This window comes from Cohaesibacter gelatinilyticus, assembly GCF_900215605.1.
Classification (GTDB): Bacteria; Pseudomonadota; Alphaproteobacteria; order Rhizobiales; family Cohaesibacteraceae; genus Cohaesibacter; species Cohaesibacter gelatinilyticus.
On record NZ_OBEL01000011.1, the window covers coordinates 1 to 41,685 of the forward strand.

Consider the following 41,685-nt stretch of genomic DNA (forward strand, 5'->3'; position numbering starts at 1 on the left):
CTCATAACGGTCTGGTTGGGGGTTCAAGTCCCTCCGGGCCTACCATTCTTTTCAATAACTTAGCTAGAAAAATGCGGATGGCTTGCGGGTTCAATTGAACCTGTTTTAGATTGTTGGTGGTTTATCTAGTGGCTTCCAGTGTGTTGGCTCAGGGCTCCAGCAAACAGGTTGCCCACAATCACTGCTGAATAAAAGCTCATCACCTGCAACTTCAATAGAGCAGCTGTAATATGCGCTTGGTGGCTCGAAAGCCAAGAACCAGCTCTTATCTTTCGGCGCGGTTGCGATTGGGCGCCATGTGTTATCATTCATCCTGTTACCTTTCTTACGCTTGTGAAATCCAGTATGTCCGCTTCTTGCCTTAGATGGTCTGGCGCATAACGGGCATAGACTTTTTCGGTTACTGATGTGTTGGAGTGACCCAGATATTGGCTTATCTTGGTCATTTCGATTCCTGCCCCTGCCAAATGAACGGCGGCGGTATGGCGCAATGTGTGAGGCGTTACCCCTTCCAGCTCAGCCAGTTTGCAGGCTTTCTTAAAGCCCGTCTTTATGCATTTGATCGGCTGTCCATTCCACTCGATCACATAGTCGGATAGTGCGCCGGTCTTTGCATGTTGCAGGGCCGCTCTTGCTCCGGCATTCATGGGCACCGTTGCGCGCCCTTTCCTTGGGCCTTCTGCGTCCACCTTCAGATTGATGTGGCCTTGCTCGAAGTCAACGCGATCCCAAGTCAGCTCCAACAAAGCGGTGATTCTGCTTGCCGTTGACAGCAAGAGAATGATTGCCAGCTTGATATGGTGCGTCTGGGCTGCATCGATAAGCTTCTGACATTCGGCTTGTGTCAAGAAGCGGTCTTTTGGCGCTGGCTTTGGTGGCCGCTCGATGGGTGGTGCATGTCTAATGATATCATGCTTCTTTGCCCAATTCAGAACTGTGCGCAAATGGCCTAGCTCTGTCCAAATCGTCCCGTCTTTTATTCCCGCCTCTCTTCTTTGCTTGATATGCTTGCGGCAATCGTCTGTTGACACCTTGTCAGCCTTGATATGACCAAAGCTTGTTTCCATCACCTTCCATTCGGACTTCATGGCATCGACAACGCGCCTACCGGTCTTTTCCTTGCTATAAGCTTCCCATAGCTCTGCTACGGTCGGATCTGCCTTGAGGCTGGATTCTCGCTTGAATTGTTCCAGCCTTGCTAGTGCCTCTTTCCTGCTTTCTTTTTCATGCGTGCCAAACAGCCGATATCGGCGGCGGGTTCCGCCTTCTCGCCATTGGACGACATATCGTCCTCTGAGTGTTCCAAGTTTGTATTCTGGCATTCGTACCTCCTGACAGCCTCTTGAGAAATACGGACAAGCTTTCCGCCTACACGGAAATGAGGCAACTCGTTTTTTCCGCAAAGGTTGCGAATATGGCTTTCAGAGCAGCCCCAACGGGCGGCAAGTGTTTTGGTGGTAAAGGGTTTCCCAGTTATCAAGAGGGGCCTCCTGTACTTGCTTCGACAAGCAGAGCAATGCCTGCAAGTGATGGGATGAGGCCAACCAAGGAGGACGCTAGCGCCATTCTCACACCGAGACGATCCCCCATCTTGTATGATTTCCATGCTTCCAGCCACAGATAAATAGTGCCCCAATAGAAAGGCACAAACAGTATTATTAATCCGACTGCCATCGTCTTGCCTCCTGAATAATAACGTGCCGTGCTTCCAGATCGTTGCGGTGCTGGTAGAGTGCTTGTGCTATTGCGACTATATCCCGCCACTCGAAACCGTGTGCTTTCCAGAACTCAATCTCATTCATGGAATGCTGTTCCCGGTGCTTTGCTGGTGACAAAGGGACCACATAGGCATCGTCCGGCTTTTCCTGCATGCCGGTGTCCCGCTTGCCCAATCCAAGGCAACCAGATCGCAAATGAGCGGCTTCTACAGGCCATACACCAGTAAGGATGCAGGGTAGCTCACGAATGGCAACGAGATTATCCTTGTTGCACTTTCTTGGCCTTTTACGCTGGCCTTTCATGATCGGGCTGGGGAGAGGTGCTATTCTGCTACTCATTGCGCAATTCCTCTTGTAATAGCCTTGTGGTAAGCGCTTGCAGCTCTTTTCTACGGTCTGGATATCCAAACTTAGGTTGAAGCAAGATTCGGGCGCGCTTGATTTTCAGGGCCTCTATCTCGCTTGGGTAGGGATAGGGGTGGCCGGTTGGGATTGCTGGCTGCATCACTGGCCCTCCCTGTCAAAGTGCTTTGCCAATTCAGCACGATAGTGCTTGTCTGCTGCTATCACTGCCTCATCAAAATCCGCTTCGTTTACCGATATGAAGTGAGTAGCGTATTCAGTCACAAACTCCCAACGCAGTAAATCTGAGGTTTTGCGTAAGACAATCGGCAAGCCTTTTGCTTTGTAGGTAGGTCTGCCCCATCTAACGCTTTCATCAATCCACTCAAGAGGCTTTGCAAGACTGGCAATGGCCATTGGCGAAATATCATCCTTATGGCCAGATCCACCACATGCAGGGCATGCAATCTCTGAATCTCTGATAAAGCTATCTTCCGGGGCTTCATGCTCTACGAATGCATTTGACAGATCTGGAAGAGGTTTATCTGATACAGTTCTTTTTGGAATGATCAGGTGATCTTCCTCTATGGCTTTCAGAACAAACTCTATCGCATCAGTGCAAGTCTCCATTTCCGGATCTTGGGCAAACTCAGCCATGCCTTTCGCAATGCGCTCTATCAGGGCTTCTCTATCTCTCATCTCCCAGCTCCTTCGCATTGAAGTGCAGGTCAACCAAGCGCCCAGCCATAACATTCACTGGCACTTGATACTTTTTGGCGAGCTTGGCTACGGCAACCTCATCGCAAACGTCGATACCATCCTGCCCGATATCCTCTCTCAGAAAGGCCTCAGGCATTAGTAGTTCCATTGCGAAGGCGTTAGCCTCTTTTTCAATTACAGCTCCTCTCATTGCTCGCAGCCCTCCTGACAGGCTTGGAAGAAGGGAAGAGCAACACTTTCCCGATTGTGTGGAAAATCATGAAGGTCTTGCCCGTCGACCAAGACAAAATACTCAAGCGGGTAATACTCGCTTCGATCCTCTCGTTTGCGCTCATCCACCTGAACCAGTTTTCCTGACTTGGTTGTTGCCTCTGCTATGATCATGACTGGCCTCCTTTCTTCGAAGGTTCGAGCAACACGCCCAAGCAAGCAGCAGAATGCAGCGCATCTGTTGCTTCTTGCCCTAGAGCCATAAGCACGGTTCCAGATCCGGGTTGCTCACCCAATGAGCCATCCGGCCTCTCAAACTTCACCTTTGGGCTGACAAACAGGATTGCTTCCGATTTTGGGGCAAATTCTTGCCACCATGGGGCGCTTGTTCTATCCGGCATGAGAGCTATTCCATCGCCATGCTCAAAAAACTTAGTGAGCCATTTTCGCTTAGTAGACTGGTGGCCGAAAGGCGGGTTCATCCAGACAGTTCCGTACCACCGCTGGGCCAAGCCATTGTCTTGCTTGGTGTAGAAGTCTACCGCTGGTACATAGCGCGGCCCTTCAGCAGGGCTAGCAACATCCAAATCAAACTGAATGTTCAAAGCATCAAAGATGTACTTAGGCGTGTACCAGTCGTCACTTTTCCCGCATGTCTCATATGCACCCATCTACACGCCCTCCCCATCTGGAAAAGCATGAGGGGCTGGCGGTATAGGTAGCCAGTGAGTGACGATTTCAGGGCTTTCGCTCGGTCCCCAAACAGGCATCGCGGAAAAGGTATCAATCCATGTCTCTATGTCCACGGCCATTCCATCGGTCATGCCCCACTGAACATTGGGCATACGAGACGTACCCCAAAGCAGAACATCAATAACCGTTCCATCCTTGGGGGCTGTTTCAATCGGTCTCCACTCGATGTTGCTATTCTCAGCCATGAGAGGACTCCATAGTTTCAAAGTAGAAAGTCACTTTCACTCCGTTGACCGTGATCAGGCCAAAGCGCTCTGCATTGCGGAAGTTGACGCTTGCCTTCCTTGCCAGCTCGACTTGCCTTTGCAGTAGCTCCCTGAACTCCTCAACGCTGTGAGTGGACTTGTAGAGATTGCACTTTGAGCAGGCAGGAACCTTGTTGTCCTCACGCTCTCGCTCAGGCTTCCATGCTTGGTCTGGGCAGTCAGGATTTTTCCTAGCCAGCTCAGTAACTCGAATGACCGGCTCAACATGATCTGCATGCCAGCCCTTCTCAGGGAGATCATTGCCGCAATACCAGCACTTGCCGCCCGTCTTATCCCAAATCCTCTTACGCTTAGGAGTCATGCTCATCTCCCATCAGGTCAACAGTGGAGACAGGAGGAAGGCCAAGCGTCTCGTCGCCTTCGAGGTAAAGCCGGATAATGACTGCAACTGTCTGGACCAGCTCACCGCGAACAGCTTCAAGGCTTCCCTTGCCTTCAATGCATTTGTTTGCTGCCTGGATAGCTTCTCCGCATTCTTCAGCCAGTTTCGGGATAGGAGGGATTTTGCACGGCTGCGGGTATTCCAGAACCGCGCATGTTGCCTCCATTATGGCATCATCAAAGAATTTCGATAACTTGGATTCCATCTTACTGCCCTCCCTTGGAGAGAGCGCCGTCTGCTTCGTCAAGGATCTGAGAAATCGATAGCGTCCCGTATTCAGCCCAATCATCTGAAAACTTGATTTTGTGTTCTTTATCGTAGTCTGTTGCCAGTAGATTGAGCGCTGCGGAATTCTTCTCCAAAACCTCACGCAAGCGCTTATTCTCTGCTTCCAGATTGGCTATGCGAGTATCTTTGTTGTTTTCTAATGGGCGATTGTTCCAAAGGTCGCGAACTTCTTGAAATAGAAGGCCGCAATCATTCCCATGGCTAGCGTACTTTTCACCAGACTTTGCGCCGCATGACCCGCATTTGATTGAGTAAAATATGCCCGTGTCATCTGGGCAGTGATCTCGGCTAATATGCCCTTTGCCGCCACAGAACGGGCAGGCCTTGATTTCAATCTCACTCATCACGTCAGCTCCTTATATTCAGTATCAATCAAATTACGTATCCAGCCTTCGACCTGTTGGGCGGACTGGTAGAATTGTTTTGACCCCATTTCCGATATTCTTTGTGTCATCGGGGCGTAGATTTTCACGACATTTTCACTTGCAATCACGATGGAATATTCATGTATGCTTCTGATCAGAGCAGCGGTGCGTTGTGCCTCTGCCTTGGTCTTGCAGACATGCACTTGTTCGGTGCAAAACCCTGTTTCTACCAAGCCTCGTTTGCGCAAATGCTCGCTTGTTGGGTAGTCGTGCATCATGCGTTCTGGCAGATTGTGCCAAAGCTCATTGACCACCGCGAAAAATCGGCTATGGGCTGCTTGTGATCTGGCATCTATTACATCCACTGCATAGACCCGGTTTGCCTCAAAGCTTTCCTGGCATTTTGCCTCTGTATGGCTTGTTGGCTCCAACGCTTCTCCATTCCATCGCATTGCTATTGTCATGGCTATCTCTGCGGGTTATCCGGGTTCTCGAAAAGCTCTTCGCCATTCTCGCCATAGTCTGCCTTGTCCAGCTCATCACGGCGGGTTTCCATTCGGTCCTTGATGGCAAGAATCCACTTCACGGGAAGGATAGAGAGAGGGCCGCGCAACTCATCATCAATCCTGTCCAGTTTCTTATGGTCAGCTTCGTCAATCTCGGCTTGAAGGAACTTTACGTTCAATACCTGGTTTGCGCGGCTGGATGAGAGACGGGCAACACTGGCGCCTTGATAATCGCTGTCATCAACAGAGCTGATCCCAAGGGCAATAGAGGCCGCATAGCGCCGGGCATAAGTGGTTGCTGCGCCTTTTATTTGAGGCTTTTCTTTGACATCGCAAACAGGATAATCAGATGACTCGCTAGCCCCTGATAGATGGGCAACAGTCGTCACGACAATCAACATGCCATCACTTATTTTGGTTTTTTGGAACAGTACCAAACCCAGCTCAGGCATTGCATCCCGCGCCACATTCAAAACATCCACCAAGTCAGCATATTTGAATGAATATTGACCAGCGTTTGCAGTTTTTGTTTTCTCCGGGTCTTTGACGACCTTTTGTAGTTTTGCCAATGCAGCATAAAGTTGGCTTGTCGCGTCTGCCTGTTCAGTCATATCAATTCCCCTCAATAGCTTCTAACTCAGCTCTCAGCTTTGCCTTGTGTTCTTCGGCTAGAGTGGCATCGTTAACCATTTTCATTTTTTGGATATCGTCTGGGATGCAAAGGGCAGGGTGCGCTTTGACCCATTGCAGCAACGTACCGAAATTAAGATCAGTGCCTGTTGTCCAGCTTGCGGTTTCAAAATCTGGGGCTTTCCGGAATTGCTCACATGCAGAGTCAAATTCTTCCTTAATCACCGCGTTGCGCTCGTCTTCGGTATCAAAAAACCGGAAAGGACTTCCGTAAGTGTCCCGTGCGTATTCTTCTTTGATCCACTTTTGACCGCTTTCGAAATTTCCGGAGTGGATTGAAAGAAATCTCATGTCTCGCATATCGGGGATCTGCGGTATTTCCCTTCCCCTGTGATAAGGATTTTGTCTCACCGAGAGCGGGTATAAAATCTCCCCATCAAGAAGCTTGCCAAGATCAATCATTACGCGATGACTTTTCATCCATTTTTCAAGATCGCGTTTAGCGGCGGCAAGTTCTTGCTCGGCTTTAGATTGTTCGCGTTTCAAATCTGCGACTACCTGCCTCGCGTCTTTTCGCAGCTCTTCTAGCTCTGCTTTTTTTGCTTCAAGTTCAGCATCGACAACAGCAACAGGTGGAGAATTAAAAAGGTCATCGGCAGGCATGGTGACAAGGTAGCTAGCAGGCTCGGTAAACTCGTCCTCATAGACCTCACCTTCATAACCGCGTGTCTGGCCCAAGATCTTAACCATTGGGCGAACGTAAGCTGTCTGATCAACGATGTGGTCTACGACAAATTCAGTTCCGGTTTTGTCGAAATATGCTTGGTTGCTTTGCTTTGCCATATCAATTACCTGCGGTAAAAACGGAAATCCATGTGTAGAGCATGGTCATGAAGGTGATGAGAGAGCCGAGGGCTAGAAGGTCACGAATGATCATGATGAACCTCGCTCTTTCAACATTGCGTCGGCAACTTGATATGAGATCGAGGCAATGCCCATTTCATCCGCTTGCTCGCTCTTCAACCCTAGACCCAGCACAGCCACCAAAGCTTGCCCCGCAAACCAATCGCGCAAGGTCATCCCGCTTGCATGCGTCTCTGGATTGTGGTGAGGCGGAAATGCTGGGCCACCGTCATCTATCTTGGTCATATTGTCCCTTTCTGGCGGTCCTGCTGTTCTTGGCTCTACAGGACCGCCTTTTCTACGGGGAGTGAATTGGTTTCCCCGACAAGGCTGGTTGTCTCAGGAGTGCGGTTAGGGTGAATGCCTTGCCGGGGAATGGGTTATTCGACCTCTTCAAACAGGTTGACTTCAACGTCAGTGAAGTCGCGGAATGTTGCGGATTTGGGCAGGTTTTCTAGGGCTGCCGTTTCTCCGAAGAGGCCGATTTCAAAGGTTGAGCCGTCATCGCAAGTGATTGCTAGTGTCCGAGAACCTGAATTATTCAAGTCACACCCAACAAGCTCGACGCTGGTGACGTTGTGTACGTTTGTTGTCATGAGCATCTCTCTTACTCCGCTGCTTCTAGGCCTAAATCATGGGCTGTCAGGCGATGTTCTGCGTATGGGTCGCTGTTGCCGCCCATTTCCTTGGCTGCTTTCTCCATGTCTGTCAGAAAGCGCTCGTCAATTTCGGCTTGCAGGTTGTCTTTCCAGTCGCCAGCCTCGGCCATGCTTCCACAGCCCGTCATGTCAACGGTCACACCAGCCACATCAGCAATCACTTCAATGTGCAGGTCATTCAGAACACGCATGAGAGCGATATTCTCTTCTGCTGTGTCTGCCTTGCTGCTGTTGATGTTGTGGACACCATCAAGACCTTTGCCCTCAAGGGCTTCAAGGATCTTTGCTGCATGATCTTCAACAATCTTTCTGGTGCCGTTTTTCATCTTCCATCTCCGCTAAGTATGAGCCTTTTGTGTTCATGCTCAGGAACCGTTTTCAGTGTCGTATGCAAAAATCTGCGCGCCCCGCGCTGCGGTCTACATATCAACTCTCCTACTTGGGTTCGTCGTTCGTTGATGAAAGTATATTACACATATCGTAATTTATAAGTCAATCAAAAAATAACAGTAATCGTAATTTTATTTTTAGACAAAGAAAAACCCGCCAAACTGAATCGGCGGGTTTAGTGGATTATTCTGCGGCGATAGCAAGGAGTCGGGAGGCAGCTTCCTTGGAGCCTATATGAACCTCTTCCCGGAAAATCTCACCCAATCGGTGGGTGTTGGTTCCGAGATGTTGGGCGACGATATTGTATTTGACGCCCTTCATGCGCATTAGATGCGCGGTTACCGCTTCGTCAAAATTAAGCGACTTGCGCTCGACTTCAACATCATTTAGTTCTACCCCTGTCAACGGGTGGATTATAGCCATATGCTGGCCTTTCTTTTTGAAAAGAGCCAGCGAGGCATTGACGCCTCCCACAAAATCCGTCAGGATAGTGTGGTGAATTCACGACGCAGCCTAGCTGACTGCTGTTGGTTTAAAGCCGGTACATCTAACCATGTACCGGCTTTTATTTTGCCTGATTCGCAAGTAGACTCCAAGAGACTAGATCTGGCTGTGTTTTTGTTCTGTTCTAGTCTTAATTAGGAGAAGTCTTATGCTTGAACAAATTCACGTTGCCATCCTGAAGGGCGATAAAATGTTTTTTGCGCAATGCCTTGAGGTTGATATAGCCGCACAAGGCAAAACGTCAGAAGAGGCTATGGGCAACCTAGTGCATGTGTTCCGTTGCGAATTGGCAGAAGCGGGCAAAAACGGTCGCTCGATCATGGATATTGGGCCTGCCCCAGATACTTGGGGCAATTGCTGAATTAGCAAGTGGAATCAAGGCTTGCGATTGATTCCTATCACCTTGGCCAGAACCCGGATCTCATCATCGCAATCATCATGTGTGAAATCTGCAACCTTCAAGGGCTTCTGGAAATCTGGATGATTGCTTTCCGGGCAAAGTTCCCAGCCATCCGCGCCTTGCCTGATGCGCTTGGCCGTGTTCTCAATCATCTGGCCTTGAAATTTGGTGTGCTGGATGATGACCAGTTCGCCTTCCAATATATCCCAAGCCCCGCCATTGATATGGCTCACGCAGTGCAGGGTTGATCCTTCTGGCGCTATCAGATTCAAGCTATGACCAACCACACGCAAGGCGAATTGCTGGTCTTCCGGGTAGCCTGGTACGGTCACCAGATCGGCAAATTCATTCAGACCTTCGACGCCTTGATAAAGCTCATCTACTTGTTTCCAGACGCCCGCAGCCACTTCGCCACGGATGGGAATCAGGCTTTTCTTGTTCTGTACAGGTTCCAGCCCAACCATCTCAACGACCGCACCGCCAATTTCTTTAATCTGATCAACGGATGCGTTGGGATCGGACAGCATCGATAAAACTTGCATTGGGTCCATTTCCAGAAATTCGGCAAATGGCATTATTTCATTGCTCTGAAGCTGCCGGTTGCCTTTTGACAATTCTGTCATGCGGGCAGGGGCAACCCCAAGATGCTCAGATAAAGCACCTTTGGTTTTGCCGAGGCTTTTCAAGCGTTTTCCAATCCAATCTCTCATGGCGGGCATTATCGTAATTGCCTTATTCCCTGTAACTGACGAAAAGCGGAATTTATTTTATTTTTTGCCTTGATTAAAATTACGATATGTGTAATTTATAGACTATGAAAAACGTTCGGAACATTGTTGAACGGTTCGGAGGCTTGTCGGCGATGGCCAGAGCCTTGGGCCACAAGCACCCAACGACGATACAGGGATGGCGGGATAAAGACCGCATTCCACACTGGCGATGGGATGAAGTGAAAAAGGCAGCGCGCCGCAAGAAGATCAAGATTTCCGATCTTTTTGCCGAGCCAGCCGAATAGGAGCGCAGCATGAAGAGATTTTTGATTGATGCCCTGATCATCGGCGTCTGTTTTGCGGCTTTGGCTGTCTATGGCTGGGATGATCTTGGTGACTATCTCTCTGAGCTTGGTGCGCTTCCAGACACGTTTTGCGAAGAGCGCGGCTATGTCCTCCAAAGCATTGGAGAGTGAGAGATGGATATCGCATTTCGTGAATTGTTTGTTCTCGTCTGCCAATCCGTTGGCGCTCTGACCCTTGTGGCGGTGGTGATCATTCTTGCCCATGCGTTTCAAGTTCATCGCGAACAAAACAAGTAATTCCTTTTGGTTGGTGGGTGGCGGACCATTCTTCGGCCTAACAGGCGGTCATGGCTCACCAATCAACACACAGACAGGGTTTACCCTTCGAGGCTTCCTCCTGCTTCGTCGCTGTCTGTGAGGGTCTACCAGGGCGTTTGGTAGACCCGCTTATCTCCCGAACTTGCGCGAAAGGGAAAGGCGCAAGCGACTTGGGGGCAGACCACAACACAAGATCTGCCCCCATTTTTTGACCAGCCAGAAAGCCGTTGCGGCGGTGCTTTCTGACCTGATGAGAATTTAAGACAGGCCGGTCCAAAAGGCATCTTGAAGATTAAGGAATATTTCAATGCGCGTTTTTGAAGAGAAGATATATCGCGGCTTGAAAGCGGCCACATTAGACCTTGTTGACGCGTTTGGATTTCTGAAAAGGGCTGCTGCGGCAAGCCGTGTTTCCTTGCAAATGCTAGCGACCTATTACAGCCCACACCACCCACAGACCTTCATGCCTATTGATGTGATGATCGATCTGATGCGGAAGTCTGGCGACCTGTCCCCGCTCGAATATATCGCGGGACTGTTTGAGAAGGAACTGACCGACAAGCCTACAGGCGAAGCAGGATCACACGAAGAACGCACCCGCCAAGCCATCAAGGAAATGGGTGAAGCCATTGCAGAGATAGCAAAAGGTGAGAGTGAACCAGCCATGCTGAAAGAGCTTGAAGAGGCCCAGCAAGCCATTGCGAACCTGCTGAAGACAAAGAAGGCGGGAGAGTGAGGGTAAACCACGAAAAGCGCCTGACGCGCAACGCCAAAGGCAACCGCCTCAAACATATGTGCATGGCCGATGGTTGTGAGAAGTGGGGATCTTTCGGGGTCCAAGTGAATTTCAAATATCGCAAGCCCGGCCTTTGGTTCTGTGGGCAGCATTTGAGAGAATGGAAGGAGATGGAAAGTGAAAGAGAACAGTCATCCAAAGCACGTTCTTAGAGCGCTTGAGCGTCTTAAAAACGGCAACACATTGCGCCGCTCTTACTCCACTTCCGAGGAAGCCCAAATTAGGGGCGGTGGGTATCTATACAGCCTTTATCCGGGTGACCGTAAGTTCCCAACTGTTTCAGGCCGCTACATCGTGGAGCATGGCCTTGTGGAATCCAATAAAGATGGCCTGTTTGGCGATACCCCGCAGACCTTCTCTTTACCTTCTGCGTCTGCCGGAGAGTGAGATGACCAAAGGCACCGTCAATATATCCCGCTCCATCTGGTCTGATGTGGCTTTCAAGAAGCAGCCATTCACTGAACGCGAGGCGTTCATGTGGCTGATCATGGAAGCGTCCTATCTGCCTAGAGAAAAGCGCGTTGGTAGTGTGATTGTGCAGACCTTGAGAGGGCAATGCGCAACCTCTGTCCGGTTTATGGCTGATGCCTGGAATTGGCCAAAATCCACCGTTTCGAGGTTTTTGAAAAGGCTCGAAAACCGGGACATGATCGGGACAGACAGCGGGACAGGTGTAACCCTCGTAACTATCAGTAAATACGACGATTATCAGGCTGAGATAAAGGAAAGTGGGACACCCCGTAAATCAAAAGCGGGACAGCAGCGGGACAGTAGCGGGACAAACTATAAGAAGGGTTTAATAAAGGATAATAATATAACCCCCTCTATATCTCCCCCTGAGAAGCCTAAATCTGATCGCCAATTGTTCGTGGATGCCTTGGTGCCAATGCTTGGGGCAGAGCTGGCAAATGACCTTGCCAAGCATCGCACAAAGCTGAAAGCGTCTAACACACCACGAGCAGCAAGCGGCCTTATCGGCAAGTTGAGCCAATGCCCGAATCCGGTCTTTGCAGCGAATGAGATGATTTTGCGCGGCTGGAAAAGTGTCGAGCCTGAATGGCTGGAAAGAGCGCAAGCTACATCGAAGAACGGCGCGAGCTCCATGGCATCGGCAGCAATTGCCAACCACCAAGCCCGGCAGGAATCCAGCCCGGAGAGTTTCGCTGATATCCCGAACCCCTTTTTGCCTAGACAGGAGGAATTGTACAAATGAAAACCATTGGTGAACTAATCCCCTCCGCCTCCCCTGTCGAGGTGGCAACGGTTGACGCGGAAAGGCAGCAAGAAGTCACACAATGGCTTGCCAGCCGGTCACCCCGCGATATTCCGCAGGTGATGCAGCAGATTGCCAGAAAACACGGCGTCACTTTCAAGACTTACCAAAAGCTGGAATATCCTGAAGGCGGCTTTCGTTCGGTCACGATTGGTTGCAGTATTGGCGGCAAGATCAAAAATGCCAAAGCGGTGGCGGGTGAGATTGATCTGTTGCTCACGCCAATGGCGGAGGGTGGGAAATCTGCCATTGCCACGATAGAGGCTTGGCTTGCAGAGCTGAACAGTATTTGCGCCAGACGCAGCGAAGATCAGACAGGCCAGCGCGTCAGTCTTGCCTCTCTTTCCAGCCGATTGCAGGACTATCCGGTTGATGTGGTGCGCTATGTGCTGCTTGTCAAATCATGGAAATGGTTTCCCACCTGGCATGACCTCAAGGGCGAAGCAGACGCCATTGTGAGTGAACGCAAAGAGCTTGCAAGAGCCTTGCGCAATGCCAAGCCCAAACCGCCAAAGAAACGGCAGATGACCAAGGAAGAGCGCATTGCCCATGCTGATGAGGTGATGAGAGCTTTTCGTGAAGCCAAGGCCGTTAAAAATGACGAAGGACACGAGCAATACCAAGTCCTGACAGAAGACCACAACATTTATGCAAAAGGTGATTGAGATGAACAGCGGAAGAATTGCAGCAGACCAGATACGTGCATTTGTCGAGCGTATTGAACGATTGGAAGACGAAAAGAAAGCTCTTAGCGACGATATCAAGGATGTTTTCGCAGAAGCCAAGAGCAATGGCTATGACGTCAAGGTTTTGCGTCAGGTGATCCGCTTGCGCAAGCAGGACAGCAACGAGCGGCAGGAAATGGAAGCGCTGCTAGACCTGTATCTGCATGCCCTTGGTATGGCCCCAAGCTTCGAGGATGGCGAATAATGCTGAATGAATGTCATTTCATAGGAAATTTGGGGGCTGACCCTGAATCTCGATACACCCAGGCAGGCAAGCAGATTGTCAGTTTTCGCTTGGCAGCTACCGACAAATGGAAAGATCAAGCGTCAGGTGAGCGCAAGGAAAGCACCGAATGGATTAGCGTTTCCATCTTCTCCGAAGGGCTTTGCAAGGTTGCGATGGACTACCTGCACAAGGGTTCCCAGATCTATATCAAAGGCAAGTGGCGCACCAGAAAATGGCAGGACCAATCCGGGCAGGATCGTTATTCGACAGAGCTTGTTCTGTCTGGCCGCGATGGGAAGCTTATGATGCTGGATAGCGGGGAAGGCATGACCGGCGGCGGTCGGCGCACGGCCAGCCCAGATCAAGGCAACCAAGGCGGTGGCTTTGGTGGATCTGGCGGGTTTGGTGGCCCAAGCAATGACATGGATGACGATTTGCCATTCTGAGAGGAGCAAGACCATGGAGAAAAGTGACGGACTATATGCAGAAGACATAGCCAAGTATTGGGAAAAGCGCGGGTTCTACGTGTGTCCTCGGCTTGTGGTTCGTGCGGAAGATGGCGTCTCGCATACGGCTATTGTGACAGACACGATAAACGGTTTGCCGCGCGGGTTCAAAAAGGCGGACCTCTACAAGATCAACCGGGACGAGGTGAGGGGCTGGTGATGACAGATATCGCAGAAGAGAGAATAGTTTTCGCTGTCATGACAAATACGGATCTGACCGAAGGCCGTGGGCATCAATATGTGAAGCATTATTGCTGGCTTAAAGCTACGGCGGTTCGCTTGGCTATCCGTTCATATGTTCAAGGGGCAAATTCGCCTGTCAGAGAGCAGGTTGCTTACCGGATTGGTGGGACATGGTATCTACCGGGCAAAATTGAAAAAGCAACTGAAGCTGACAAGATTGCGCAAGCTTCAATCGATGAAAAACAAGAGGCCGCAGACAAATTTGACAGGGCTGTAGAAGCCGCAATCAAGGCGGGTTTGAGCGAAGAGCATATTCAAGCTCTGAAGGGCCAAGCATGAGCTTGACAATTCCTGCAAATGTGAGCATCTTGGATGAAGCAGCAGCAAAATCTGTTGCGGGGATTGGTCTCCCTTCTATCCGTAGGCGCTCAACCGCGCCACGCATCCATCGTGAGCGTGGTTTTCTTATGGTCGGGCATGTAGGAGCACCTTGTGTGCGCCGCCTCCTACGGGCGGTAAGACCAATCTTGCATTGCCCGACCACCCGGAATTGGTCTTTCGGCGTCGGGCTTGGTTCTATACGTAGGATGCAAGTCATGACTGAATTAGTCTCCCATGCCTTTAACCGTACCCATATCCAGCAACGGCCAGATGACGGCTATCTAAGCGCTACGGCCATGTGCAAGGCGACTGGCAAGCTCTGGGGTAATTACTACCAGAACGATACCACAAAGGCCTATTTGAGCGCTTTGGCAGGGTCCATTGGAATTCCTATAGACCGTCTCGTGGTCAAGATCATGAAGGGTCCAAATGACCAGCGCGGCACATGGGTTCACCCCAAGGTCGCCATTCACCTTGCCCAATGGCTAAGCCCTGAATTCGCTGTCTGGTGCACCAATATCATTCATGACTGGATGGAAGGAAAGCGCGTGGTCGTAAAAGAACACCGACGCAAGGCCCCAGCCCGTAAACTGCCAGACCCTTACACCTTTGCCTCCAACATACCCGTTGCAGATCTTCTCTATAGCGCACAGGGCCATTTAAACGACGCCTTGCGCACCAAGAGCACCACAAAGGCAGAATGGCACACAAGGGTCGCTGCGGGGTGTGTAGGGGCCATGCTGGACAATATGGGCGAAACAGGCCTGCACGTCCTGCATCGCCAGCTAGCCAGCCAGCAACAGACAATCAAACAGATGAAAGGGAAAGTGTGATGGTCTGGCCGTTAAAACTGAAAGAGAACGAAGCCCCAGTTGGCATCAAGAGAATTGACGCCGTGGACCCGCAAGAGGACATAACAGCTATGGAGGCTGCTTTGCTAGCTTCAATGCTCCACAGCATATCAGAGAGAAACCGGGTTGATCTGTGGAGGGATTTTGGCTGCCCAAGATTTGAGAAAATCGACTTTTTCAATAAGCGGCCATCTGGCGCGACGCGTCATATTGTTCTTTTGCTTACTAATGGCGACCTTGTTCGAGGCGATAAGCTCAAGGAACACTTGGAGGCCTTGCAATGACTGACAGGCACCTTTTACCCCCTGACCATCCAGCCCCACCCCACTGCATACCCGCCTATGTCGAAATAGAAGATCTGGAAGCACGGGCGCAAGAGTCTGACTGGACTGGCAATCACGACCAAGCAGACAGACTACGCAAGCAAGCGGATGATCTGAAAGCATCAGGTGATCTATGGTCCCCAACATTTTAGGAGAATGTGATGAGTGAGATAGAGCTAAAGCCGTGCTTATATTGCAAGGAGAAGCGGGTTTCAATCGACATTGAGGTTATTGAGGCTCCTACGGAGTACAATGCAATTGCTCGCTGCAACAATTGTGATGCGCAGGGTCCGGGGGCTTATCGTCACGAAACGAAAGAGGTCGCTATGACTGAAGCGGCGGGGCTATGGAATGCCCGACCACTAGAGAACGCTGCAAAGCCATACACCTATATCGGGAAAGACGGGCATGCAGTTCTTGCACGGGATCTGGAAGACCAGAGAGACGCAGCACACAAGCGCATAGAAGAGCTGGAAGAGGCGAGCGCCAGACTATTTTGCCACCTCGCTGATGCCAAGAGCGCTTTGAAGATGCACCACCGGTGGCATTTGGATTGTGACGAACTAGATAGTTACGCGGTCCCCGATGGCCAAGGCGGATGGATAGGCCTGAATCGTGCGGAAGAGTATGCGGATAGTTCAATGCATGACATTACTGAGGCCATTCTTTCCAAAGGAGACACATAACCACAACAGCATGACAGAAAACGGGTGCTACGGCGGCACCCTTCACCATTCGGAGCGGCACCGATGAAGATAAGAGACATAAACACAAGATCAGAGCAGGCCATGCAAGGCAACGGCTATCACTGGTTCATGGGCTATGTGAAACCAACCCATGAGATGAAGAGCCATGCAGAGCTATATCAGAGGGAGTTCGTATCCTTCCTGCCGGTAGAGAAGGTGAGGCGCAAGAACCGCTTTGCTCCAAGAAATGCACCCAAGTATGTGAGAGAGAGGATCGTTGACAAGGCGGCCTTTGCTGGCTGCATCTATTTTGCCATGCCTCGCTTTGACGCAGAGATGGAATGGTTACGACTTCGTGATGCAAAGATCTTCAGCAGCTTTGTCATACAGCCACACACAGGACGGGCGGCACGGATTCCAGGCAACCAGATGCAGGCATTTGTCGATTTCAACCGTGAGCGCTTCAGTGATCAGGAGAAGCCGGCCAACCCGTTCAAGATAGGCGATAATGTCAAGACCATAGACGCAGCATTGGCGATTGATGCGGAAATCATGGCACTTAATGGCAACAGGGCGGTTGTTGAGGTGGATTTCATGGGCACAAGAAGGCCGGTAGAAATACCACTTGACAGGCTTGAGAAACGCGAAGCTTAAGAGGAAAGGCCCTACTTGACAAGGGTTTTAAAAATATCTTAAGATATTTCAACAGCGTATGAAATTGCCGCTTTGGACCTGTGGATTTGCCCACACATAGCGGCACCCCATAAGGCCTCATATAGAGGCTGGGTACACATCATGCTTTCAAGTGTGAGTGCTACTGCAATGGGGTAAGAGATTGTCTGGCGGCGCTGAAAGTAGCAAGCGCAAGTAGGGTTCCCCGAAATGTCCTTTAGGTTGACAGGCAGCAGGAGTAACGCCCTGCCCAGACAATAATCAGTCTAGGCCATTAAGGCGCTCGTCTCTGTGCAGGCGAGTATAAAGCGAAAGCCGCACATTGCCTAACCCTTAGGGGCTGATCCAGAATCTGGCAGCAAGGCAAATAACAGGCGCGTTCCGTCGTTCACCATGTGTTCAAACACAAGGACAAAGAGAGACAAGGCATGTCCGACAGAACTAATCAGGTTAAGACCAGAGAGCAAGCGGCGTATGATTTATCTTGGAGCGTTGCTGAGAGCCACAATGCGCAAGGCGTTGATGCTATTGAGTGTGTTGCCCGTATGATCTCCAAGGCTGTTTCTGCGAAGCCTGTTTACCGTGTCCCAGCCACAATGATCAGGCTATGACAAATAGAACGGTAGGCGAGATAGAGGCCCTGCCAGGTATGGAAGACTATAACAGCCGCACGCAATGGCAATCACTGTACAAGACAAAGCGCTGGAAGACAGAGCGCAAGCAGTTCCTTGAACAGAACCCACTATGTGTACGATGCCATGAGAGAGGCAAGGTTACCCCCGCAACTGTGGTGGACCACATCAAAGCACATAAGGGCAATCTGGATTTGTTCTGGGATTGGGGTAACTGGCAAGGCCTATGTCAAGCAGACCATAACAGTTGGAAGCAAAGCATAGAGGCACGAGGCTATTCTACACAGATAGGCCCCGATGGTTTCCCCATAGACCCCAGGCACCCAAGCAATAAGTGAGAGCATGGCGCTATTGAGCGACAGGGCGGCGAAGGCAGGCCATATAAATGTCAAGCTATCCGTTGACGCAACTGAGTACACAGAACTACTCAAGGAAATGGAGTGCATTCTTGGAATGCTTGATGATGTTGTGGGCCGGATAAATAGAGCGGAGATTAAGTGTATCGTCGATGATGCCCCTATTAATCCTAAGACAGTAGAATAAAATACCCCAAAAGCACCTCTTAGACACCACTCATACACTGGGCTGGGTAGAATAATATTCTAACAGACGGGAGGGGGTGGTCAAAAGTCTAGGGCGATAAAATCAGGGATCGGTGTGGGGACCTAACTTTTCACTCCCACAATTCAGGTTAACCAAAAAAATAGCGAATGCCACGAAAAAGAACACCCACAGAAAAAGCGGAGATTTCCGGTCAAGCGACGCACAATAAAGCGAGGTTTGCGGATCGGAAACAGAGCAAAAAGGTTTCTTCGCTTGGCGAGCCTTCTGCTTTTCTGGATGAAAATGAGCAGGCCGCTTTTGAAGGTATTCGCAAGATTTATCCTTGGCTGAAAGAGAGCGACAGGATTCATGTTGAAATGACTTCCAGCCTTTACGCGCAATTCGTGAGCGGCGCACGGGCTGAAATGTCACTGGCGGCGATGAACCAGCTTCGACTTTTGATTTCTGCCATGGGCGGGAACCCTTCTGATATCAGCAAAATAACCATGGATGATGATGAGAGCGACGACCCGGCAGCAAAGTACTTCCAGTGACCCGGTAAGTGATTATGCGCTTGGCGTTGTTGATGGTGTGTATCCTGCTGGTCCATATGTGCGCGGTATATGCCAGCGTCATTTGGATGATTTGGAGCGTGGTGGCGATTTATGGTTTGATCTGGAAGCGGCTGACTATGCAATTGGCTTTTTTGAAGATGTTCTGACGGTAGAAAAGGATAACGAGACAGTTCCTTTTCATTTGGAGCCATGGCAGGCCTTTGTTGTTGGCTCGCTGTTCGGATGGATGAAAGGCGACGAACGCAGATTCAACACGGCTTATATCGAGACTGGCAAAGGATCCGGCAAATCGCCTCTTGCCGCGGGTGTTGGGTTGCTTTGCATGGTGGCTGATGGTGTCAAGCGCGCTGAAGTCTATGCGGCGGCAACGAAAAAAGACCAGGCAATGATCTTGTTTCGGGATGCCGTTTCCATGCGAGCAAGTTCAAGGCATCTTCAAAAAGAAATCGGCACGTCCGGGAACAATCCTGTCTGGCAAATGTTCCACACGCCGAGTATGTCATTTTTCAAGCCAATCTCCAAAGAGGATGGTAATTCGGGGCCGCGCCCAAACTGCGCACTGATTGACGAATATCACGAGCATAAGACAGATGAAGTTTTGTCTATGCTCGAAAAGGGCTTCAAGTTTCGCAAAAGCCCACTTCTTTTTGTCATCACGAATAGCGGGTCTGATCTGAAAAGCCCGTGTGGCTTGGAGCATCAAAGGGCCTGCCGTGTATCACTGGGCCAACTGAATGAGGGCGAAGAGGAAGCGGCGGATAGATATTTTCCATATGTTGCATCACTCGATAAAGACGACGACCCGCTAAACGACCCCTCTTGCTGGCCCAAAGCAAACCCGACACTTGGGGTTACGATCAAAGAGACATACCTTGCCAAGCAAGTTGCCGAAGCAAGGTCAATGCCATCCAAGCAAAACAAGGTTCTCAGGCTGAACTTTTGCCGTTGGACCGATGCTGAAAACGCATGGATCACAACAGAAGCTTGGAAAGCAGTTGAAGACGACGAGCTGACCATTGGCGATTTTGTCGGCAAGCCTTGTTATGGCGGCCTTGATCTGTCTTACACGCAGGATTTGACAGCCCTTGCATGGGTTTTCCCCGAAGAGGACAAGCTGCATGCTTTTGTTCAGTTCTACAAGCCTAAAGATGTTCTGAAAGAGCATTCAGAGCGAGATACGGCTTTCTATGTCGATTGGGCGGAACAAGGATTCATCACGCCAACGGTCGGCAAGGTGATCAAGCTCAAGCCGATAGCGCAAGACATTGGTGATGCGGTTGATGATTATGACGTGCAATGCATCGCCTATGACAAATATCGCCATAGAGAGCTTGCAGACGATGCGAACGATTTGGGCGTTGCGGCACCTTGGACAGAGCATCCTCAAGGTTTCAGACGAGCGTCTACTACTGATGAATTTGGCAAGCGGGTAGAAAACCCGCTTTGGATGCCAAAGAGCTTTGAACAGCTTGAGAATGCAATCATCGAAAAGCGCTTGATTGTTCACGTCAATCCCGTCTTGCGCTGGAATGTGACAAGCGCCGTGGTCAGAGAAGACCCAGCAGGAACCGATAACAGAATTTTTGACAAGCGAAAATCACTCGCGCGCATTGATGGTGTCGTTGCTCTTGCAATGGCTGTTGGTGCGGCCAACGCAGGAACGCTATCAAGTGGACCGTCAGTCTATGAAGAGCGCGGCGCACTGGTGATCTAGAGGCATTATGGGAATTCGAGAATTCTTTTTCGGCTCGCGGGAAGCGCCGCAAGCTGCCGTACAGTCGCGCGATGGTGGTGTGGTTATCAATTCGCCGCAAGATCTGGCTGATGCGATAGAAGGCCAGATGACTTCCAAGTCAGGGCAGACTGTCAACGCTAATACTGCCTTGAAAGTGGCGGCTGTGTTTGCATGCGTCCGGATTATTTCAGGGGCGGTTGCAAACCTGCCAATTCATGTAAAGCGCCGCATTGATGCCGAAACAAGAGAGGATGCTTCAGGTCATTTTCTATGGAAGCTTTTGCGCAAAAAGCCGAACCGTTGGCAGACACCCTCTCAATATCGCCGCATGATGCAAGCGCATTTGCTTTTGCGCGGCAATGCCTATTCTCTGAAGGTCAAGGGGGTGCAGGGCAAGGTTGTTGAATTGCTGCCGATGCATCCAGATCGGATAGAGGTCAAGCAGGCTGATGATCTTAGCATCGCCTATGAATATACCAACAAGAGCGGTCGCAAGCAGGTATTCCCACAAGAAGCGATCATGCATCTGGTCGGGCTAACCTTGGACGGTGTGAATGGTGTTTCAGTCATCACCTATGCGCGGGAAACAATCGGGCTTTCTCTTTCGATGGAAGATCATGGCGCAACCACGTTCAAGAATGGTGCGCGGCCTTCCAGTGTTTTGAAGCATCCCGGCAAGTTGGGACCTGAGGCAATCGAAAATCTTCGGGCTTCTCTTGAGGCTTACAAGATGGGCGGTGAGAGTGAAGGTAAATCCCTTGTTCTTGAGGAAGGGATGGACGTTAGCCAGCTCACAATGACAGCAGAAGACGTTCAATATATCGAAAGTCGGAAGTTTTCACGCTCAGATATCGCAATGTTCTTCGGTGTGCCGCCTCACATGATTGGTGATACGGAAAAAAGCACGTCTTGGGGTTCCGGAATCGAACAGCAATCCATTGGCTTTGCCACCTACACGCTTGAAGACCATCTGACCACCTGGGAAGAGACGATCAATCGGGATCTTGTTCCTGAACAGGATGACGACATTTATTCGCGTTTCAACCGCAATGCGCTTGTTCGTGGCGATATGAAGACCCGGCAGGGCTTTTATACGGCGATGATGCAATGGGGCGTTTACAGCCCGAATGAAGTGCGCGCCCTTGAAGAAATGAACCCACGGGACGGCGGAGAAATCTACTACGACCCTCCTAACACGGCAGGAGGCCAGGACACGCCTCAAGAAAGCGAAGGTGACACATGAGCCTTAGAACTCTACCAGAGGCGAAGACGTTTCAGCGACCCCAGAATTTCCAATGGGACGCGCCATCAGATGTGCTTGCCAAATGGGCAGGAACCCCGCTCGCAAAAGCATCTGGCGATAACTCAACAATCAGCATGTTTGATGTGATTGGGGATGATCCTTGGAGTGGTGGGGGCGTCACTGCCAAACGGATCAGCGCGGCGCTTCGGTCTATTGGTGAGAAGGATGTAACCGTTCAGATCAATAGCCCAGGTGGCGATATGTTTGAAGGCATTGCCATTTACAACATGTTGCGCAAGCATCCGGCCAAGGTAACGGTCGAGGTCTTGGGTTGGGCGGCGTCCGCTGCGTCCATCATTGCGATGGCGGGTGATGAGATCAAGATGGGCCTTGGCTCATTCATGATGGTTCATAATGCTTGGGGTGTTGTGATTGGCAATCGGCACGATCTGCAAGACGCTTCCGAATTGTTCGAAGGCTTTGATAACGCGATTGTTGACATTTACGAAGCCAGAACCAGTGCAAAGCGTGACGAAATTGTCAAGCTGATGGACGCAGAGACCTTTATGGGGCCTAGCGCGGCGCTTGAAAATGGTTTTGCTGATGCAATTGATGATGAGCTTTCCATTGATGAAGGCGAAGCAAAGAATATGGACCGCAGCCTTATGGCTCGCAGGCAGACAGAGGCCGCTCTTGCAAGGGCAGGCTATTCCAGAAATGACAGATCAGAATTGCTCAATGAAATGGGCATCGATAAAGCGACCCCGCGTGATGCAAGTCGCAAACCAGCCGAGCGCGATGCAGGCATGAACGCTTCTATTCGGAAGCTCATAGAAACAATGAAATCTTGAGGTGAGACCATGACTATGGCTCTTAATCACCGCGCGCGCGGCATCACTGGTGTGCGTGCTGATGCGGGTAATGCGGCTGAAATTATTGCCGAGTTGCAAAAAACCTTTCAGGCGTTCAAGGACGAACACGCAGCCGAACTGAAAGGCATCAAGAACAAGTTTGCTGATGTGGTTCAGACTGAAAAGGTCGAGCGCATCAACAACGAAATTACCGAGCTGACCAAAGCAATGGAAGAGACCAACAAGGTCTTGGCCGCGCTTCAGCTTGGTGGCACTGGCTCTCCTGAAGACCCTGCCAAGGCCGAACACGCAAAGGCTTTTGATACGTTTTTCCGCAAAGGCGCCGAAAACGGTTTGCGGGATCTGGAAGTCAAGGCCAGCTTGACCACGCAGTCAGACCCGGACGGTGGCTATCTGGTTCCGGAAGAAATGTCTTCGACCATTGACCGTGTTGTTGGTACTGTTTCCGCAATGCGTTCGCTTGCTACTGTCCTGCCAATTGGAACAAGCACCTATAAGAAGCTTGTCAATATGGGTGGTGCCGGTTCTGGTTGGGTCGGTGAGACTTCGGCTCGTCCTGAAACTGATACTCCAACCTTGCGCGAGCTGGTTTTCAATACCATGGAAGTCTATGCCAACCCGGCAGCAACGCAGACTTCTCTTGATGACGCGCAGATGGATATCGCTACTTGGTTGGGGAATGAAGTTTCCATTGAATTCGCCGAGCAGGAAGGTGATGCATTCATCAATGGTAACGGCGTCAACAAGCCGCGCGGTGTACTGCAATATGACAATGTTGCAAATGCTTCCTACGCTTGGGGCAAGCTTGGCGTCATCAACACTGGCGCTGCTGCTGCCTTTGCTGCGAGCGATCCGGGTGATGCGTTCATTGATCTGTATTATGCACTGAAATCCCAGTATCGTCAGGGTGCCACCTGGCTGACTTCCGATGCTGTGATGGGCAAAATCCGAAAGTTCAAGGATGGTGACGGCAATTACCTTTGGGCACCGCCAACCGCTGCGGGTGAAGTTCCGACGATTCTGGGTAAGCCTGTCTCAACTGATGACAACATGCCTGCTCTTGCTGCCAATGCCCTGCCTGTTGCCTTTGGTAACTTCTCGCGCGGGTATCTGGTCATTGATCGTGCTGGCATTCGCGTCTTGCGCGATCCGTTCAGCAACAAGCCTTATGTGCATTTCTATACCACAAAGCGCGTTGGCGGTGGCGTTCAGAACTTCGAAGCCATCAAGCTGATGAAGTGCGCGGCCTAATCAACTGACAATATGGGCGGCAATGTCGCCCTTTCTCCATGGAGATTGAACGATGAAAGACATTCATTCCGATATGACGGTTGTCAGTGCCATTGGTGCGGCGGCGCTCAATGCGGACAACACCCCGGCTGCTATTGATCTGCAAGGTTACAATGCGGCTGAAATCATCCTGGCGGTTGGCATTGGCGGGATCACGTTTTCAGGGACGAACAAGATCGAGTTTGTGCTGACCCATTCCGACGATGACAGCACTTACACCAATGTCAAGGACGCTGACATGCTTGGCGTGACCAGCATTACGGATGGCAAGATCAAGTCCCTGACCGCCGCTCATGCCGCTGCTGCAAATTACCGTTTTGGTTATCGTGGCGGGAAGCGCTATCTCAAGCTGCTGGCTGACTTCTCTGGTACTCATGGCACCGCCACTCCAATGGCGGCGATGGTTATCAAGGGCTATGGCTATAACCAGCCAGAAGACAACCAGGCATAAACAGGGCTGGCGGCGCTGCCGCCTCCCACTATGGGGACATGATCATGAAAGTGATTGTTACAAAACCGTTTCCCGGTGTTCGTGATGGTGAGACAAAAGTCACACAATTTGCTGTTGGCGACGAGTTGACCGGTGAGCTGGCCTCCGTTGCCTTGGCTGAAAAATGGGCAATAGAAGAGAAAAAGCCTCGCAGTCAGGCGAAAAAAGGCAAATAGCCAATGTTCAAACCTCAATTAGTTGTCGCGCCGGTTGCCGGGCTTGTCACCATGGATGAGGTGAAGGCACAAGGATATATCGAGCATACAGACAGTGATGATCTGATCACGCGATTGATTGGGGCTGCTACGTCATTTCTCGATGGATATTCCGGGCAGTTGGGCCGTTGCCTGATCAGCCAGACTTGGAAAGTCGAGGCGCATGACTGGTGTAGAAAGATCCGCCTTCCATTCCCGGATGTTCAATTAGCAACGGTCAAATATCTGGATGAAAATGGCGACACACAAAGCGTTTCAGCCTCTTATGTAGAAATTACCAAAGAACATACGGGTGATATAGTCCATTTGTTGGACAGCTTTTCTTTCCCGGCCTTGAAGGATAACGCAATTGCGCGGGTGTGGGTGGAATTTGTTGCCGGGTACGGCGACGCTGCCAGCGATGTGCCGCAAGCGATCCGTCACGCTGCCCTGTTACTGATTGCGCATTGGTACGAAAACCGCGAAGCGACAATGGTGGGCATAAGCTCACAGCATACGAAACTGGCTTTTGACAGCCTTGTTCAACCTTTCAGACAAGTAGGACTCTAATCTTATGGCAGATCTAACAATTACGGCTGCAAGTGTGGTCAAAGGCGCAAATGCTGTACTTGAAGCAGGTACCGCAGGGGCAGCCATCACGGCGGGACAGGTTGTCTATCGTGACAGCAGCTATAAATATCAGCTTTGTGACGCAGACAGCGCAACAGCAGATGCCAAGAAAATCCGTGGTGTTGCGCTGAATGGTGCGTCGGACGGCCAGCCTTTGACGATCCTGAAATCAGGCAAGGTCACCATCGGCGCAACTTTGGTAGCAGGTACGACTTATGTCCTGTCCGATACAGCTGGCGGCATTGCCCCTCAAGCGGATCTTGGCTCTGGTGATGACGTGGCAATCCTTGGTGCTGCCACATCAACCAGTGAAATCAACGTCGCGATCAACAATACAGGTGTTACCCTGTAGCGGGTAGTTTCAAGCTCATTCCCTTGGCTGGGGCTTCTTTTATATTGCTGCGATAGAGGCAGCTTAGTGTAATGGGGGTGTCCAAGTGATGCTTGAACCGGGTGAGGCAAGCTTGAGCCAGTTGGAGGCCTTTATCATTGTCATGGCGACGGGCTGCATCGGTTAGATAGCTCTGCATGGTCAATAACAGGTCTTCTTGCGGAATGCTGGCCGCGAACTCTTCCGGGCTTAGGGTTTGGCGCTTTGTTGGTGGTCTGCGGTTGTGAGCGCGTACAGGAACGGTTTTGCCATTCATGACCTGATCGAAGACCTCGACCATCTGGATTGTCACTTCGGTTGCGTTTGGTGTTTCACTCTTGGTGCAAAGGAACAGGGCCTGCTTTTCGGTTAGCCAATATTCCTTACTTGGCCTGCCTCCTTTGGAGGTTTTCGCCGCCGTGGCTAAAACTATTTTGCCTAGCTTTTCCAGTACTTTGGAATGGCGGGTAATGAGTTTTCGGATCTGGTAAGGAAACTGGAAGCCTAAGGCTTCAGCTAAGCGCAAATCGTGGATGCGCGGCTCATGATTAATGGTGGTATTAATGTCAGTAATGCAAAGTAGAGCGGTCATGACAAGGCCTCTTTGTATCGGCGTTTCAGGGCCGCGAACGAAGAGACTTTCTAGGGTCTTTCCGAAGGCGGGAGGCTAGAAACCTGTACAAAGTCAGGCGCTACGCTTTCCCCTTGCGGGTATTTTATAACGCAGGCCCTCCCGCCCGAAAAAAGAGACAACCGGAACGAAGGCAGAATTTGGGCATAAAAATACCGCTGGCTTACGGGTGCGGTATCCGCTTTGTACTAGAGGTTTCTAGGCCTCGCTTGGGAGGATGCGCTTATCTGCAAAAATTGTCAACCCATCAAAGTTTAGACTCGACTCTGGCGTGCGTTCCAGTACCTTGAAACCAAAATGTAAGGGACGCATCATGGATTGGCTTGTTATTGCGGGGTTCGTTGGAATTTTGGCCTATATCATTTGGGATATTTGGCTGAAAAAGCCTAAATCCAAGACAGCCAATAGGCAAAACCCTGCTTATGCCAAAAGCAAAGAGCAGTACTTTGCTGAGAACTACAATGATGATCCTGTCGAGTACGTTCCGCAAAATCCAACTTTCCCGGATGGGGAATGGGCGTATATCGATAATTTTGCCATCGCCGGGACTAGCTTTAACTATGATAATGCCCTGCTCTTCATTGAAGAGGCTGATGACATTGACAATACGTGCGGCCTTGTCCTCACATACGAGCCTCGGAACAAATACGACAAAAATGCTATTCGTGTTGAAGGTTGGATAAACAGAAAGGAAAATAGCAGGCAGATCGGTTTTATCCCGAAGGAAATAGCTCGCGATATTGCTACAGCATATGGCAGGCCAAAACTCGCCGCTAAATTTACACGCGGGTATTCTGGGCGCAGTGTGACAATCTACATTAGTTTGTACCAGGCATGTCAGTGAACTACTTAGGGGGGTGACTATGAGAGCTTTAGCAATAATCATTGCCATATTTTTAGCGGGCAATGCCTTGGCCTCTGATCAACAAGGTCATTGGAAGGCAATTTCTAAAAGATCAAAAATCAGTGGTAAGCCTTTTGAAGTTATCTATGTCGAAGCGAACGATGGAGCAAACTGCTCTGCCATCGGCTCGCAGCCTGCTTATTTTGCTTTTAAGTGTGATGAAGGCACCCCGCTTGTTGCGCTCCATACTAACTGCGTAATGAATGATGAAGACTATAATGAGATCCAATACCGATTTGATGAAGATGAAGTAAGAGCAAAATATGTCCACCGCCTCCCTGATATGATGGGCCAATACATAAGAATGAATAGTGCGATAGAGTTTGCGAAAGAGGCGCTTGGGAAGAAGGAGCTTGTAATTCGAGCCAGCGACCACCGAGGCGCATTTATGGAAATGGATTTCAACATCACTGGCATTGAGGAGGCTATCGAGCCTGTGCGGAAAGCATGCAACTGGTAGCTATATTCTTTCTTGGTCTGTTTTGGTGCACTCAAACTATTGCAATGCCTCACATGGAGAAGTGCCCGGCAAGAGGTAAGCGGATCACGTGTGTTATTGATGGTGATAGCTTTTGGCTGAATGGCAAGAAATACCGCCCAATTGCTTATGACACGCCTGAACCACGAACAGGAGTTTGCGGTGAAGCGTTTGAAAAACAGTTGGCAGCAAAGGCCACAGCCCGTTTTATTCATCTTCTCAACTCAAATGATTGGGAAATTATCAGAACAGGTCGTAAAGATCGAAATGGGCGTCACTTGGTTCATGTTCGTATCAATGGGCGTGACATTGGAGATATCTTGATCTCAGAGGGCCTTGCGCGGCGGTGGCCCAATGGGCATGAATGGTGGTGCGATTAAAGCGCCAAAACAATCGAATAAATTTCAAAGGTCTCTCTGCCGAGGGGCCTTTTTCTATGGGGTATCCAATGCGAGCCGGATCTATGCGCGACAAGGTTTCTTTTCAGCGCAAAACCAAAGTGTCAGACGGTGGCGGCGGTCATGAAATCACATGGGTTGTCATTGCTAAAGTGTCTGGCCGCTTGTCGCTTGAGAAGGGCGGCGAGCGCGTACAGGCAGGCCGTATTGAAGCTCCGGTATCAGGTGTGCTGGTCGTGCGTTATTCGTCTGATATCGCGGGCCTGACCAGTGAAGACAAGGCTGTGATTGATGACATTGACTACAATATCAAAGGGCAACCCGTAAACCGCGACCGTCGCAAGCGTGAGCTGGAAATGACGGTTGAACGGGGTGTAGCGGTTTAATGGCAGATGGCGCTTCTTTAAATGTTTCAAAGGCTCGAAAGAAAATATCAGGCTTAAGGAACCTATCCACTTCACTAGATGCAAAGCTCGACGCCGCGTCTCAAAAGAATTCAGAGGAATTTGTTGAGACAGCAAGGCGCTACACACCAAGAGATACCGGTAATCTTGCTCAATCCTTGGTGGCTTTGAAGGACCCAAAAGATAGCATTTGGGGGATCTATGGGGACTTTTATTGGTTTTTCGTTGAAAACGGTACAGCTCCAGGCGTCAGAGGCCAGAAAACACGGAACGCTAAAGGTAATTCCAGAACTGCACGGCGAACCCATCCCGGCAGCAGACCGAGGCCGTTTATTTTCACAACATACAGAATTTTGAAAGAGCGGTTTCACGGGCGCTATCGCCGTGCGATCAACAAGGCAATTAAAGAGGTAATAGGCTGATGCCTTCATACGTTTGGAACTTGCAGAAGGCCATATATGACGCGATTGTCACGGCTGCTGCACCAGAGATTGAAGGGGGTAGGGTTACAGACGAATGGCACGAATCCCCAGAACAATCGTTCTTCCCTTACGTTTTCTTCCAGCCTGAAAATTCCCTACCCAATAATGCTAGTTGTCATCAAGGGTCTACCCGATATTGGGGCATCCATATCTATTCGCGGTCATCCTCAAATTCAGAGTTGAGTTCTATATCTGGCAGGATTTGGGAAGCATTTGATGGCGTCAAACTGTCCGTTTCAGGGCTGGGTACGGCATATGCAACCATTCAAAGCGATACGGACGTAAGCCTAGCGAAAACACGCGGCACAAAAATTGTAATTCAAATCGAATGCAGAGAGGTCTAAAATGGTTAACACCCCAGGCAAAGAGCTGACCATCAAGGTTGGAGATGGCGCAGACCCAGAGGTCTTTTCTCTTATTTGTGATGTGAAGGATAAAACCCTCACCATCAACAACAACCAAATTGACACAACAACACCAAGCTGCACCGACCCGACCGGAAAGCTGATCAGTTCAAGCGAATATGGTGTTCAAACCCTATCCCTGTCTGGCTCCGGGTTAGCGAACGATGGTGCAGTTTTTCAAAGGTTTCATGACGCTTGTTTGAATCAAACAAAGCCGAATATTGAAGTCAATGTACCCAATGTGAAGAAATACACCGGGGCTGCATTCATTGAAAGTCTGGATATTCAAGGGACCTTTGACGATATGGTCACTTTTGATTTTTCCTTGTCGATGACAGGGACAATCACCGTAGGGGATGCTGATTGATGCCTCAGGAAGCAAACAAGATCCGTGGCGAAACGCCTTTGAAGTTTGGCGATGATGAAATCATTATCTCATCCTGTATGGAAAACCTTGCAAAATATGTTGATGTGGTTGGCGATCTGGATTTTGAGCAGGTTTCATCAAAATTGAGGGACATAAAAGAGCATAAATTTGTTGGCTCTGTCCTTCAAGCCCTGTGCATTGATGGCGATGCTAAAAAGGCATGGAGTAATGCCCGTGGGTTTGGCGATTTCAGCCAAGCCTATGCAGGGATAATGACAACAATTTTCCCGCAGGATGATGAGGGAAACTCGGAAGCCGAAGCGGAGGAGAACGACTAAAAACCTTCCCGCTTCGGCAGTGGTTAAAGATGTGCCCTGCAATAGGGTGGACCCCAGATATTTTTTGGAAATCTACGCTTGTCGAATTTCTTGCGGCCTGTGAGGGATATGCGCAGATGAACGGCAATGGTGATCCGTTCGCCAAATGGACCAAAGAAGATATCGAGCGTGTAAAGAGCTATAAAGATGGCAGTTAAAGAAGAAGTTCTCATAACCAAGCTGGAATTGCGTGTAAGAGATGCCGAGCGCAATGCAAAGCGGTTTGAGAAGAAATTTACTGAATCCATGGGGCGTGCTACTGCAAACTCTAAAAAGTTCAACACGTCTATTGCGAATGGGTCTAGCCGTATTCAAGCAGCAACCAAGTCTCACCGCAGGCTTGGGCATGCTGTTCAAAACGCCTCTTACCAGTTCGGTGATTTCTTTGTCCAGATAGCGTCAGGGCAGGATGCTATTAGAGCCATGTCGCAACAGGTTCCGCAGTTGCTGGGCGGCTTTGGTATGATGGGCGCAGTTCTTGGCGGCGTTGCGGCTGGTGCTGGTGCGCTATGGCAAGTAATGTCATCCAGTGACAGCGCCAGCTCATCCTTGGCACACGTCAACAGCCTTTTGGATGAAATGGCAAAGAAATATGATGATGTTGCCATTGCAATGAAGGCGACACAAGAAGCGGCAAAATTTGATCAGGTTATAACCGATACCGACAGGACAGAGGTTTCGGTCAGAAAGCTTGAAAAAGCCTTGGATGATGCGATGCAAAACATCGCAAGAAACATGGAGGCTTGGTCAAGAAACATCGGTGATGTTGATCATCTGCCAAAGGCTTACGCCCCCATTGTAAAGAAGCTCCAAGAGCTTGCCAAAGAGCTTGAAGACGGGAAAATCAGTCTAAGTGAGTATCAGGAAGCATTATCCAAAATCGCTCAAACAAATGCAGATGAAGGGATTTCCAGAGTAGCCCGATCCATGCGTGATGCTGCTGCTGACGCGCTTGCCCTTAAGCGGCGGTTGGATGAAGCAAGTGCTTCATATGCCACTCTCGCCAACAAATCTACATCTGGTACGCCAGAGCAGCGCGAGAAGCTATCAAATATTTACGGAGAAATGGCGGACACAAGATCTGCCCCATCCGTTGAAAAGAAGAACGCATTTTACACGCTTCGTGATCAGAAATTGCGGCAAGATCAAGCCAGAGCAAGCAAGGCTAGTAGATCAGCCAAAGCAACCGCAAATGAAGCACAGCGCAAGGATGACCGGATTAAGCGACGTATTGCGGAATTGAAAATGCAAGGCGAGGCAATCCGGCTTAATGCGACCGAGCAAAAAATTCTGAATGAGCAATTCCGTCTTGGGATAGAGCCGACTTCAGAATATGGGAAAACGATAGAACAAATTATCGCTGCGAATGATAATGCAGAAAAGGCAACAAGATCCCTGGCACATGTTCAAGGCCAATTTCAGAGCGCCGCAATGTCAGCGTTCGGTGAATTTACATCACAAATCAAAACAGGCAATAAAGCTCTGGATTCACTTATTCAGAACCTTATCAATGCAACAGCTCAAGCGGCTCTTTTTGGCAACGGGCCTTTGGCGGGTCTCTTTGGCGGCAAGGGTGGAGGCGGCGGCGGTGGTATGCTTGGCGGACTTCTCTCAAGCTTCGGCGGCTTTTTTGCCAAAGGTGGTACTCTTGGTGCGGGGCAATGGGGGATTGCTGGGGAAAATGGGCCAGAGCCAATCATGGGGCCAGCTAATATCTTACCTAATTCCAGCATGAAAGGCGGCGGATCATCCAGTGTGGTCATTCAATTGGCTGACGGGTTGATTGGTTCCATTATTCAGGAAAACAATCAAAACACGGTGAAAATCGTGCAAGCCTCAGCTGGACCAATCGCTGACAGCGCGGTCGGGAAGGCCAAAAAAGGCATTGCACAAGGTGATTTTGATGGCTCGATGAGTCGTTATGCAGCAAGGCCAGTAACGAGGGCGCGGTAATGGCAATTTTCCCTTCAGATTTACCTTGTCCATTAGACGGTACTGCAAGTATCCAGATTAATGATGGCATTGTTGAAGATAGCGGAGAGATTGGACTGCCGCGCAAACGCAGACGAACAACGCGAGCGCTCAAGGTCTTTTCATTTACTCTTCGGATGACCTATGCGCAGCAACAGACGTGGGCGACATTTTATCAGACCACAATCAATTATGGACTAACGCCCTTTACTTGGGCATATGAGGGCGTCAATTACACGGTTGAATTGGGTTCCGCACCGAGCGTCAAAAGCGTAACTGGCAGCATAAAAGACTATGCTCTGACATTCCGGGAAGTCTGATGCCGACAACAACAAATGCAGACCGCCACAGAGTGAACCTGCACCCACAGGAAGACCCTATCCTCTGTCTGATCGAGTTCTGGGAAGAGGGGTCAGACTATTATGTCAGAGCGGTGGTGGATACGGACGATTACACATATGAGGGTAATGTCTATACCCGCTCTCAGATTGATGTGTTGTTGCCCAAATCATCCGGCCAGCAAAGCAGTGCAGCTCTTGAAGCTAGTAACATAAACAGGGTTCCGGGTCAGTTGGTTCTGTCAGCCGAACGGCGTGTGAATGTTCGCTTCATTGTTGTCAATACAGAGCTGGATACGACACTCATTGACACAAAGACACATTTCTTTGCCCAGACCAAGACAGTGACAGTTGAAACCGTGGCTTTTGAACTTTCTTCCAAGCTCGATCTGGCTGAGCCGGTCCAAAGCAAGGCCGTGACAAAATCGGAGTTTCCCGCTCTTTGGCTATGACACCGCAAGATTGCATTTCCCGGCTTTTGGGCGTTCGATATGAACCAGCGGGGAATAGCTTCTCTGCGGTTGATTGCTTTGGCGTTGTGGAGCTTTGGTACAGGCATGTGCTTGGCGTGGGGGTGGAAGATAGATCAAACCACCCGCCAACCCATGAAGGGCTCCAGAGGGGCGTTGAGAGCATTTCCAACTGGGAAGCGGTCGACACACCTCAAGATCATTGTTTGGTGCTGATGCAGGCAGGCAGGCTCAGGAATGGGCATATCGGCATCTATTATAACGGCCATGTGCTGCATGCTGATCGCAAAGCAGGCTGTTGCGTCTGTCAGAAGATCACGGACCCGGCCATTCAAGGCTCAATTACAGGCTATTTGAAACATAATGAAAACCCAACTCATTGACGGTCTGGGCCATACGGCTCATGTCGAATTGCCCTTTGGCTTGTCGGTCAAAGAGATGGTTCGCGGCCTTGGTCTGTCTGCTGGTCAGGCAACAGTATGGATCAAGCAGGCAAACGGTCTTTGGAAAGAGCTGGATAGAGGCCTTTGGGCTTATGTTAAACCAAAGCTTGAGGGGGTGGTCAAATTCACCTTCAGGCAAGGTGGAAGCACGGTAAAAGCGATTATTGGCGTTGTGGCCTTGATCGCAACCATCATTGCGCCTTTCTTGGCTCCATTGACAGCGACCCTTTTGCTTGTTGCCGTGGCTGCGGCCAGTATTGCGGCTAACTTGCTGTTTCCGGAAGAGCCTCCGAATTTATCGTTGGGTGGCGGCGGGTCACAAGAAGCCGAAGCGGTCCGCAAGCTGGCGAATGTGCAAAGTGACAGCAATCCGGTAGCAAAAGGCGGGTATCTGCCTATCGTGGTTGGTGAGCGTCGTATCAGTCCGCCAGAGTTAAGCGACCCAAGATATAGCCTTGATGATAGCCGACAGGTTGTTGAGCGTATTTTTGCTTTTGATGGTCAGCACGCATTGACGGATATTCAGGTTGATGGAGCGCCAATCTCTGACTATGCCGCGATTACAACCGAAACCATCGAAGGTGCGGGAGATGACGCAACCAGCACCTTTGTCAATAAATGCTGCAAGGTTGAAGATGTTCGGGCAAGGCTGGCTGTTTTTGATCTGGATGACCGTGATCTTGTGAACCAAGACCAGCCAAGCAAATCAGAGCCAACCTATACCAGATTTACAACGGTTGCCCATAATGATCTGGAAGAGATTGTTATTCGCCTTCAGATAGACAGTTTCGTGAAATCTGATGCCCCGTCAACCAACATTCGCTTGCCCTTACGGATAAGATTCCGTGAAAAAGGATCAAATGGTGCCTGGAATAATCTGCCCGAAGTGCATGTAACCGGTAGGGCGCAAGGGTCCAGTCTGAAAGAGTTCCGGATCCGTTGGGATAATGTCTTTGGCTCAGAGAACGAGCCGGGCGATTTGGGCTATGAATTCTGGCAGAATGTTCCAGCGGCAGGCGATACACTTTCCAGTGGGTCAACTGGGGATCAATGGCAGGCCCACAGCCATTTTGTTGATGGGGCAGGGCTGAAGGATGTAGCCAATATTGTTGGTGGCCGTCAGGGTGTTCGTGTCACGCTTGATGATGACTTTGCCAAGGTGGCTTACGAGTGGGAAATCATTCGAGGCTATGCACTGACACAATCCAGCCTGAATGGATCATATGCTTATAGCGGGTCTGTGCCTTCCTTGTTTGAAGGCTATCTGGATGGGCAAGTCTACAAGGTCAAGGTAGAGCAAACGCCATTTAACGGCACGATTTCAATCAACCATGTTCAGGCATTGGTCAATCAACAACCTTGCCAGAGGCCAGCAACGGGGTTGATTGGCGTCAAGTCGGTTGATGAGACTATCCGAAACGTTACGGTCATGGCGGCTCGTTATGTGAAGGATTGGGACGGTTCAGGCTGGAACACAGTAACCGCGACCAGCAAGAACCCCGCCACTCATGCGCGGCAGATCCTTTTTGATGCCATGAAGCGTCTTGGGGTCTCGACAGACCTTATAGACAATGATGCGTTTGTTGCCTGGCGTCAGGCCTGCATTGACAATGGCTATGAAGTTTCAGCGGTTTTCTCTGGCACACCATTCAGAGAAGTGCTTGAGATCTTGGCTGCTGCTGGCTTTGCAAGAATGACCTTTTCGGACAAGTTCAGTGTTGATTGGTTTCGGGATCGTTCGGCAGATATGCCGGTCGTTGCTTTCACACCAGCCAATGCAAACATATCCGTTGAAGTGGTTGAGCCTGAATTGCCAATCGCCATTCGTTGCAAGTTTCAGGATGAAGCCGATGATTTCAAGGATGCAGAGACGGAAGTCAACAACCCGTTTGTGACAACCATAACCGGGCAATCCGTGCGAGAATATAAAGGCATTACAAAGAAGAGCCTTGCACGTAAGAGAGCTTATTTCGATCTGTTGCAGGCCGTTTATCAAGGCAGGCAGCGCGTATCTGTCTCAAGCGCCACACAAGCAACGGTTTGTGAGCGTGGGGATCTGGTTTTGCTGGTGACGGATCTGATTGACGACAAGGCCTTTGGCGGCGTTGTCAGAGAGGTTTTATCAAACACAACTCTGGTGATTGACCAAGGGCCAACGGTTGAAGGGTCAACGGCATTCTTTGATGCAACAAATGTCTTTGAATCCTCAAACATCTTTGACGAAGGCCTGCAATCGTCTTTGTGGATCAGGCACGATCAAGGTGGCGATGAAATAGAGGTGTCAAGCGCTCATCTTGGCAGCGATGGCCTTATCACTGTCCGTCTGGCTTCTGCCCTGTCATCAACAAACGTGACTGGTGCACATGTTGTGATCGGTCCCAAGGCGCAATTGCTAAAGCGTTACATCGTTCTGGATGTGGATCGAGAAGCCGAAGAGAGAGCAAGCCTTACCCTTGTTCCAGAAGCCCCTGAAATTTACGAGCATTTGCAAAGGTTCGAAGCATGACCGCAAAGAACAAGATTGGTGTAGAGGCTGATTATCCATCTGATAAATCGGCGGCTACCTATACTGGGACAGTTAACGATTCAGTCTTTTCCGTGGCAATGCGCAATGTCGGGATGCTGACGGGCGTCGGGGGCACCGCAAACGCAATCACAGGCAATGCACCAGTATCGGACAATCTGGCCTATACTGACGGGATGCAAGCGCAGTTTGCAGCACCAAGCACGAATACAGGGGCCGTTACCCTGAACATTGGCGGGCTTGGGGCTAAATCTCTGAAAGACAATTCAGGGCAAGCGCTCGATCCCGGCGTTATTGCAGCGGGGAACCTTGTCACTGTTGTTTTCTATTCTCCTGATGATGAGTTTCGTCTACCTGCTTCGGGCGGTACTCAGAACGTTACTGTTCAAGGCGGCTTGACTGTCAAGCGATCTGCATCAAAGCGGGCACTGGCTGCGGTTGCCTCGACTACAAGCTTATCAAGCATTGTCACGCAGGCTTTTCAGACGGTCTATTCAGCTTCCCGCGTGATTGTGACGGGTGAAATTCTTCTCAAGACTGCAAGCGGGTCTGATGATGCTGATGGGCTAGTTGTTGAGCTGCATGTAGATGGAACAAAGGAAGACGAATTTAACACCATGAGCTGGTCTGATCAGGCCTATGCGGTGGCGTTTGATTTCAGCCATAGTCCAAGCGACACAAGCTCACATTCTTACGAAATCAAGGTTTCCAGCACCAATGCAGCGCAATACCCGGCTCGTGGTGCTGTTCTGGTTTGCGAGGAATGGGGAGCTAACCCTTAATGGTTCACAAAGTCTGGATCAGGGGGTTCACGCCTTCGACGCATAGGGTTTTTGTGGAGCCTGCTGACGGGGTAACAGATGAGCGGCCCATTGAGGTCAAGAGAAGTTTAAGAACTAATATTTCGGCCTTCCCTTCTGGTGGCGTTCGTATTCTTCTTTCTGGCGATCAACAGACTGGAACGAGTTCTATTCTTCTTTCCGGTGATCAGCAAACCGGGACAAGTAAGCTCAAGGCATCCAGTACAAGCCGCATTGAGGTTTTGCCGCAATCGCTCGAAATTCTATTTGGCGATAAATTCAGCATTTCCCGGTTTGAGATTGTATCCACCCCGCAAAGCGTTGAAACGCTGCAATCTTATGCGACCATCGCCAACGCTGTTAGTGTCGAGACTTCGCCACAGCAAGCAATCACGACAAGAGATTATCTGACAGCTATCGAGCCTGCAAACGCGGTCACAGCGCCTCAATCGGTTACCGTTACGTCTGTTGGACAAGTTGATGTTGGGCCTGCCGGTGCAGTTTCGACCCCGCAAGGTCTTGATGTGCTTCGCGCATATCTAACAGACGTCGGGGTAGGGCAGGTAGTTTCTAGTGCTGTTGATGCTTCTGTCTTGAGGGCCTTCAAAACCAGTGTCGATGTGTTCTCAGCGGCAACAGACCCGCAAGCGATTGATAGCCTGCTTGCAGCTCTTACAGAGGTTAGCGCTTCTCAAGCGGTTGCCACACCGCAAGGCGCAGACACCTTACGCGATTATCTAACGGCACCAGGTGCCGTGAGCCTGCGATCGACGGCTAAAGATATCGCGCTGGTTCGGCATCTGAAAACAGAAACCGGCACATCTTCCGCCGTTTCTACTCCGATAGGTGTGGATCTGACCAGCCGCCCAGGCGCGATCCTGCTTTCCGGTGATCAGCAGACTGGATCCAGTTATCTGGTTCTGTCCGGCGACCAGCAAACCGGTGATGACAGAATAACCATTAGTGAAACTTAGAGGAGGCTTGAATGCCTGTAACTCCTGTAATCTTCGATTGCTTTTACGAAAACGCATACAATGGCGTGCATGATTTCGATACGCACACATTCAAATGTGCTTTTACCAACACCACGCCCACTGCGGCATCTGACGCTCAGTTGACCGACATTACCGAAATCACAGCAGGTAATGGGTACGCGGCAGGCGGCGTCACGCTTGATAACGTATCAGTCACTAGAACCGGTTCAACAGCAAAAGTGACCATTGATGATGAAGTTATTACGGCTTCCGGTGGTTCAATTGGGCCGTTTGAGCATTTCGTGATTTATAACGACACCGCAACCGGTGACCCGCTTGTCTGCTACATCACGAGAGCGGAAGGAACGACAACACTTTCAGATGGTGAATCCATCACGCTTGATTTCAACGCGACTAATGGCGTGATTACTCATGGAGCGGCGGCATAATGGCAGACGATAAGGAAATTAGTGACCTACCAGAAGCCACGAGCGTATCTTCAACGGATTTACTACATATGTCGGTGAGTGGCAACAGCAGAAAAGTCAAGGCTCAAAATGTGCTGGCAAATGACGTTGTAACCCTTGCGGCCATGGAGCATGGAACTGAAGGTGATATCTTGTATTATGGGGCTTCTGGTGAACCTTCAAGGCTTACCAAAGGCACAGTGGGCCAAGCAATCAAGATGAACGCTAGCGCAACTGCTCCAGAATGGAGCGATGAGGTTTTCGCAAAAATATACGACAGCGGGGAACTGTCCATTACAGCGCCGTCTGAAACCACTCTCAGCCACGGACTCGGCGGCATGCCTAAGCTTATTTGGGCTGTATTTGTTTGCAAGGTGGCTGAATATGGTTTTTCTGTTGGGGATGAATTCATTTATCCTCTCGGTTATGCTTCCTTATCGGCTGGCAACGGGATGGTGGCAAAGTCAGATTCTACTCAAATTAAAATTAGGTTTATTGGGACTTCTGGCGTGTATGTTGGTCGCTTTGATTCTGTATATCAAAATGTCACGATAACTCAGGCCAGCTGGAAATTAGTTGTAAGGGCTGCGCTATGACCAAGAAAACAGTAAAGCATTTTGTTGACGAGGGCGGGAGATATATCGGGCAATTCGTTGGGGCCGAACCTCCACAGGGAGCCGTAGAAGTGGCTCTAGCCCCTGATGATGGCCATCAGCTTTGGGTAGATGGTGCTTGGAGTGCGCCCCCGGTTACTTTCTCTCCGCTTACCCGGTTCCAGTTTGAAGTAATTCTGGAATTACTGGGCATCAACCAATCACAAGTCTTTGCTTTGATAGATGGCCTACCATGGACGGACATGGAAAAGATCATCGCCAAGAAAAAAGTCGAGACAGGCGGCAATGACGGGCGGTGGAGCCGTGAGAACTCGCTTTGGGATTTATTGGGGCCGTCTCTTGGCATCTCAAAAGAGCAAATAGATGAAAAGTGGCTGGAAGCTCAAGCCCTCTAAATCACCCGACAATTTGACTGTTTGAAGCTCGCTTAGGCGGGCTATTTTTATGGAGATTAGGATGAATCTCGAACTTGGCGATACCCGCCTCATCATTGATGAGTGCAAATCGTATGGATGTTTGAGAAATCAGGCGGCATACATTTTGGCAACAGCCTATTGGGAGACCGCGCGAACCATGAAGCCAGTTGTTGAGGCTTATTGGCTATCGGAAGCATGGCGCAAGCGCAATCTTCGTTATTACCCATGGCATGGCCGGGGCTATGTTCAGTTAACCTGGGAAGCGAATTACAAGAAAGCCGCTACTCAACTTGCCTTGCCGTTTGATCAAGATCCTGAACTTGCCTTACAGAGCGAGCCTGCCGCAAAAATCTTAGTCAAGGGTTCTATGGAAGGCTGGTTCACCCGCAAGAAGATTGGCGATTATATCACTCTGTCGAAATCCGATTTTCACAATGCGCGACGGGTCATCAACGGACGCGATAAAGCGGGTGAAATTGCCCGTATTGCCAAGCAATATGACCAAGCGTTGAAATCTGAGGGATACGGGGAAGAAGAGAAAGCCCCACAAGCAGAGCCAACACCAATCATCCATAAATCTCTGGCTGAATCAAAAGAGATGATCGGCGGGGTGACCGGTCTTGTCACCGCTTTAGGGGCACTTCTGGACCAATTGGACGGTAAGGTTGTTGCTATCGTTTTAGGCGGCATCGCAATTGGCTTTATTGCCAACCGGCTTTATGCGCGCTGGAAGGATGAGAGATGACCAAGATTATCAAATGGCTCATCAATCAAGGTCTTTCATGGCTGACAGGCGGCACACTTGACCGCGTTCTATCGACCGTTGACAAATCCATCGACAATGAGACAGAGCGCCAGAAAATCCGCTCTGAGGCCATTCTAAGCCACATAAAGACACAGGAAGGCACAAGGCAGGTTGCTATGCAATCTCGTGTGTTCTGGGCTGTCTGGGCTTTATTTGCGGTTCCTCTGGGTCTCTGGTGGGCTGCTGTCATGCTGGACACAACTTTTACCTTTGGCTGGTGGGTTCCAGACCTGCCGCAAAGCGTCAAACCATGGGCAGACACTATCTTTGGCTCCATCTTTGGATCTGGAGCAGGGGTGGCGGGTGTCCAACTTATTTCATCGGCAATTCGTGGCAAGCGATAACAAAAGGAAAGCAAAATGCGCACTAAAATTCATGATCTTCGGGATAAGGTCGAGTTTATGGGAAAAGATCAGAAGGATATGGAGCTTTCTGACAAAACGAGGGGTACTATTGTCAAGCTCAATCAGGCTGATAAGCGTGTAGCACAGGCCATTGATGGCTATAGCAATGCCGTCTCTGATTTTGGTCGGGTTGTGCGTGACGAAAAGATCAAGGACATGAAACCCGTTGCCACCGCTGAAATTCGTGCTGTCCATGGTGAATTGCAACAAGTTCTCGGCAAAGCTTCGGAGTTGTCCGTTGATCTGCATCTCGCAATGCTGGATTTCAATGACAAGCATAAAATCGGCACGCGTTGCTGTAACGGCAAGTAGGATTTGATATGACCGCGCTTTCTTTTGTATTTGTTGTGGTCGCGGGGGCCGTGTGGTTTAACCATTACGGCCCTTTTCTTATGGGCGGCGTAACAATCTATCCAGTCCTGTTTCTGATTACTCTAACCACAGCATCAATCTATGCCTATCGCTCCAATAGCACACAAAGCATGACGGCAGCGGTAGCGCTAATACTTCATTTCATTGCGCACCAGATCGTATGGGCGACATTCGGCTCATACTGGTCTCTATCCTTATTATATTTCTTTTTTGCATATTATTTTCTTTTCACTTCGATTTACCGCTGGCAAGTCGTTCTTGGCGGGATTTACCTGCTTTGTTCGTCTGCCGGTTTTTTCAATTGGCTTGGTTTAGTGGGGGGCCATGAAGACCGATCATTTCAGTTTATAGACTTCACATATCCTGATGTGATCGCCTTACTAGGGCACGCGGGCAATGTCATTTTGGGAATGGGTAGCGGAGATATTGGAACTAAAGTTAGGTCTTTCATTAGTGGTTCTGCAATGGAGCCTACTGTTAGACTCAATCATCTTTCTAGCCGTGTATTTCGTGCATAGATGGAAGAAAACGGCCAAAAAGGAAGCGAGCGATGACAGCTCATGATGAAACGATTGGTTCCCTGAAAAAAGGCCAAGAAAGCCAAGAGAAGAGACTTGATAGTATTGATGAAAAAGTCTCAGAACTAAATAATAAGGTCGATTCCAGGTACGAAGAAAGCAATCGGCAATATAGGAAAATTGTCTGGGGCATAGCGGCGGCTATCATAACCAATCTGGTTGGCCAGAATATCATTGATGCAGTGATGAGAGGGATGGGGAAATGACCACCAAACTCAATCTTGCAATAGCCCTCTTGATCACAACGCCGTTTGTCCAAAAGTTCATTGATGCCTATTTGCCGGACTTTATTGAGAAAGTGGCCAGAATCTTCCATTAAAAGTGATTTACGGATTGCTCTTGGGTCCAATTGAACCTGAAAAGTGGAACGCAAAAAGAACATGGTGGCGAAAACAGCTATATAAAGACTGCTCTTGCCACCAAAAAGCGCCAGTTACGCTATAGCCCCGACTTCTCATAACGGTCTGGTTGGGGGTTCAAGTCCCTCCGGGCCTACCAT

Annotated in this window: 69 protein-coding genes and 1 pseudogene; 49 read left to right on the forward strand and 21 right to left on the reverse strand. The window is 50.0% G+C overall.

The features are described from left to right. Positions 1 to 308 precede the first annotated feature (308 nt). The 19 genes and pseudogenes from CRO57_RS23870 to CRO57_RS23955 form a co-directional block, all read right to left on the reverse strand. On the reverse strand, positions 309 to 1,322 hold the full coding sequence (locus tag CRO57_RS23870; protein ID WP_097156052.1) for a tyrosine-type recombinase/integrase: 1,014 nt from the start codon (positions 1,320 to 1,322) through the stop codon (positions 309 to 311). A gap of 14 nt (positions 1,323 to 1,336) precedes the next feature. After that, positions 1,337 to 1,480 (reverse strand): annotated as a pseudogene (locus tag CRO57_RS25420) (helix-turn-helix domain-containing protein); the annotation flags it as partial. Further along, entirely contained in the window at positions 1,477 to 1,674 is a 198-nt protein-coding gene (locus tag CRO57_RS24845; protein WP_170956239.1) for a hypothetical protein, read from the reverse strand. The pseudogene CRO57_RS25420 and the gene CRO57_RS24845, both read right to left, overlap by 4 nt. After that, positions 1,659 to 2,057, reverse strand: coding sequence for a hypothetical protein (locus CRO57_RS23880; protein WP_097156054.1), 399 nt, complete (start codon positions 2,055 to 2,057; stop codon positions 1,659 to 1,661). Before CRO57_RS23880 ends, CRO57_RS24845 begins: the two co-directional genes overlap by 16 nt. 165 nt (positions 2,058 to 2,222) lie before the next feature. After that, positions 2,223 to 2,759, reverse strand: coding sequence for a hypothetical protein (locus CRO57_RS23885; protein ID WP_097156055.1), 537 nt, complete (start codon positions 2,757 to 2,759; stop codon positions 2,223 to 2,225). Next, positions 2,749 to 2,970 (reverse strand): ImmA/IrrE family metallo-endopeptidase, encoded by a 222-nt coding sequence (locus CRO57_RS23890; RefSeq protein WP_097156056.1) that lies wholly within the window; start codon positions 2,968 to 2,970, stop codon positions 2,749 to 2,751. The genes CRO57_RS23885 and CRO57_RS23890 overlap by 11 nt, the downstream gene beginning before the upstream one ends. Further along, the gene (locus CRO57_RS23895; RefSeq protein WP_097156057.1) at positions 2,967 to 3,164 is read right to left on the reverse strand and encodes a hypothetical protein; all 198 of its coding nucleotides are present in this window, start codon (positions 3,162 to 3,164) and stop codon (positions 2,967 to 2,969) included. The genes CRO57_RS23890 and CRO57_RS23895 overlap by 4 nt, the downstream gene beginning before the upstream one ends. Beyond that, positions 3,161 to 3,661, reverse strand: a complete 501-nt coding sequence (locus CRO57_RS23900; protein ID WP_097156058.1) for a DNA N-6-adenine-methyltransferase — start codon at positions 3,659 to 3,661, stop codon at positions 3,161 to 3,163. The genes CRO57_RS23895 and CRO57_RS23900 overlap by 4 nt, the downstream gene beginning before the upstream one ends. After that, positions 3,662 to 3,928: a hypothetical protein gene (locus CRO57_RS23905; RefSeq protein WP_097156059.1), complete on the reverse strand. Its 267-nt coding sequence runs from the start codon at positions 3,926 to 3,928 to the stop codon at positions 3,662 to 3,664. It lies immediately after the preceding gene. After that, positions 3,921 to 4,310, reverse strand: coding sequence for an HNH endonuclease (locus tag CRO57_RS23910; protein ID WP_210201004.1), 390 nt, complete (start codon positions 4,308 to 4,310; stop codon positions 3,921 to 3,923). Before CRO57_RS23910 ends, CRO57_RS23905 begins: the two co-directional genes overlap by 8 nt. Then, the gene (locus tag CRO57_RS23915) at positions 4,300 to 4,596 is read right to left on the reverse strand and encodes a hypothetical protein (protein ID WP_097156061.1); all 297 of its coding nucleotides are present in this window, start codon (positions 4,594 to 4,596) and stop codon (positions 4,300 to 4,302) included. Before CRO57_RS23915 ends, CRO57_RS23910 begins: the two co-directional genes overlap by 11 nt. 1 nt (position 4,597) lies before the next feature. Next, a complete protein-coding gene (locus CRO57_RS23920) occupies positions 4,598 to 5,023 on the reverse strand; it encodes a Lar family restriction alleviation protein (protein WP_097156062.1) in 426 nt (141 codons plus the stop codon). Further along, the gene (locus CRO57_RS23925) at positions 5,023 to 5,508 is read right to left on the reverse strand and encodes a hypothetical protein (RefSeq protein ID WP_097156063.1); all 486 of its coding nucleotides are present in this window, start codon (positions 5,506 to 5,508) and stop codon (positions 5,023 to 5,025) included. The genes CRO57_RS23920 and CRO57_RS23925 overlap by 1 nt, the downstream gene beginning before the upstream one ends. Before the next feature lie 2 nt (positions 5,509 to 5,510). Continuing rightward, entirely contained in the window at positions 5,511 to 6,161 is a 651-nt protein-coding gene (locus CRO57_RS23930; protein WP_097156064.1) for an ERF family protein, read from the reverse strand. A 1-nt stretch (position 6,162) separates the two neighbouring features. Next, positions 6,163 to 7,023, reverse strand: a complete 861-nt coding sequence (locus tag CRO57_RS23935; protein ID WP_097156065.1) for a hypothetical protein — start codon at positions 7,021 to 7,023, stop codon at positions 6,163 to 6,165. A 90-nt stretch (positions 7,024 to 7,113) separates the two neighbouring features. After that, on the reverse strand, positions 7,114 to 7,329 hold the full coding sequence (locus CRO57_RS23940) for a hypothetical protein (RefSeq protein ID WP_097156066.1): 216 nt from the start codon (positions 7,327 to 7,329) through the stop codon (positions 7,114 to 7,116). A gap of 134 nt (positions 7,330 to 7,463) precedes the next feature. Beyond that, positions 7,464 to 7,679, reverse strand: coding sequence for a hypothetical protein (locus CRO57_RS23945; RefSeq protein WP_097156067.1), 216 nt, complete (start codon positions 7,677 to 7,679; stop codon positions 7,464 to 7,466). An 11-nt stretch (positions 7,680 to 7,690) separates the two neighbouring features. After that, entirely contained in the window at positions 7,691 to 8,068 is a 378-nt protein-coding gene (locus tag CRO57_RS23950; RefSeq protein WP_097156068.1) for a hypothetical protein, read from the reverse strand. Between the two features lie 247 nt (positions 8,069 to 8,315). Then, positions 8,316 to 8,555, reverse strand: a complete 240-nt coding sequence (locus tag CRO57_RS23955; protein WP_097156069.1) for a hypothetical protein — start codon at positions 8,553 to 8,555, stop codon at positions 8,316 to 8,318. Between the two features lie 229 nt (positions 8,556 to 8,784). Here CRO57_RS23955 and CRO57_RS23960 point away from each other — a divergent pair, with 229 nt between their 5' ends. Continuing rightward, positions 8,785 to 8,997: a hypothetical protein gene (locus tag CRO57_RS23960; RefSeq protein ID WP_097156070.1), complete on the forward strand. Its 213-nt coding sequence runs from the start codon at positions 8,785 to 8,787 to the stop codon at positions 8,995 to 8,997. 14 nt (positions 8,998 to 9,011) lie between these two features. Here CRO57_RS23960 and CRO57_RS23965 read toward each other — a convergent pair whose 3' ends face one another. Continuing rightward, on the reverse strand, positions 9,012 to 9,755 hold the full coding sequence (locus CRO57_RS23965) for a LexA family protein (RefSeq protein WP_097156071.1): 744 nt from the start codon (positions 9,753 to 9,755) through the stop codon (positions 9,012 to 9,014). 95 nt (positions 9,756 to 9,850) lie between these two features. Here CRO57_RS23965 and CRO57_RS24850 point away from each other — a divergent pair, with 95 nt between their 5' ends. From CRO57_RS24850 to CRO57_RS24085, 25 genes are all read left to right on the forward strand, one after another. Further along, the gene (locus CRO57_RS24850) at positions 9,851 to 10,051 is read left to right on the forward strand and encodes a carph-isopro domain-containing protein (protein WP_425291303.1); all 201 of its coding nucleotides are present in this window, start codon (positions 9,851 to 9,853) and stop codon (positions 10,049 to 10,051) included. A gap of 9 nt (positions 10,052 to 10,060) precedes the next feature. Beyond that, the gene (locus tag CRO57_RS24855; protein ID WP_170956241.1) at positions 10,061 to 10,222 is read left to right on the forward strand and encodes a hypothetical protein; all 162 of its coding nucleotides are present in this window, start codon (positions 10,061 to 10,063) and stop codon (positions 10,220 to 10,222) included. 3 nt (positions 10,223 to 10,225) lie between these two features. Next, positions 10,226 to 10,348: a hypothetical protein gene (locus CRO57_RS25280; protein WP_280176213.1), complete on the forward strand. Its 123-nt coding sequence runs from the start codon at positions 10,226 to 10,228 to the stop codon at positions 10,346 to 10,348. 328 nt (positions 10,349 to 10,676) lie between these two features. Next, a complete protein-coding gene (locus CRO57_RS23970; protein WP_097156072.1) occupies positions 10,677 to 11,105 on the forward strand; it encodes a hypothetical protein in 429 nt (142 codons plus the stop codon). Positions 11,106 to 11,282: 177 nt separating this feature from the next. Beyond that, positions 11,283 to 11,552: a hypothetical protein gene (locus tag CRO57_RS24440; RefSeq protein ID WP_141401329.1), complete on the forward strand. Its 270-nt coding sequence runs from the start codon at positions 11,283 to 11,285 to the stop codon at positions 11,550 to 11,552. Position 11,553: 1 nt separating this feature from the next. Then, positions 11,554 to 12,378: a hypothetical protein gene (locus tag CRO57_RS25040; RefSeq protein ID WP_210201005.1), complete on the forward strand. Its 825-nt coding sequence runs from the start codon at positions 11,554 to 11,556 to the stop codon at positions 12,376 to 12,378. Then, the gene (locus tag CRO57_RS23985; RefSeq protein WP_097156074.1) at positions 12,375 to 13,103 is read left to right on the forward strand and encodes a hypothetical protein; all 729 of its coding nucleotides are present in this window, start codon (positions 12,375 to 12,377) and stop codon (positions 13,101 to 13,103) included. Before CRO57_RS25040 ends, CRO57_RS23985 begins: the two co-directional genes overlap by 4 nt. A gap of 1 nt (position 13,104) precedes the next feature. Then, entirely contained in the window at positions 13,105 to 13,368 is a 264-nt protein-coding gene (locus CRO57_RS23990; RefSeq protein WP_097156075.1) for a DUF2312 domain-containing protein, read from the forward strand. Next, positions 13,368 to 13,835, forward strand: coding sequence for a single-stranded DNA-binding protein (ssb, locus tag CRO57_RS23995; RefSeq protein ID WP_097156076.1), 468 nt, complete (start codon positions 13,368 to 13,370; stop codon positions 13,833 to 13,835). The genes CRO57_RS23990 and ssb overlap by 1 nt, the downstream gene beginning before the upstream one ends. 219 nt (positions 13,836 to 14,054) lie before the next feature. Then, the gene (locus CRO57_RS24005; protein ID WP_097156078.1) at positions 14,055 to 14,417 is read left to right on the forward strand and encodes a hypothetical protein; all 363 of its coding nucleotides are present in this window, start codon (positions 14,055 to 14,057) and stop codon (positions 14,415 to 14,417) included. A gap of 257 nt (positions 14,418 to 14,674) precedes the next feature. Continuing rightward, positions 14,675 to 15,292, forward strand: a complete 618-nt coding sequence (locus CRO57_RS24010; protein ID WP_170956242.1) for a KilA-N domain-containing protein — start codon at positions 14,675 to 14,677, stop codon at positions 15,290 to 15,292. Beyond that, positions 15,292 to 15,594 (forward strand): hypothetical protein, encoded by a 303-nt coding sequence (locus tag CRO57_RS24015; protein WP_097156080.1) that lies wholly within the window; start codon positions 15,292 to 15,294, stop codon positions 15,592 to 15,594. Before CRO57_RS24010 ends, CRO57_RS24015 begins: the two co-directional genes overlap by 1 nt. After that, positions 15,591 to 15,785, forward strand: coding sequence for a hypothetical protein (locus tag CRO57_RS24020; RefSeq protein ID WP_097156081.1), 195 nt, complete (start codon positions 15,591 to 15,593; stop codon positions 15,783 to 15,785). Before CRO57_RS24015 ends, CRO57_RS24020 begins: the two co-directional genes overlap by 4 nt. Positions 15,786 to 15,794: 9 nt before the next feature. Next, positions 15,795 to 16,319: a hypothetical protein gene (locus tag CRO57_RS24025; RefSeq protein WP_097156082.1), complete on the forward strand. Its 525-nt coding sequence runs from the start codon at positions 15,795 to 15,797 to the stop codon at positions 16,317 to 16,319. Positions 16,320 to 16,382: 63 nt separating this feature from the next. After that, the gene (nusG, locus tag CRO57_RS24030) at positions 16,383 to 16,973 is read left to right on the forward strand and encodes a transcription termination/antitermination protein NusG (protein WP_141401330.1); all 591 of its coding nucleotides are present in this window, start codon (positions 16,383 to 16,385) and stop codon (positions 16,971 to 16,973) included. 625 nt (positions 16,974 to 17,598) lie between these two features. Further along, positions 17,599 to 17,961: an HNH endonuclease gene (locus CRO57_RS24040; RefSeq protein WP_097156085.1), complete on the forward strand. Its 363-nt coding sequence runs from the start codon at positions 17,599 to 17,601 to the stop codon at positions 17,959 to 17,961. Between the two features lie 372 nt (positions 17,962 to 18,333). Next, positions 18,334 to 18,720, forward strand: coding sequence for a hypothetical protein (locus CRO57_RS24050; RefSeq protein WP_097156087.1), 387 nt, complete (start codon positions 18,334 to 18,336; stop codon positions 18,718 to 18,720). Continuing rightward, positions 18,677 to 20,455, forward strand: a complete 1,779-nt coding sequence (locus tag CRO57_RS24055) for a terminase large subunit (RefSeq protein ID WP_210201006.1) — start codon at positions 18,677 to 18,679, stop codon at positions 20,453 to 20,455. Before CRO57_RS24050 ends, CRO57_RS24055 begins: the two co-directional genes overlap by 44 nt. A gap of 7 nt (positions 20,456 to 20,462) precedes the next feature. Beyond that, positions 20,463 to 21,719 carry a phage portal protein gene (locus CRO57_RS24060; RefSeq protein ID WP_097156088.1) on the forward strand — a complete coding sequence of 419 codons (1,257 nt, stop codon included), beginning with the start codon at positions 20,463 to 20,465 and terminating at the stop codon, positions 21,717 to 21,719. Beyond that, entirely contained in the window at positions 21,716 to 22,570 is an 855-nt protein-coding gene (locus CRO57_RS24065; RefSeq protein ID WP_097156089.1) for a head maturation protease, ClpP-related, read from the forward strand. Before CRO57_RS24060 ends, CRO57_RS24065 begins: the two co-directional genes overlap by 4 nt. A gap of 9 nt (positions 22,571 to 22,579) precedes the next feature. Then, positions 22,580 to 23,842: a phage major capsid protein gene (locus CRO57_RS24070; RefSeq protein WP_097156090.1), complete on the forward strand. Its 1,263-nt coding sequence runs from the start codon at positions 22,580 to 22,582 to the stop codon at positions 23,840 to 23,842. Between the two features lie 52 nt (positions 23,843 to 23,894). Continuing rightward, positions 23,895 to 24,332 carry a hypothetical protein gene (locus tag CRO57_RS24075; RefSeq protein ID WP_097156091.1) on the forward strand — a complete coding sequence of 146 codons (438 nt, stop codon included), beginning with the start codon at positions 23,895 to 23,897 and terminating at the stop codon, positions 24,330 to 24,332. 44 nt (positions 24,333 to 24,376) lie between these two features. Continuing rightward, complete coding sequence (locus CRO57_RS24860; RefSeq protein WP_170956243.1) at positions 24,377 to 24,547, forward strand: hypothetical protein; 171 nt, start codon at positions 24,377 to 24,379, stop codon at positions 24,545 to 24,547. 3 nt (positions 24,548 to 24,550) lie between these two features. Further along, positions 24,551 to 25,135 (forward strand): head-tail connector protein, encoded by a 585-nt coding sequence (locus CRO57_RS24080; RefSeq protein WP_097156092.1) that lies wholly within the window; start codon positions 24,551 to 24,553, stop codon positions 25,133 to 25,135. A 4-nt stretch (positions 25,136 to 25,139) separates the two neighbouring features. Continuing rightward, a complete protein-coding gene (locus CRO57_RS24085; RefSeq protein ID WP_097156093.1) occupies positions 25,140 to 25,547 on the forward strand; it encodes a hypothetical protein in 408 nt (135 codons plus the stop codon). On the opposite strand, the gene CRO57_RS24090 is transcribed toward CRO57_RS24085, so the two are convergent. Then, complete coding sequence (locus CRO57_RS24090) at positions 25,537 to 26,157, reverse strand: hypothetical protein (RefSeq protein ID WP_097156094.1); 621 nt, start codon at positions 26,155 to 26,157, stop codon at positions 25,537 to 25,539. The two genes, CRO57_RS24085 and CRO57_RS24090, sit on opposite strands and share 11 nt — an antisense overlap. Before the next feature lie 352 nt (positions 26,158 to 26,509). On the opposite strand from CRO57_RS24090, the gene CRO57_RS24095 reads away from it, so the two are divergent. The 23 genes from CRO57_RS24095 (at position 26,510) to CRO57_RS24205 (ending at position 41,392) form a co-directional block, all read left to right on the forward strand. Further along, positions 26,510 to 27,040: an HIRAN domain-containing protein gene (locus CRO57_RS24095; protein WP_170956244.1), complete on the forward strand. Its 531-nt coding sequence runs from the start codon at positions 26,510 to 26,512 to the stop codon at positions 27,038 to 27,040. Positions 27,041 to 27,059: 19 nt separating this feature from the next. Further along, positions 27,060 to 27,560: a type VI secretion system-associated protein TagO gene (locus CRO57_RS24100; protein ID WP_097156096.1), complete on the forward strand. Its 501-nt coding sequence runs from the start codon at positions 27,060 to 27,062 to the stop codon at positions 27,558 to 27,560. 53 nt (positions 27,561 to 27,613) lie between these two features. Continuing rightward, positions 27,614 to 27,958 (forward strand): thermonuclease family protein, encoded by a 345-nt coding sequence (locus CRO57_RS24105; protein ID WP_244580200.1) that lies wholly within the window; start codon positions 27,614 to 27,616, stop codon positions 27,956 to 27,958. 68 nt (positions 27,959 to 28,026) lie between these two features. After that, complete coding sequence (locus tag CRO57_RS24110; RefSeq protein ID WP_170956245.1) at positions 28,027 to 28,362, forward strand: phage head closure protein; 336 nt, start codon at positions 28,027 to 28,029, stop codon at positions 28,360 to 28,362. Then, entirely contained in the window at positions 28,362 to 28,802 is a 441-nt protein-coding gene (locus CRO57_RS24115) for an HK97 gp10 family phage protein (RefSeq protein ID WP_097156098.1), read from the forward strand. The genes CRO57_RS24110 and CRO57_RS24115 overlap by 1 nt, the downstream gene beginning before the upstream one ends. Beyond that, entirely contained in the window at positions 28,802 to 29,206 is a 405-nt protein-coding gene (gene gp17 / locus CRO57_RS25425) for a tail completion protein gp17 (protein WP_097156099.1), read from the forward strand. Before CRO57_RS24115 ends, gp17 begins: the two co-directional genes overlap by 1 nt. A gap of 1 nt (position 29,207) precedes the next feature. Further along, the gene (locus CRO57_RS24125; RefSeq protein WP_097156100.1) at positions 29,208 to 29,633 is read left to right on the forward strand and encodes a phage tail tube protein; all 426 of its coding nucleotides are present in this window, start codon (positions 29,208 to 29,210) and stop codon (positions 29,631 to 29,633) included. Continuing rightward, the gene (locus CRO57_RS24130; RefSeq protein WP_097156101.1) at positions 29,633 to 29,971 is read left to right on the forward strand and encodes a hypothetical protein; all 339 of its coding nucleotides are present in this window, start codon (positions 29,633 to 29,635) and stop codon (positions 29,969 to 29,971) included. Before CRO57_RS24125 ends, CRO57_RS24130 begins: the two co-directional genes overlap by 1 nt. Before the next feature lie 186 nt (positions 29,972 to 30,157). Then, positions 30,158 to 31,963: a phage tail length tape measure family protein gene (locus CRO57_RS24135; RefSeq protein WP_097156102.1), complete on the forward strand. Its 1,806-nt coding sequence runs from the start codon at positions 30,158 to 30,160 to the stop codon at positions 31,961 to 31,963. Continuing rightward, on the forward strand, positions 31,963 to 32,301 hold the full coding sequence (locus CRO57_RS24140) for a hypothetical protein (protein WP_097156103.1): 339 nt from the start codon (positions 31,963 to 31,965) through the stop codon (positions 32,299 to 32,301). The genes CRO57_RS24135 and CRO57_RS24140 overlap by 1 nt, the downstream gene beginning before the upstream one ends. Then, positions 32,301 to 32,771 carry a hypothetical protein gene (locus CRO57_RS24145; protein WP_097156104.1) on the forward strand — a complete coding sequence of 157 codons (471 nt, stop codon included), beginning with the start codon at positions 32,301 to 32,303 and terminating at the stop codon, positions 32,769 to 32,771. Before CRO57_RS24140 ends, CRO57_RS24145 begins: the two co-directional genes overlap by 1 nt. Continuing rightward, complete coding sequence (locus tag CRO57_RS24150; RefSeq protein ID WP_097156105.1) at positions 32,768 to 33,172, forward strand: NlpC/P60 family protein; 405 nt, start codon at positions 32,768 to 32,770, stop codon at positions 33,170 to 33,172. The genes CRO57_RS24145 and CRO57_RS24150 overlap by 4 nt, the downstream gene beginning before the upstream one ends. Then, positions 33,153 to 35,738: a phage tail protein gene (locus tag CRO57_RS24155; RefSeq protein WP_097156106.1), complete on the forward strand. Its 2,586-nt coding sequence runs from the start codon at positions 33,153 to 33,155 to the stop codon at positions 35,736 to 35,738. Before CRO57_RS24150 ends, CRO57_RS24155 begins: the two co-directional genes overlap by 20 nt. Then, a complete protein-coding gene (locus CRO57_RS24160) occupies positions 35,735 to 36,538 on the forward strand; it encodes a hypothetical protein (protein WP_097156107.1) in 804 nt (267 codons plus the stop codon). Before CRO57_RS24155 ends, CRO57_RS24160 begins: the two co-directional genes overlap by 4 nt. Next, a complete protein-coding gene (locus CRO57_RS24165; protein ID WP_097156108.1) occupies positions 36,538 to 37,530 on the forward strand; it encodes a hypothetical protein in 993 nt (330 codons plus the stop codon). The genes CRO57_RS24160 and CRO57_RS24165 overlap by 1 nt, the downstream gene beginning before the upstream one ends. 11 nt (positions 37,531 to 37,541) lie before the next feature. Then, a complete protein-coding gene (locus CRO57_RS24170) occupies positions 37,542 to 37,979 on the forward strand; it encodes a hypothetical protein (RefSeq protein WP_097156109.1) in 438 nt (145 codons plus the stop codon). Beyond that, a complete protein-coding gene (locus CRO57_RS24175; RefSeq protein WP_097156110.1) occupies positions 37,979 to 38,593 on the forward strand; it encodes a hypothetical protein in 615 nt (204 codons plus the stop codon). The genes CRO57_RS24170 and CRO57_RS24175 overlap by 1 nt, the downstream gene beginning before the upstream one ends. Continuing rightward, positions 38,590 to 39,006, forward strand: coding sequence for a hypothetical protein (locus CRO57_RS24180; protein WP_097156111.1), 417 nt, complete (start codon positions 38,590 to 38,592; stop codon positions 39,004 to 39,006). Before CRO57_RS24175 ends, CRO57_RS24180 begins: the two co-directional genes overlap by 4 nt. A 61-nt stretch (positions 39,007 to 39,067) precedes the next feature. After that, positions 39,068 to 39,772, forward strand: a complete 705-nt coding sequence (locus CRO57_RS24185) for a lysozyme family protein (protein ID WP_097156112.1) — start codon at positions 39,068 to 39,070, stop codon at positions 39,770 to 39,772. After that, positions 39,769 to 40,176: a hypothetical protein gene (locus CRO57_RS24190; RefSeq protein ID WP_097156113.1), complete on the forward strand. Its 408-nt coding sequence runs from the start codon at positions 39,769 to 39,771 to the stop codon at positions 40,174 to 40,176. The genes CRO57_RS24185 and CRO57_RS24190 overlap by 4 nt, the downstream gene beginning before the upstream one ends. Before the next feature lie 15 nt (positions 40,177 to 40,191). Further along, positions 40,192 to 40,548: a hypothetical protein gene (locus CRO57_RS24195; RefSeq protein ID WP_097156114.1), complete on the forward strand. Its 357-nt coding sequence runs from the start codon at positions 40,192 to 40,194 to the stop codon at positions 40,546 to 40,548. A gap of 8 nt (positions 40,549 to 40,556) precedes the next feature. Further along, complete coding sequence (locus CRO57_RS24200; protein ID WP_097156115.1) at positions 40,557 to 41,126, forward strand: hypothetical protein; 570 nt, start codon at positions 40,557 to 40,559, stop codon at positions 41,124 to 41,126. A 32-nt stretch (positions 41,127 to 41,158) separates the two neighbouring features. Further along, on the forward strand, positions 41,159 to 41,392 hold the full coding sequence (locus CRO57_RS24205; RefSeq protein WP_097156116.1) for a hypothetical protein: 234 nt from the start codon (positions 41,159 to 41,161) through the stop codon (positions 41,390 to 41,392). The last annotated feature ends 293 nt before the right edge of the window (positions 41,393 to 41,685 follow it).

Bases quoted from the DNA above. Each gene is read 5' to 3' on its own strand.
- CRO57_RS23870 (WP_097156052.1), bottom strand. From the start codon at position 1,322: ATGCCAGAATACAAACTTGGAACACTCAGAGGACGATATGTCGTCCAA.
- CRO57_RS24845 (WP_170956239.1), bottom strand. From the start codon at position 1,674: ATGGCAGTCGGATTAATAATACTGTTTGTGCCTTTCTATTGGGGCACT.
- CRO57_RS23880 (WP_097156054.1), bottom strand. From the start codon at position 2,057: ATGAGTAGCAGAATAGCACCTCTCCCCAGCCCGATCATGAAAGGCCAG.
- CRO57_RS23885 (WP_097156055.1), bottom strand. From the start codon at position 2,759: ATGAGAGATAGAGAAGCCCTGATAGAGCGCATTGCGAAAGGCATGGCT.
- CRO57_RS23890 (WP_097156056.1), bottom strand. From the start codon at position 2,970: ATGAGAGGAGCTGTAATTGAAAAAGAGGCTAACGCCTTCGCAATGGAA.
- CRO57_RS23895 (WP_097156057.1), bottom strand. From the start codon at position 3,164: ATGATCATAGCAGAGGCAACAACCAAGTCAGGAAAACTGGTTCAGGTG.
- CRO57_RS23900 (WP_097156058.1), bottom strand. From the start codon at position 3,661: ATGGGTGCATATGAGACATGCGGGAAAAGTGACGACTGGTACACGCCT.
- CRO57_RS23905 (WP_097156059.1), bottom strand. From the start codon at position 3,928: ATGGCTGAGAATAGCAACATCGAGTGGAGACCGATTGAAACAGCCCCC.
- CRO57_RS23910 (WP_210201004.1), bottom strand. From the start codon at position 4,310: ATGACTCCTAAGCGTAAGAGGATTTGGGATAAGACGGGCGGCAAGTGC.
- CRO57_RS23915 (WP_097156061.1), bottom strand. From the start codon at position 4,596: ATGGAATCCAAGTTATCGAAATTCTTTGATGATGCCATAATGGAGGCA.
- CRO57_RS23920 (WP_097156062.1), bottom strand. From the start codon at position 5,023: ATGAGTGAGATTGAAATCAAGGCCTGCCCGTTCTGTGGCGGCAAAGGG.
- CRO57_RS23925 (WP_097156063.1), bottom strand. From the start codon at position 5,508: ATGACAATAGCAATGCGATGGAATGGAGAAGCGTTGGAGCCAACAAGC.
- CRO57_RS23930 (WP_097156064.1), bottom strand. From the start codon at position 6,161: ATGACTGAACAGGCAGACGCGACAAGCCAACTTTATGCTGCATTGGCA.
- CRO57_RS23935 (WP_097156065.1), bottom strand. From the start codon at position 7,023: ATGGCAAAGCAAAGCAACCAAGCATATTTCGACAAAACCGGAACTGAA.
- CRO57_RS23940 (WP_097156066.1), bottom strand. From the start codon at position 7,329: ATGACCAAGATAGATGACGGTGGCCCAGCATTTCCGCCTCACCACAAT.
- CRO57_RS23945 (WP_097156067.1), bottom strand. From the start codon at position 7,679: ATGACAACAAACGTACACAACGTCACCAGCGTCGAGCTTGTTGGGTGT.
- CRO57_RS23950 (WP_097156068.1), bottom strand. From the start codon at position 8,068: ATGAAAAACGGCACCAGAAAGATTGTTGAAGATCATGCAGCAAAGATC.
- CRO57_RS23955 (WP_097156069.1), bottom strand. From the start codon at position 8,555: ATGGCTATAATCCACCCGTTGACAGGGGTAGAACTAAATGATGTTGAA.
- CRO57_RS23960 (WP_097156070.1), top strand. From the start codon at position 8,785: ATGCTTGAACAAATTCACGTTGCCATCCTGAAGGGCGATAAAATGTTT.
- CRO57_RS23965 (WP_097156071.1), bottom strand. From the start codon at position 9,755: ATGCCCGCCATGAGAGATTGGATTGGAAAACGCTTGAAAAGCCTCGGC.
- CRO57_RS24850 (WP_425291303.1), top strand. From the start codon at position 9,851: ATGAAAAACGTTCGGAACATTGTTGAACGGTTCGGAGGCTTGTCGGCG.
- CRO57_RS24855 (WP_170956241.1), top strand. From the start codon at position 10,061: ATGAAGAGATTTTTGATTGATGCCCTGATCATCGGCGTCTGTTTTGCG.
- CRO57_RS25280 (WP_280176213.1), top strand. From the start codon at position 10,226: ATGGATATCGCATTTCGTGAATTGTTTGTTCTCGTCTGCCAATCCGTT.
- CRO57_RS23970 (WP_097156072.1), top strand. From the start codon at position 10,677: ATGCGCGTTTTTGAAGAGAAGATATATCGCGGCTTGAAAGCGGCCACA.
- CRO57_RS25040 (WP_210201005.1), top strand. From the start codon at position 11,554: ATGACCAAAGGCACCGTCAATATATCCCGCTCCATCTGGTCTGATGTG.
- CRO57_RS23985 (WP_097156074.1), top strand. From the start codon at position 12,375: ATGAAAACCATTGGTGAACTAATCCCCTCCGCCTCCCCTGTCGAGGTG.
- CRO57_RS23990 (WP_097156075.1), top strand. From the start codon at position 13,105: ATGAACAGCGGAAGAATTGCAGCAGACCAGATACGTGCATTTGTCGAG.
- ssb (WP_097156076.1), top strand. From the start codon at position 13,368: ATGCTGAATGAATGTCATTTCATAGGAAATTTGGGGGCTGACCCTGAA.
- CRO57_RS24005 (WP_097156078.1), top strand. From the start codon at position 14,055: ATGACAGATATCGCAGAAGAGAGAATAGTTTTCGCTGTCATGACAAAT.
- CRO57_RS24010 (WP_170956242.1), top strand. From the start codon at position 14,675: ATGACTGAATTAGTCTCCCATGCCTTTAACCGTACCCATATCCAGCAA.
- CRO57_RS24015 (WP_097156080.1), top strand. From the start codon at position 15,292: ATGGTCTGGCCGTTAAAACTGAAAGAGAACGAAGCCCCAGTTGGCATC.
- CRO57_RS24020 (WP_097156081.1), top strand. From the start codon at position 15,591: ATGACTGACAGGCACCTTTTACCCCCTGACCATCCAGCCCCACCCCAC.
- CRO57_RS24025 (WP_097156082.1), top strand. From the start codon at position 15,795: ATGAGTGAGATAGAGCTAAAGCCGTGCTTATATTGCAAGGAGAAGCGG.
- nusG (WP_141401330.1), top strand. From the start codon at position 16,383: ATGAAGATAAGAGACATAAACACAAGATCAGAGCAGGCCATGCAAGGC.
- CRO57_RS24040 (WP_097156085.1), top strand. From the start codon at position 17,599: ATGACAAATAGAACGGTAGGCGAGATAGAGGCCCTGCCAGGTATGGAA.
- CRO57_RS24050 (WP_097156087.1), top strand. From the start codon at position 18,334: ATGCCACGAAAAAGAACACCCACAGAAAAAGCGGAGATTTCCGGTCAA.
- CRO57_RS24055 (WP_210201006.1), top strand. From the start codon at position 18,677: ATGATGATGAGAGCGACGACCCGGCAGCAAAGTACTTCCAGTGACCCG.
- CRO57_RS24060 (WP_097156088.1), top strand. From the start codon at position 20,463: ATGGGAATTCGAGAATTCTTTTTCGGCTCGCGGGAAGCGCCGCAAGCT.
- CRO57_RS24065 (WP_097156089.1), top strand. From the start codon at position 21,716: ATGAGCCTTAGAACTCTACCAGAGGCGAAGACGTTTCAGCGACCCCAG.
- CRO57_RS24070 (WP_097156090.1), top strand. From the start codon at position 22,580: ATGACTATGGCTCTTAATCACCGCGCGCGCGGCATCACTGGTGTGCGT.
- CRO57_RS24075 (WP_097156091.1), top strand. From the start codon at position 23,895: ATGAAAGACATTCATTCCGATATGACGGTTGTCAGTGCCATTGGTGCG.
- CRO57_RS24860 (WP_170956243.1), top strand. From the start codon at position 24,377: ATGAAAGTGATTGTTACAAAACCGTTTCCCGGTGTTCGTGATGGTGAG.
- CRO57_RS24080 (WP_097156092.1), top strand. From the start codon at position 24,551: ATGTTCAAACCTCAATTAGTTGTCGCGCCGGTTGCCGGGCTTGTCACC.
- CRO57_RS24085 (WP_097156093.1), top strand. From the start codon at position 25,140: ATGGCAGATCTAACAATTACGGCTGCAAGTGTGGTCAAAGGCGCAAAT.
- CRO57_RS24090 (WP_097156094.1), bottom strand. From the start codon at position 26,157: ATGACCGCTCTACTTTGCATTACTGACATTAATACCACCATTAATCAT.
- CRO57_RS24095 (WP_170956244.1), top strand. From the start codon at position 26,510: ATGGATTGGCTTGTTATTGCGGGGTTCGTTGGAATTTTGGCCTATATC.
- CRO57_RS24100 (WP_097156096.1), top strand. From the start codon at position 27,060: ATGAGAGCTTTAGCAATAATCATTGCCATATTTTTAGCGGGCAATGCC.
- CRO57_RS24105 (WP_244580200.1), top strand. From the start codon at position 27,614: ATGGAGAAGTGCCCGGCAAGAGGTAAGCGGATCACGTGTGTTATTGAT.
- CRO57_RS24110 (WP_170956245.1), top strand. From the start codon at position 28,027: ATGCGAGCCGGATCTATGCGCGACAAGGTTTCTTTTCAGCGCAAAACC.
- CRO57_RS24115 (WP_097156098.1), top strand. From the start codon at position 28,362: ATGGCAGATGGCGCTTCTTTAAATGTTTCAAAGGCTCGAAAGAAAATA.
- gp17 (WP_097156099.1), top strand. From the start codon at position 28,802: ATGCCTTCATACGTTTGGAACTTGCAGAAGGCCATATATGACGCGATT.
- CRO57_RS24125 (WP_097156100.1), top strand. From the start codon at position 29,208: ATGGTTAACACCCCAGGCAAAGAGCTGACCATCAAGGTTGGAGATGGC.
- CRO57_RS24130 (WP_097156101.1), top strand. From the start codon at position 29,633: ATGCCTCAGGAAGCAAACAAGATCCGTGGCGAAACGCCTTTGAAGTTT.
- CRO57_RS24135 (WP_097156102.1), top strand. From the start codon at position 30,158: ATGGCAGTTAAAGAAGAAGTTCTCATAACCAAGCTGGAATTGCGTGTA.
- CRO57_RS24140 (WP_097156103.1), top strand. From the start codon at position 31,963: ATGGCAATTTTCCCTTCAGATTTACCTTGTCCATTAGACGGTACTGCA.
- CRO57_RS24145 (WP_097156104.1), top strand. From the start codon at position 32,301: ATGCCGACAACAACAAATGCAGACCGCCACAGAGTGAACCTGCACCCA.
- CRO57_RS24150 (WP_097156105.1), top strand. From the start codon at position 32,768: ATGACACCGCAAGATTGCATTTCCCGGCTTTTGGGCGTTCGATATGAA.
- CRO57_RS24155 (WP_097156106.1), top strand. From the start codon at position 33,153: ATGAAAACCCAACTCATTGACGGTCTGGGCCATACGGCTCATGTCGAA.
- CRO57_RS24160 (WP_097156107.1), top strand. From the start codon at position 35,735: ATGACCGCAAAGAACAAGATTGGTGTAGAGGCTGATTATCCATCTGAT.
- CRO57_RS24165 (WP_097156108.1), top strand. From the start codon at position 36,538: ATGGTTCACAAAGTCTGGATCAGGGGGTTCACGCCTTCGACGCATAGG.
- CRO57_RS24170 (WP_097156109.1), top strand. From the start codon at position 37,542: ATGCCTGTAACTCCTGTAATCTTCGATTGCTTTTACGAAAACGCATAC.
- CRO57_RS24175 (WP_097156110.1), top strand. From the start codon at position 37,979: ATGGCAGACGATAAGGAAATTAGTGACCTACCAGAAGCCACGAGCGTA.
- CRO57_RS24180 (WP_097156111.1), top strand. From the start codon at position 38,590: ATGACCAAGAAAACAGTAAAGCATTTTGTTGACGAGGGCGGGAGATAT.
- CRO57_RS24185 (WP_097156112.1), top strand. From the start codon at position 39,068: ATGAATCTCGAACTTGGCGATACCCGCCTCATCATTGATGAGTGCAAA.
- CRO57_RS24190 (WP_097156113.1), top strand. From the start codon at position 39,769: ATGACCAAGATTATCAAATGGCTCATCAATCAAGGTCTTTCATGGCTG.
- CRO57_RS24195 (WP_097156114.1), top strand. From the start codon at position 40,192: ATGCGCACTAAAATTCATGATCTTCGGGATAAGGTCGAGTTTATGGGA.
- CRO57_RS24200 (WP_097156115.1), top strand. From the start codon at position 40,557: ATGACCGCGCTTTCTTTTGTATTTGTTGTGGTCGCGGGGGCCGTGTGG.
- CRO57_RS24205 (WP_097156116.1), top strand. From the start codon at position 41,159: ATGACAGCTCATGATGAAACGATTGGTTCCCTGAAAAAAGGCCAAGAA.